The following is a 57,423-nucleotide window of genomic DNA, read 5'->3' on the forward strand; positions in this document are numbered from 1 at the left end:
TGTGCGGCCCGACCGGCTCCGGGAAGAGTACGCTTCTGGCTCTACTCCAACGTCAGTTTGACGTCACAGAAGGGGACGTGCGCTATCACGGGTTATCTCTTAAAGACATTCAGCTCGACGACTGGCGCGCGCGTCTGGCGATTGTCAGCCAGACACCTTTCCTGTTCTCCGACACGGTGGCGCAAAACATTGCGCTTGGGCGCCCGGAAGCCACTCAGGAAGAAATTGAAGAAGCGGCGCGGCTTGCCAGTGTACATGACGATATTCTGCGATTGCCCCAGGGATACGAAACCGAAGTCGGTGAGCGCGGCGTAATGCTTTCCGGCGGGCAAAAACAACGTATTTCCATCGCCCGTGCGTTGCTGATGAAAGCAGAAATCCTGATCCTTGACGATGCGCTGTCGGCAGTTGATGGTCGCACGGAACATCAGATCCTGCATAACTTACGGCAGTGGGGAAGTGACCGCACGGTGATCATCAGCGCACACCGCCTTTCTGCCCTGACCGAAGCAAGCGAAATTTTGGTCTTCAACCATGGAAGCATTTCGCAACGTGGCGATCACGATCAGCTTGTTGCGCAGCCCGGCTGGTACCGGGATATGTTCCGCTATCAGCAGCTTGAAGCTGCGCTGGACGACGTGCCGCAGGAAATGGAGACGGAACAACGTGGCTGAACCAAAAACGAATAAAATTCAGAAGTTATGGCCAACGCTTAAACGACTTCTCAAATACGGAAAACCTTACAGCAAGCCACTTTCCTATGCTGTCATAATGTTGTGGGTTGCTGCCGCGGCGGAAGTGACCGGGCCTATTCTGATCAGTTTCTTTATTGATCATTATGTCGCGAAAGGGGAGTTGCCCTGGGGGAAAGTCAGCTTGCTGGCACTTTGCTTTATCTTCCTGCAATTTCTTGCCGCAAGCCTGCACTATTTTCAGGCGTTATTGTTTAACCGTGCAGCCGTAGGTGTGGTCCAGCGTTTACGTACCGATGTTATGGACGCCGCACTCCGGCAGCCGCTCAGTGCGTTCGATACCCAGCCGGTCGGGCAGCTTATTTCCCGTGTGACCAATGATACCGAAGTGATCCGCGATTTATACGTGACCGTGGTGTCGACAGTGTTGCGCAGCATCGCCCTGATTGGCGCAATGTTGATCGCGATGTTCAGCCTGGACTGGCGGCTGGCTTCCGTGGCTATTTGCATTTTCCCGGCAGTATTTGTCGTGATGGGGCTGTATCAGGTCTACAGCACGCCGGTTGTCCGCAAGGTGCGCGCTTATCTGGCGGACATTAATGACGGGTTTAACGAAGTCATTAATGGCATGAACGTCATCCAGCAATTTCGTCAGCAGAAAAGATTCGGCGAACGCCTCACGCGCGCCAGCCAGTCGCACTACATGGCGCGTATGCAAACGCTGAGGCTGGAAGGTTTTCTGCTGCGTCCATTGCTCAGCCTGTTTTCATCGCTGATTCTGTGCGGTTTGTTGCTGCTTTTCGGATTCAGTGCCGAAGGCTCAATTGGTGTGGGCGTGTTGTATGCCTTCATTAACTATCTCGGGCGCCTCAACGAACCGCTGATCGAACTGACTTCGCAGCAATCTATTTTGCAGCAGGCGGTTGTTGCCGGTGAGCGTATTTTCGATTTGATGGACAGAACCCAGCAACAATACGGTCCGGACGACAAATTACTCACCAGCGGAGAAATTGAAGTCAGGGACGTCAGCTTCGCTTATCAGCCCGACAAATGGGTACTGGAAAATATCTCCCTGCACGTTCCGTCGCGCGGGTTTGTAGCGCTGGTCGGGCATACGGGTAGTGGCAAAAGTACGCTGGCGAATCTGCTGATGGGATATTACCCCCTCAATAAAGGTGAAATCCGCGTGGACGGACGCAATCTTGCTGACCTGTCGCATACCAGCTTGCGTAAAGGTATCGCAATGGTTCAGCAGGATCCGGTGGTGCTGGCGGAATCGGTGTTCGCCAATGTGACATTGGGGCGGGATATTGATGAAGCTCAGGTCTGGCACGCGCTGGACATCGTGCAGCTTTCGCCGCTGGTGCGTGAAATGCCGGAAGGGCTGAATACGCGTCTGGGTGAACAGGGGAATAATCTTTCCGTGGGCCAGAAACAGTTGCTGGCGATGGCGCGCGTTTTGGTGCAGGCGCCTGAGATTCTGATCCTTGACGAGGCAACGGCCAATATTGATTCCGGGACCGAGCAGGCAATTCAGCGTGCGTTGCGGGCTATCCGTCAGCAAACCACTCTGGTGGTGATCGCCCACCGTCTTTCAACGATTGTCGATGCCGATAATATTTTGGTATTGCATCGGGGTCAGGCGGTTGAACAAGGTAACCATTTTCAGCTTCTGGCAGAAAAAGGCCGTTATTATCAGATGTATCAGTTGCAGCTCGCAGGGCAGGAGCTGGCGTCCACCGGTACGATTATTTCAGCAACAGAAAACGTATAATCTTTCAGCTGGCGCAGCCTGATTGCTGCGCCAGTTCATTTCTTCCTGTTCTTTTAATCCCTTCTTTTCGCGTCTTACGCACCTGATTCATGCAGCCAAAACGTTCCGCTGACTTTCTCTGCACTAAAAGGCAGCGACAGGCACTTAAATGGTGCGTATGGGGTCAGGCTGAATATGGCCTTACAACTGTGCGCCGGGTCACTAATAATCTGAAAATGCCGTATTACGCGGGAATCGCATGAATATTTGCGTGATTTCAACTCTGGCACACCCTTTGCTTTAACCATTCCGTATCGGGCGCGAGGTTTCTCGCGGCAAGCCCTTAATTCGAGGAGTGGCAATATGAAGCTGGTTACTGTGGTGATCAAACCTTTTAAGCTGGAAGACGTGCGTGAAGCACTGTCTGCTGTTGGAATTCAGGGGCTGACCGTAACGGAAGTTAAAGGTTTCGGCCGTCAGAAAGGTCACGCTGAGTTGTACCGCGGTGCGGAATACAGCGTGAACTTCCTGCCAAAAGTAAAAATCGACATTGCTATCGCTGACGATCAGCTCGATGAAGTGATCGACGTGATTAGCAAAGCGGCCTACACCGGCAAGATCGGTGATGGCAAAATTTTCGTTGCAGAATTGCAACGCGTCATCCGTATCCGTACGGGTGAAACTGACGAAGCAGCACTGTAATTTCAGGCCTTTATCTCTGATATAAATCGCTTTGATATAAATCAGGTTAGAAAAAACAGTTTTGAGAAACAGGGGTGGGTTAATAATGAAAAAACTTTTATCCATGATGGGGCTTGGCGCGGTTGCATTGCTGCCTTCGCTTGCCATGGCAGCAGCACCGGCAGCCGCAAACGGTGCTGACAACGCATTTATGATGATCTGTACTGCCTTGGTACTGTTTATGACTGTACCTGGCGTGGCATTGTTCTACGGCGGCTTACTGCGTTCTAAGAACGTTCTGTCCATGCTGACTCAGGTTATCGTGACCTTCGCGCTGGTTTGTGTTCTGTGGATCCTTTATGGCTACAGCCTCGCATTCAGTGAAGGTAACGCCTTCTTCGGCGGCTTCAGCAATGTGATGATGAAAGGCATCGGCCTGGATTCAGTCACGGGCACCTTCTCCCAGATGATTCACGTTGCGTTCCAATGCTCTTTCGCCTGCATCACTGTAGCGCTGATTGTGGGCGGTATCGCTGAACGTGTTCGTTTCTCTGCGGTGCTGATTTTCACTGTGATCTGGCTGACCTTCTCTTACATCCCGATGGCTCACATGGTGTGGGCGGGCGGCTTCCTGGCGGCTGATGGCGCGCTGGACTTCGCGGGTGGTACGGTTGTTCACATCAACGCTGCTATCGCAGGTCTGGTGGGTGCATATCTGCTGGGCAAACGCGCAGGCTTTGGTAAAGAAGCGTTCAAACCACACAACCTGCCGATGGTCTTCACCGGCGCTTCAATCCTGTACGTGGGCTGGTTCGGCTTCAACGCCGGTTCGGCAAGCGCGGCGAGCTCCATTGCAGCCCTGGCATTCCTCAACACCGTTATTGCGACCGCAGGTGCAATCCTGTCCTGGACGCTGGTTGAGTGGATGGTTCGCGGTAAGCCTTCTCTGCTGGGCGCAAGCTCCGGTGCTATCGCAGGTCTGGTTGCTATCACCCCGGCGTGCGGTACTGTTGGCGTGGGCGGTGCTCTGATTATCGGTCTGGTAGGTGGCATTACCGGTCTCTGGGGTGTGGTTACCCTGAAAAAATGGCTGCGTGTGGACGATACCTGTGACGTTTTCGGTGTCCACGGCGTGTGCGGTATCGTAGGTTGTCTGCTGACTGGCGTATTCACTTCCAGCTCTCTGGGCGGTGTGGGTTATGCAGAAGGCGTCACCATGGGCCATCAGGTCTGGGTTCAGTTCTTCAGCGTCTGCGTTACGCTGGTCTGGTCTGGCGTTGTGGCCTTCATCGGTTACAAAGTGGCTGACATGATTGTAGGTCTGCGTGTTCCTGAAGAGCAGGAACGTGAAGGTCTGGACGTGAACAGCCACGGCGAGAATGCTTACAACCAGTAAGCTGATTTCAGAGAAAGTAGTGCGCTAACTCTCTAATTAAGCAGTATAAAATAATAAAGATGAAAAAACAGAAGGGGCGATATCACTATCGCCCCTTTTTTTATGTCTGATTTTGCGTAATAGCGGATTTACTCGACCGGTCTTTGGCGGATCACGCCTTCCTGCACCGTAGAGGCCACTAAAACCCCTTCACGCGTATAGAACTGGCCGCGCACAAAACCGCGGGCGCCGGAAGCTGAGGTGCTTTCAACGGCATACAGCAGCCAGTCGTCCATGCGGAAAGGGCGGTGAAACCACATCGAATGGTCGATGGTCGCCACCTGCATTCCCGGCTCCAGGAAGCCAATGCCGTGAGGTTGTAGCGCGGTGGGAAGGAAATTGAAATCAGACGCGTAGCCCAGCAAATACTGGTGGATCCGCAGATCGTCAGGCATTTCGCCGTTCGCGCGGAACCACACGGCCCGGTGCGGCTCTTCAACACTGCCTTTCAGCGGGTTGTGGAATTTCACCGGGCGCATCTCGATTGGCTTATGGCCGATGAATTTTTCGCGGAATTTTTCCGGAATAAGATGCGCCAGATTTTTAGCAATATCGGATTCCGACACCAGTGATTCCGGCGGTGGCACGTCCGGCATCGTATTTTGGTGCTCAAAACCTTCTTCCTGACTCTGGAAAGAAGCCGTCATATAAAAAATTGGCTTGCCGTGCTGTACGGCTTTCACCCGACGGGCGCTGAAACTGTTGCCGTCGCGCAGGATTTCAACGTCATAAATAATCGGTTTGCTGCTGTCGCCCGGGCGCAAAAAGTAACTGTGAAACGAATGAATACCACGATCGACCGGTACGGTTTGTTTGGCGGCATACAGCGCCTGACCGACAACCTGACCACCAAAGACCTGACGTAAACCCAGATCTTCACTTTGACCACGAAACAGCCCTTCTTCGATTTTTTCCAGATCTAAAAGATCCAGCAGATTTTTTAATGCCTGACTCATAGTGGCCTCATAAAAGTTACCGGCTGATGCATGCCGGGCGGAAAAAAATGCGGTCTCCGGCACAGGTCTAACCTGTTAATCATAGTGGATCTTCCTGATGCTCAGAAGCCCTGTTTTGTCGTCGGGAGGAAAACTTCAGATTTTTGTGCCATGATTAATAGGTAAGCTGGTTAAAGTCACTAAATTCATCGTCGGCGTTTATTACAGCTTGTCGACAAGCGACTAATAAAAAGGGAGTACGATCAATGAAACTTTGGCAGATAGTAGGTGGAACCGCGCTGTCTCTGACTCTTGCCGGGTGCGCACCGCACCACCAGGACCCAGCGCAACAGCCCCCTGTTAATACGGCGGCCAGTCCGTCGACCGAACCTGCGATCACCGGCCCAAATGTGTCTGGTAGCGTGTTTATCAATCAGCGAGTGGCTTTACCGCCTGATGCGGTTCTGACCGTCACATTGTCTGATGCGTCTCTGGCGGATGCGCCTTCACGCGTGATTTCACAGAAAGTCGCAAGAACCCAGGGTAAACAGGCGCCGTTTACGTTTATCCTGCCGTATAACCCGCAGGAAATTGCGCCAAATGCCCGCGTCCTCCTGAGCGCAGCGGTGACCGTTAATGGTCAGATGACCTTCGTCACCGACAGCATTAAGGAAGTGATTAACCATGGTCAGGGCACCCGTGCCGACCTGCAACTTGTGCCGGTTGTCGCCGTACCGGTTGCCACCAAGCCGGATGCTTCAGGTCCGCTCAGCAACCCGTCTACTCCGGGGCTGGGCACTTCGCAGGCACCGATCAGCGCAGTGCCATCACAGTCAACGTACTGATGTAAAGGCTGTCTGCGTACTCAGGCACCGCTCCGGCGGTGCTTTTTTATGGGCGCAGTTCTACCATTTCCAGCCGTATTTCTCTAAATCGACTTTGCCTTTCTTAAAGACAATCCCTTCAGCCAGTAACGCCTGACGTTGACGTTTAAAATCTTCGCCTTGCAGGGAAATCTCGCCGTGGCGGTTAATCACGCGATGCCAGGGAAGGGTGCTGCCCTCCGGAAGTTTCTTGAGTACGCCGCCGACCTGACGTGCCGCACGCGGAGATCCTGCGAGCTGCGCCACGTTACCGTATGTGGTGACTTGTCCGGTTGGGATGGCGGCGATAATCTGAAATACGCGCTGGCGAAAGTTATCGGGTTCCGACATGACATCCTCCTCAGTGTTTGCCGGACAGTATGACGTAAAAATCGGGGTTCTGTCCGGCCTGATTCAGGCGTATTGTTTAAGAAAACAACGGTTGTCGGCGGTTAACTTGCTTTTGCTCTGGTCATCACAGATAATGCCCACCGCTTCGATTCTCTTGTACAGAGACGCGGGGCCAATAACGACAATGGGGGCCCTGTTGGTTCTCCCGCAACACTAACTTGTTAACTCGGTCAGGTCCGGAAGGAAGCAGCCATGGCAGGTGTCGTGTGTGCCGGGATGTAGCTGGCAGGGCCTCCACCAATTTCAGGCCCTCCCGTTTTACCTCTTCTGCTAACCCGTTCACTCTTTGAGATAAATTTTGCGTCAGCCTTAAAACAACGGGCAAGGTATTTTCGCGCCCGTTATCAGGTGAAATGAAATCAATGATGTACCAGCGTGGCGAAGTAGTACACCAGCGGAACAGCCAGAATATACAACCCCAGCGGGACTTCGCGCCCTTTTCCGGCCACGATTTTAATGAGGATGTAAAACAGTAATCCGCCGGCGATACCGGTGCCGAAGCTGTTCGAAATCAGCGTGATCATGACCATCATCAGCACCGGTAACGCATCGGTGAAGTTGCCCAGATCAACTTTTCGCAGGTTACTGAACATATTCAGGCCGATCAGAATCAGCGCTGGCGCGGTGGCTTCCTTGGGGATCATCAGCGCAACCGGCGTGAATAACAGCATCAGCAGGAACATGACCGCTGCGGCCAGCGCTGTCAGACCGGTTTTCCCCCCTGCTTCGGCCGCGGCGGAAGATTCAATCAGCGCCGTCGCCGCAGGAATGCCGACAACCGGCCCCAGTGCGGCGGCAATCGAATCCACCATGAAAGGCCGGTTGATGTGTTTCATGTTGCCATGCTCATCCAGCAATCCGGCCTCGCCGCCGACGGCCAGAGTCGTGCCCATCGTTGAAAAAAATTCAGATGCAAAAAAGATAAACAGAAACGGCAGGAAAGCGATATTGATTGCGCCTGCCAGATCAACTTTACCGAAAAGCGGTGCGACAGAGTGTGGCAGGGAAAGCCAGTGTTCAGGCAGATGCGTGACGCCGAACGGAATACCCGCAACTGTCGCCAGCAAAATGGCCCACAGAATGGCACCCGGCACTTTTCTCGCCTGTAATCCGATGGCAACCAGCAATCCAAGCAGGGCAATTAGCGCACCCGGTGCAGTAAAATCCCCCAATCCGAGAGCCGATGTTTTTGCGTTCGCCATCACCAGCCCGGCATTACGAAAGCCGAGAAGGGCGACAAAAATCCCGATGGACGCCGTCAGCCCTAATTTGATCGACTGCGGAACCGAGCGGGTGACAATTTCGCGCAGGCCGAACACGGTCATGATAAAAAACAAAATCCCAGACCAGCAGGCGATACCCAGCGCGACCGGCCAGGTGACGCCGTCGCCAGCCAGCGTAATGCCGACCAGAACCGAGCCACCAATCCCCGGGCCGACCATAAACGGCAGGTTGGCGTAAAAGGCCATCAGCAAAGAACCGAGAACAAACACCACAATCACGCCCGTGGTAGCCGCGCCTTTGTCCATTCCGCCCACCGCCAGCAATCCCGGGATAACGACCAGCAGATATGCCGCGGCCAGAAATCCGGTTATTCCGGCCAGACATTCCGTTTTGACTTTGGTCTGGCGCTGACGTAACTGAAAGCGGCGTTCCAGCCAGCCGCCTTCAGTCGCAGGTGCAACATTTTTTACCGAACTTTCACTCATACAAACTCCCCTGGAAATGCTTTTTATAATGTTGTGTTTGCTATCATTTTTGTGTTTTAGCGCTGAGAACGACTCAGACGTTATCCGGCCAGATTTCCAGAACCGGATCGACGATTTCACGTAAACCACCGTCGGTCAGGCCTAAGTCGGTTAAATGTGGCCCTGCATTACACGCCAGACAGGTGCCTTCGATGGCTTTGAAGACGCGATAAGGCGGCTCCCAGTCAGCGACCTGTGCGCTGAGTTCGCGCAGATTCTTAAATTCTTTTGCCAGCTGCTCTGCGGGTAAGTCGGAGAGCATTCCGGCAATCGGCATCTCAATTTTGGCCAGAAGCTTGCCGTGCTGACTCAGGGCCATGCCGCCGCCGCTGGCGATAAGTTGGTTTGCCGCCAGCGTCATGTCGGCAGGTTCACGGCCGATCACCACCAGATTGTGTGAATCGTGCGAGTAAGACGTAGCAATCGCACCGCGCAATTCTCCCCAACCTTCAAGCAGAGCCATTTTTGGCGTTGCGTCGTGCCGTCCGTGGCGATGCTGAACCCAAATCAGGCTGAAGCCTTCCGGAAGCTGAACGGTACCGTCCTGCACGCTGACCGTGACTTCGCTCCACTGTGTAAACCGGGCGCCTTTGATGTTGCGCAGACGCGCTTTACCGCTGCTCAGACCGGGTATTTTCAGGCGGAAATCATCTTCGCTGAGCGGCTTAAGTTGCATCGTATCGCGGGGAGGAACCACGCCGCTGGCTGCAGCTGGCGTAAACAGAAGTTTGCCGTTTCTGGCAACGCGAACGCCGGCAACGTACACGGCTTCCGGGTGCAGATTTTCAAGCGAATCGAAAGCGATAATGTCAGCGGTACGGCCTGAGGCGATCAGCCCTAAATCTGAACGTTTCATCCGGATAGCGGCATTGAACGTGGCCATTCGCAAAACGTCTTCCACGCGTAAACCGTAAGAGATCAGAAGTTTAATCAGTGCGATAAGTCCGCCTTTTTCCAGCAAATGGTCTGGCGGAACATCATCGGTACACAATGTAATTTGCGAGGACAAATGCGGGAGCGCGAGCAACGCGGCGGCGATATCCGGCAAAAGATAAGGATGCGAGCCACGGATCTGAAGCGTCAGACCGGCGCGTAATTTTTCGAGAGCATCTTCTGCGGAAGTCAGTTCGTGATCGGAAGTGACGCCCGCTGCCAGATACGCCTGCAGCTGCTCGTCCTTCAGACCGCGCGCGTGGCCTTCAATCAGCTTGCCGCTATTAATTCCGGCATCAAGGATCTCAAGCATTCTCTCGCTGCCGTTGAGCACGCCGAACATGTCCATGACTTCGGCCACGCCCGCCACCTCTGGCCAGCTCAGCATGGTCTGCATTTCATGACCTTTGAAATCAGCGCCGGACATTTCCAGCCCCGGCGTTGACGGCACGCTGGAAGGCGCTGCGCAAATCACCCGCAAGGGCAAATTCCGGCTGGCCTGAACGGCGTACTGAACGCCCGGCACGCCCAACACATTCGCCAGTTCATGCGGATCCCAGAACACCGTAGTGGTGCCCTGAGCGACGACGATTTCAGCGTATTTTTCCGGCGGCAGATGTGAGCTTTCAATATGGACGTGTGTATCGATAAAGCCCGGCGACAAATAATGCCCTGATAAATCATCAATGTTGCTTGCCTGCGCGAATTTTCCGCGCGGATGAACGCTGGCAATCATATTGCCGGTGATCCCGACGTCGGCTTCACGAATTTCTCCCGTCACCATATCGATGATTTTTGCGTTTATCAGAAGACGGTCGAAAGGAATTTTCCCTAACGCAGCGCTCACAGCCCGCTGGCGCAGGGAAGCAGAAGTGATGTTATCGGGCATTTCAGAATCCGGATTTGCAGTGTTATCGGGCTAATGTAGGCAGAGGAAACGGCTTTGCACAGATGAATTATTTTATCCGTGTATAAGATGCGGTTATGCTGAGCAAACGTTTTCTATTTTTCGCGGAATGGCTGCATATATGTCTGAACCCTGGCGCCGGTTGCCTGCACTCTCGCTCAAGCAAATCCAGTATTTTGTCACGCTCGCGCAGTTGCGCAGTTTTACAGAAACGGCGAACCGACTGGCAATTAGTCAGCCCGCGCTGAGCAGTGCTCTGCGGCAAATTGAATCGGTGCTGGGCGGAAAGTTGTTGCACCGGACTGCGCAGGGCGTGAGCCTGACAGAGCAGGGCGAAGCTGTTTTGCCATATGCAGAGCGCTTATTGAATACAGCGCATGGCGTATTCGATGATATGCAGCAAATTATGCGGGAGGGGGGAGACGGGACTTTGCGTATCGGGCTTGTGCCTTCGGTCAGTACATTGTTATTTCCTGCTGTGCCGCAATTATTATCCGAATATTTCCCTGACATGCGTGTGGAATTTCACGACCTGACAAACGATGCTTTATTACTGGAACTTGATAACGGTTCCGTGGATTTTGGTATCGGCGCAACCGACAGTACTGTGCCGGGTTCTGTTGCGATTTATCCTCTGCTTGAGGATCCTTTTGTGGCAGTGATGCGGTGCGATGATGCACTGGCAGAAGGGCATAATATTCCATGGCGACAACTGGCAAAAAGGGATATTGCTATGTTTTCAAAGGGGAATGTGAGCAGGCTGGTGACATCGCTTATTGAAAGCCATCGTCTGAATTTGCGTGTGGGTTATCGTGTGGATTTTCAGGAAACACTGTATGGTTTAGTGCGTTCGCGACTGGCGGTGGCAATATTACCAGAGTTATATACGGCAACGCTTAATGATGACGAATTAACGGTGATTCATTTGCAACAGCCGACATTAAGCCGCACGGTAGCGATGATGCGTAAACCCGCGCCATTGAGATCGCCGAAAACTGAACAATGTTTTCAGTTTCTTTTGCAGACATTTCACAACCAGATCAAACAGAACGCAGAGAGAATTATCTGAAAGAAATTGTTAAATAACGCTAACGTTATTTTGTATAAATAATAAGCGTTGGGCCGAAAGTTATTTCGACCCAACTTTATCGATCAACGTACAAACTTCCAAACGGATACCGGGATTTTATCGTAAAGCTTGTTCATCGTCAGCTCCGCTAAACGATGATCTGCCGCCGAGTAAAACAATTCGAGTTCATCGTCGGAAAGTTCGTACTTATTTTTTTCAATAACACGTTCAAGTGTATCAATAGTGGTGCATTTTCTTAAACGCATCAAATAGTCGATTTTGTTCATCTTCGCCTTTTCATTTTTATCTGATGACTGCATATAAATTATTACTCAAGTCTTCATCAGGGTACAGATGTAGTCCCCTGAGAACATTCTGAATAGTCGCTTCTTGGTTTTCTGCCATTGGCGCAAGTCAGAATCGTTAATTCCATAATTACTGAACAGGGTGTAGGTATCATCCAGATACTCTTCAACCAGGTCACTTAAATGGGTATCGTCCGGATACTTAATTTTAAAACTCATCACGAAAGACGCAATGTGTTCAATCAGTTCATTGAGCTGCAGGTTTACAGCCGAAGTCGGGTCGTTGACCCAGCCATGGTGACTGTCACCCAGTGTCGCAATTCCTTCATCGTACAACATTTCATTCAGGTAGCGTAACTGAGCGATATCGTGCCGCTTAGGCGAGTACTCATCCATATCATCCCCTCCGTAATGGTTTATTCGGTGTTGATAACACTCTGTGAGTAAACAACAAAACTTGGTGGCTTACAGAAAACGGCTCTCACTACAAACGCTATGAACTTACTAAAATTTCAAAGACCCTTACATAGGACAATGTCTTTGAACGGAGGTTTACTCAATTTATATACAGCCAGTAATTTAAATATAATTCATTTTCAGAAAGCTGTGCAAACGTATTACTCAAACTTACAATTCGTCGGCCGTCGTTCCTTTGTTCAATTCAATTATATCAAACTCCAAACCCTCAGGTTTTACATGGAATGTGACACTTTGCGTCATGAACTCTTCGGCATTAATGTCCAGGCAGCCATTGAAGACTGTCCAGCGGAAACGGTAAGTCATTGAATAATAGTTTTTGTCAATTTGTGTTATTGACACGATTTGCAAAGAACTCGGTTCATACTGCGCATTTTCTGAGAAATAACGTAAATCCCCAATTAACGGTGCTTCAATTTCAGATAAAGTGCATTCAATTATCTGTTGCAGTACCTGAGGAGATAGAATTTTCTCATTAATATCGTAAGGGATGATTTTCTTCAACAGTAATTACCTCTTACTCACTTACCTTTTCATTATTGCACATTTTTAACAGGATGTGTTTTGACCAGTGAAAAAAAAAACCTGACAGAAATTTTATAACTTTCTGATTCTCATGAAAATTATCATCAGCACATCAATTTTTACCCTTTTCTGACATTTTTGCCCGCAGTTCGGTGCCAGGGCACCGGCTGAAATCCTCCAGCCGGTAAAAAACTGAAACAGTTCACGTATTGCTCTGCAGTTTGGTTTGTGATGTTATATTGTAACGAATGGAGGAGCCATGACTAAAACACTCTTTACGCTTTCTTCGCCGGTACGCTGCGTTGCGGTACTGGCTGTGCTCGTTGTTTTATGGGCTGCGATTTTTTGGGCGATTTCACTACCATGATTTTTGTTAATAATGTCGAAGTCGGTTATGACCGGCATGCGGTTGCCATGCCGTTGAACGGGCAGTTTCGAAGTGGTTCACTGACGGCCATTATCGGCGCGAACGGTGCAGGGAAATCGACGTTTCTGAAAACACTCGCAGGTCTGCAACAGTCTGTGGCGGGCGATATTACGTTTACCAGTGGCAAGCGTCCGCGGCTGGCGTATTTACCGCAGCAGGCCGAACTGGATCGCGGATTTCCTATCAGCGTCTTTGATCTGGTCGCTATGGGCTGCTGGCCGCAAAGCGGTTTGTTTGGCGGAATTAACCGCCAGTCTGCGGCGGCGGTGGCAAAGGCGTTAGATACTGTCGGCATGACAGAAATGTCACAGCTTCCTGTGGGTTCGCTTTCCGGCGGACAGTTGCAGCGCACGTTGTTCGCGCGTTTGCTGGTTCAGCAGGCGCCGTTAATTATGCTCGATGAACCGTTTACCGGCATCGACAGCCAGACGACTGAACTGCTGCTGAAAGTCATTGCGCAGTGGCATCAGGAAGGTAAAACCGTGATCGCAGTTTTACACGACATCTCGATGGTTGCCCTGCATTTTCCCCATGTGCTTTATCTCAGCGCAAGCCAAAATCTGTGGGGAAGTGCGCACGACGTTCTCGGACATTTCCCTCATCAGGCGCATGCCTGCGTCTCGGCAGAACCTTTCTCTCTGGCGGCGGGAGTCGCAAATTCATGATGCTTTTTCATTTGCTGGCCGATCCCTTTATTGAATTCGGCTTTATGCGCCGCGCCTTAATCGCCTGTATCGCATTATCAATCAGCGCCACGCCGTTGGGCGTTTTCCTGTTATTACGTCGTATGAGTCTGGTCGGCGATGCACTTTCGCACGCGGTATTGCCCGGTGCCGCTATCGGTTTTCTGATTTCAGGCATGTCGCTGGTCGCAATGGGGATTGGCGGGTTTATCGCAGGGCTGGCGGTTGCCATGTTATCCGGGCTGGTGAGCCGCAGAACGCAGCTTAAAGAAGACGCCAGTTTTGCCGGATTTTATCTCGGCTCGCTGGCGCTCGGCGTCACTCTGGTTTCGCTACGCGGCTCGAGCGTCGACCTTCTGCACGTTTTGTTCGGTTCTATTCTGGCCATCGATTCTTCCGCCATGATTATGGTCGGCATTATCACCAGTCTGTCATTGCTGGTGCTGGCCTGTATTTATCGCGCGCTGGTGATTGAATCTTTCGACGCCTTATTTCTTCGTGTCAGCGCCGGGAAATGGCTGGCGGCGATCCACGGTATTTTTCTGGCGTTGGTCGTCATCAATCTGGTTGCCGGTTTCCAGATCCTCGGCACGCTGATGTCAGTCGGTTTAATGATGCTGCCTGCGGCCAGCGCACGTTTCTGGGCACGGGATTTACCGCACACCTTACTGAGCGCCATGATCATTGGTGTCATCGCCAGCGTGGTAGGGCTGATCTGGTCTTATTATGCATCATTGCCGGCGGGACCGGCGATTGTGCTGAGCGCGACCGTTATTTTCTTTATTTCAGTTTTATTTGGAAAGCGCGGCGGGATGTTAACGGCCTCGCGTTGTTAAGAAGTACCACTATTAAGGGGACATGATGAAAGTATTACCTGTATCACTCGCAGTAGCTGCCCTGCTGTCGAGCCCGCTGGCAATGGCGAAAACCGTAGACGCGGTAGCCAGTTTTTCTATTCTGGGTGACATCGTTCAGGAAGTCGGGGGCGAACACGTTAAGGTAACGACGTTAGTCGGGCCGGATGGTGATCCGCACAGTTTTGAACCTTCACCGAAAGACAGCAAAGCCATCAATGCGTCTGACGTCGTGTTTGTCAGTGGTTTGGGGCTGGAAGGGTGGATTGATCGACTGGTGAAAGCTTCCGGTTATAAAGGCCATCTGGTAACGGCATCTGAAGGTGTTAATTCCCGCAAGATGGAAGAAGACGGTAAGCAAATCACCGATCCTCATGCCTGGAACAGCATGGCGAACGGCGTGATTTACGCGACCAATGTGATGAATGCGCTGATCAAAGCCGATCCGGAAGATACGGATTATTTCCGCCAGCGCGGCACGGCTTACATTGAGCAGTTACAAAAGCTGGATGCCTGGGCGAAAACGGAATTCACCGGTATCCCTCAGTCAAAACGTAAAGTGCTGACCAGTCATGACGCATTTGGTTATTTCGGTCAGGAATATCACGTCAGCTTTATGGCTCCGGTCGGTTTTTCTACCGAAGCGGAAGCCAGCGCCAGTGGTGTGGCTTCACTGATTAAGCAGATTAAAGAAGAGAAAGTGAAAACTTACTTCATCGAGAACCAAACCGATCCACGTCTGGTGAAGCAGATTGCTGCTGCCAGCGGGGCGCAACCGGGTGGAGAGTTGTATCCGGAAGCATTGTCAGGCCCGCAAGGTCCGGCAACGACTTATGTGAAAGCGTTCAAGCATAACGTTGAGACGATTGTCGCCAGCATGAAATAAGATTTCCCTCCTCACGGTCATACTGTGGGGAGGTTTACATCATGTCTTAATCATAGAAAAAGCCCCGTCGGGCAAGCGGCGGGGCTTTTGTTTTATGGGTAAACGGGCCAGCAGAAAATATTAACGTTTCTTCTTTTTACCCTGTACCGCTTTGAAGCGTGGATTACTTTTACAAATCACATAAATCCGGCCTTTACGACGGACTACGCGGCAATCCGGATGTCGGTTTTTAGCTGAACGTAATGAACTGAGAACCTGCATTTCATTTTCCCTGGAGTGGTTTATTTCTTACCGAGGAAGCTGCCAAAGCGCTGATTGAAGCGCGCGGTGCTGCCTTCTTTGGAATATTCTTTCTGCTTGCCGGTGTAATACGGATGTGACGCTGAAGAGACTTCGATAGTCACATACGGATAGGTTGCGCCTTCCAGTTCAATGGTCCGGTCAGTAGAAATGGTTGAACCGACTTTGAAGTATTCGTCTGCGCTGGTGTCGTGAAAAACCACGGTGCGATACGCAGGATGTATAGCGGGTTTCATAATGCCTCGAAATGTTATTGTTATACTATAACAATAAGTATGCACCCATCTGTTTTCCGGTTCAAGACTCAGGCGAAAAAAAAGGCCGCATATGCGGCCTTTTCTATGGAGCGTATCCTCTTACAGCGTCGGATGCTCTACTTTGTGGGTATGTTCGATGTCTTCGTTCTTCTTACCAAAGCGGCGGCGAACCACCACGAAGAAGACCGGAACAAAGAAAATCGCCAGCAGTGTTGCAGTGATCATCCCGCCCATTACGCCGGTACCTACGGCGTTCTGAGAACCGGAACCTGCACCGGAACTGATAACCAGCGGCATTACACCGAGGATAAAGGCCAGTGAGGTCATCAGAATCGGACGCAGACGCATACGAACCGCCTCCAGAGTTGATTCGATGAGACCTTTACCTTCTTTATCCATCAGGTCTTTGGCGAATTCGACAATCAATATGGCGTTCTTCGCGGACAACCCGATGGTGGTCAACAGACCTACCTGGAAGTAAACGTCGTTGCTCAGGCCACGCATTGTCGCGGCCAGAAGCGCACCGACCACACCGAGCGGCACTACCAGCATAACCGAGAACGGTATAGACCAGCTTTCATACAACGCCGCCAGACACAGGAAGACGACAATCAGTGAGATGGCGTACAGTGCCGGAGCCTGGTTACCTGACAGACGTTCCTGATAAGACAAACCAGTCCAGTCAAAGCCGATACCGTTTGGCAGTTTAGAAGCCAGAGACTCCATCATTGCCATCGCATCACCACTACTTTTACCCGGTGCTGGCTGACCCAGGATTTCCATCGAAGGCAGACCATTATAACGTTCCAGACGCGGTGAACCGTATTCCCATTTCGCGCTCGAGAACGCGGAGAACGGTACCATCTGGCCTGCGCTGCCACGGACATACAGATTATTAATATCGGAAGGCAGCATGCGATATTTGTTTTCAGCTTGTACGTACACCTTCTTCACACGACCACGGTCGATGAAGTCGTTGACGTAGCTACCACCAATCGATGCACCTAATGTGGTGTTGATGTCGGAAATTGAAACGCCAAGAGCCGTTGCTTTTTCCTGATCAATTTCGATTTTGAACTGTGGTGTATCTTCCAGACCGTTTGGACGAACCTGAGTCAGTAAGTCAGGATGTTGAGCAACCATGCCCAGCAACTGGTTACGTGCCTGGGTCAGTTTGTCATGCCCAAGGTTAGCCTGGTCAATCAGCTGGAAGTCGAAGCCTGTTGCCGTACCTAACTCAACAATTGCCGGTAAGTTGAACGGGAACACCAGCGCATCTTTGATGGTACTGAAAGCGCCCATTGCACGGCCTGCAATCGCAGGAACCTTGTTCTCAGCTCCGCCACGTTCAGACCAGTCTTTCAGACTGACGAACGCGATACCGGTGTTCTGACCACGACCTGCAAAGCCAAAGCCGTTAACGGTAAACACGGAGTTTACGTTGGCCTTTTCTTTGGTCAGGTAGTAATTGCTGACTTCATCGAGCACTTTCTGCGTACGTTCCTGCGTCGCACCTGCTGGCAACTGCGCCATGGTCAGGAATACGCCCTGGTCTTCTTCCGGCAGGAAGGAGGTTGGCAGGCGAATAAACAGGAACGCCATGCCGACAACGATCAGCAGATAAATCACCAGATTACGACCGGTGCTGCGCAGAATGTTGCCTACGCTGTCGGTGTAGTGGTGCGTGCTTTGCTCAAATTTCTTGTTAAACCAGCCGAAGAAGCCTTTCTTCTCGTGATGCTCGCCTTTGGCAACCGGCTTAAGCATGGTCGCACACAGCGCTGGCGTCAGGATCATCGCCACCAGAACAGACAACACCATGGCCGAAACGATAGTGATGGAGAACTGACGGTAGATAACACCGGTAGAACCGCCGAAGAAGGCCATCGGGATGAATACTGCGGACAGCACCATCGCGATACCGACCAGAGCACCCTGGATTTGCTCCATGGATTTCTTGGTGGCTTCTTTTGGCGGCAGGCCGTCTTCGACCATCACGCGCTCGACGTTTTCTACCACCACGATGGCATCATCGACGAGCAAGCCTATCGCAAGCACCATCCCGAACATCGTCAGCGTGTTTATCGAGTATCCGAATGCTGCCAGAATCGCAAACGTACCGAGCAATACGACCGGAACCGCGATGGTTGGGATCAGCGTTGCGCGGAAGTTTTGCAGGAACAGGAACATGACGAGGAACACCAGAACGATAGCTTCGAACAGTGTTTTACCCACTTCCTTGATCGAGATTTTAACGAACGGCGTTGTATCGTACGGGTAAACGACTTCCAGACCAGCCGGGAAGAATGGCTGAAGCTTAGCCAGCGTTGCCTTGACCGATGCTGCTGTATCAAGGGCGTTAGCGCCGGTCGCCAGTTTGATCCCTAAACCAGAAGCAGGTTGTCCGTTGAAGCGGGCAATAACATCGTAGTTTTCACCACCGAGTTCAATTTTTGCCACATCTTTCAAACGTACCTGAGAGCCATCCTGATTCACTTTCAGAATGATTTTACCGAACTCATCAGCGGACTTCAGACGAGTCTGCGCCACGATAGAGGAGTTCAGCTGTTGGCCCGGAACCGGTGGTGTACCACCGAGCTGGCCTGCGGCAATCTGGTTGTTCTGAATTTTGATTGCGTTGATGACATCAACCGGCGTCAGCTGGAAGTTATTCAGCTTGTTCGGATCCATCCAGATACGCATCGCGTACTGGGCACCAAACAGCTGAACGTCACCCACACCGGCGGTACGGCTGACCGGGTCTTTGATGTTCGAACCGACGTAGTCGGCGATGTCATCCTGGGTCATCGTACCGTTGTTGGAGATAAAGCCCGCTACCATCAGGAAGCTGCTGCTCGATTTCTCAACGGAGATACCCTGTTGCTGAACTTCCTGCGGCAGCAACGGCGTTGCCAACTGCAGTTTGTTCTGTACCTGAACCTGCGCGATATCCGCGTCGGTACCAGAAGCAAAGGTCAGGGTGATCTGAACCGTACCAGAAGAGTCACTGGTCGACGACATGTACATCATGTTGTCGATACCGTTCATGTTCTGTTCGATAACCTGCGTGACCGTATCCTGTACCGTCTGCGCATCCGCACCCGGGTAAGTTGCGGTCAGCTGGATAGCCGGTGGCGCAACGGTTGGATACTGTGCAATAGGCAATTTAAGAATTGCCAGTGCCCCCGCCAACATGATGATGATGGCGATCACCCATGCAAAGATGGGACGATCTATAAAAAACTTAGCCATGAATTACCGGCTCCTATTAAGACTTCGTCGCTGTAGCGGGTGCTGCTGCGTTTTGATCAACTTCCTGTGCAGTAACCGGTACGCCTGGCTTAATTTTTTGCAGACCTGTCACGATAACTTTATCGCCACTTTTCAGGCCATCGGTCACGACCCATTTGTCGCCGATTGCCTGCGTTGTGGTGACTGTGCGAAGTTCAACTTTATTGTCAGCACCTACCACCATCGCTGTCGCATCACCGCGTGGGTTACGGGTGATACCTTGCTGAGGAACCAGCAGAGCGTTGTTGTTTACCCCTTCATCAAGACGTGCGCGCACGAACATGCCCGGCAGCAACGAACCTTGTGGGTTAGGGAAAATGGCACGCAACGTAATGGAGCCCGTCGTTTCATCAACCGTCACATCAGAGAATTCTAATGTACCCGCCTGCGTATATTCTTTACCGTTATCCAACAGCAGCTTGACCTGTGCTTTACCGTCCACCTGTTTCAGGGAACCATCAGCCAGTTCCTGTTTCAGACGCAGGAAGTCATTGCTCGACTGGGTCACGTCAACATAGATAGGATCCAGTTGCTGCACGGTCGCCATTGCGGTTGTCTGGCCGGTAGAGACCAGCGCGCCTTCGGTCACAGAGGAAATACCAATACGTCCGCTGATAGGGGAGGTCACTTTGGTGTAAGCCAGATTGATACGCGCCGTTTCAACAGCCGCTTTGGCTGTCACAACAGCCGCATCGGCCTGCGCTGCGGTCGCTACAGCAGTATCGTAATCTTGCTTACTGATGTAGTTAGTGCCGAGCAGAGGTTTGTAACGGGTCACGGTAAGACGAGAAATTTGCGCATTAGCCTGCGCTTTTACCAGATCGCCTTTAGCGCTGTCATACGCGGCCTGATAAGTGGCTGGATCAATTTGATATAAAGAGGTCCCGGCTTTAATTTCGCTGCCTTCAACGAAGTTTCGTTTCAGAATAATGCCGCCAACCTGCGGACGCACTTCAGCAATACGGAAAGAAGCAGTACGGCCAGGAAGTTCGGTAGTCACATTAAGCGGTTCTGTTTTCAGTGTAACGACGCCTACCTGAGGGGCTTGCGGCGCACCTTTTTGGGCGTCTTTATCGTTACATCCTGTAAGTGCTAAACTTCCGGATAGCATCAGAACTACCGCCAGAGGCGTTAACCCTCTGTTTTTGTTCATAAATAAACCTCAAGTGTCCGATTTCAAATTGTCCAATGGATCACAAGACTTAAAATCCATTGCTGCGCTCTTAGTATGTGCATGCTATGTTACATACATTCAAGAATGTATGTAAATCAAACTCCCCTGAAAGATAATCCTATGGCACGAAAAACCAAATCACAGGCGCTGGAGACCAGGCAACACATACTGGATGCGGCTGTGCGTGAGTTTTCTGCCCGAGGGGTATCGTCGACATCACTGACTGATATTGCGAATGCAGCCGGTGTGACACGGGGCGCAATTTATTGGCATTTCAGGAACAAAGTGGAACTGTTTAACGCGATTTGGGAGGCCTATGAGTCCCAGATTAAAGTACTCGAACTAGAGTATCAGACAAAGTTTCCGAATAATCCACTGCGTATTTTGCGTGAAATCCTGATTTACATTCTGGTCGCCACGGTCACTGATCCTCAGCGTAAAGCATTGATGGAAATTATATTCCATAAATGTGAATTTGTTGGGGAGATGACGTCCGTTCATGAAGCCAGAAAATCCCTCTATATGGAAGGATACGGTAAAATTGAACGTATTCTTGAGAGATGTATTAAAGAAAAACAATTACCTGCCACACTGGATACCCGTCAGGCCGCCGTTATTTTGCGGGCTTACCTGACCGGGCTGATGGAGAACTGGTTATTTATCCCCGAAAGCTTTGATTTACAAAGTAATGCTGAGCGGTTTGTGGACACTTATCTCGACATGCTGCGCCACTCCTCTTTCCTGGTTATCCCGCCTAAAACCGTGTAATCGTTTTCTCGCAATTAATAAGTCTGCAATCTTTATTGACACCTCAGCCCAAAAATTTCACTTTCTGATGTTGTATTCAGAAACGCTTTTCTCCTTCCTTTAAAGTCGAACGCTGCTATTGTCATCCTTATATTATTCATTCGGCAAATGAGTTGAAGCTGACGTATGTTTATCCGGTGTATGGCCGTTCCTTCAGACAACGTTTCTGTCCTGAAAAAAAATGGGATTTGGCGCGTTTTCACGCTCGTGATTTATCTCTCAATATTGATATTTTCCCTTCCCGGTCATGCCGCCAGCAACGATATTCCGACCCGCAATGAAGTCCAAAATCAGCTGGATGCGTTAAACCGGCAGAAGAACCTGACGCCGGTAGATAAATTGTCGCAGCAGGATTTGATTCACACGCTGGAATATCTGGATGCGTTAGATCGGGTTAAACAGGATGTCACTCAGCTTCATCAGCAGGTTGCCGAAGCGCCGCAGAAACTGCGTGTTGCGATGGACGGGCTTGATCAGTTAAAGAACAGCACCAAAGATGACGTGGATAAAGCGCAGCTTTCCGCGTTGTCGCTGCGTCAGCTGGAGAATCGCCTCAATGATACGCTCGACGATCTCCAGTCCTCTCAGGAAGATTTGTCGACGTTCAACACCCAGCTGATTTCGCTGCAAACCCAGCCCGAACGCGTGCAGAACGCGATGTACAGCTATTCTCTGGCGATTCAGAAAATCCGTAATCAGCTCAACGGAATGTCGCCGGGGCAACAGGACCTTCGCAATACACAACAAACGATGCTGGTGACACAGCAGGCCTTGCTCAGTGCACAGATTGATTTACAGCGCAAAAGCCTCGAGGCCAACACCACGTTGCAGGATTTACTGCAAAAGCAACGTGACTACACCAACGCGCACATTAACCAGCTCGAACATACCGCGCAGTTATTGCAGGAAGTGGTAAATGGCAAGCGACTGATTTTGTCCGAGCGGACGGCGAAAGAAGCCCAGACGCCGGACGATACCTCGAACATTCAGAACGACCCGCTGGTGGCGCAGGAGTTGGGAATTAACCGCAAGCTCAGCGAACGTCTGATTGCCGCCACGGAAGAAGGCAACCAGCTGGTTCAGAAAAATATCACGGTAAAAAACTGGCTCGACCGTTCTGCGCAGGCCGAGCATGATCTTAAAGAGCAAATTACCGTACTGAAAGGTAGCTTATTGCTTTCGCGGATCCTGTATCAGCAACAGCAAAATACTATTCCGCCGTCCGGCCTGATCACCGACATGAGTGCGCACATTGCCGATTTACGCCTTGAACAGTTCACCATTAACCAGCAGCGTGACGCGTTATTCCAGGGCGACAGTTACATTCAGGGCGTCGTCGCCACCAGCAAAGAAAACATTAACGAAGATATCAGCGACGCGCTCGATCAAATTGTGGACATGCGCCGTGAGCTGCTCGATCAACTGAATAAACAGCTCGGAAATCAGCTTTCTCTGGCAATCAATTTGCAGATTAACCAGCAGCAACTGATAAGTATTAACCAGTCGCTGACCGAAACGCTGACGCAGCAGATTTTCTGGGTGAGCAGCAACAAACCGATGAACTGGGAATTCATAAAGTCGCTGCCTGACGATGTGAAAAACCAGCTGAGCAGTCTGAGTTTTAATTTCCCGCGCGGCGAGCTGATGATGGGCGCGCTGCATTCATTGCCCGCCACGATCCCGGTTTTACTGGTCATTCTGCTTTTACTCTGGCGCCGGAAATATATCAACCAGCGCATCGAATCTCTGAGTAATGATGTCGGGCAACTCAAGCGTGACAGCCAGCTGCACACGCCGCAGGCGCTGATTCTTCTCGCGCTCAATGTGCTGCCGGGTGTGTTTCTGACGCTGGGCATCGGCTACTGGCTTTCACAATGCGATATTGATTCGAGTGATTTTTTATGGACGCTGGCGCAGCGGCTGGCCGTCTTCCAGTTTGTGATGGGCTTTTGCTACCGGATGCTCAAACCGGGCGGCATTAATGAACGCCACTTTAATACGCCGGTTGCCACATGCGCACATTACCGGCGTTCGGTGATCCGCCTGAGCCTGGTAATGTTGCCGCTGATCTTCTGGTCGGTACGCGGTGAAAAAGCGCCGCTGGGGCTGGTGGACGACATCATCGGGCAGATAGTGATATTCCTGACCTTACTGGCGCTGAGCGTGCTGGTCTTCCCGATTGCCCGCGACGGCTGGCGTGAAAAAGATTCTCACAGCATTCGTCTCGTGATGGTCACGGCTATTGCGCTGGCACCGGTTTTCCTGACAGGGCTGGTCGTCACCGGCTACTTCTACACCACGCTACGTCTTGCAGGTCGCTGGATTGACAGCCTTTATCTGCTGATTTTCTGGAACATCATGTATCTCACCGCGCTGCGAGGACTGAGTGTGGCGGCGCGACGGCTGGCTTATCGCCGTGCGCTGGCAAGGCGGCAGACAGCCGCTGCGAAAGAGGGCGCGGAAGGGAGTGAACCGGTAGAAGAAGAGCCGCCGCTGGGCTTGGATCAGATTAACCAGCAGTCTTTGCGGCTGACCACCATGGTGTTGTTCTTCATCTTTGCCACCGTGTTTTACTGGATTTGGTCTGATTTACTGACGGTGATTTCCTATCTCGACAGCATTTCTCTGTGGCATTACTCCGGCACAGTGGCCGGAACCGTGACGCAACAAACGGTCACACTGGGGAATTTATTGCTTGGATTCCTGGCGGTGATAGTGGCGTATGTTTTAACGCGCAACTTGCCGGGATTGCTGGAAGTTGTGGTGCTTTCGCGCCTCCAACTGCGGCAGGGGACGTCGTACGCCATCACCACGATCCTGACTTATTCGATTACGGTGATTGGCGCGATAACCGCACTCGGATCGCTCGGCGTTTCCTGGGATAAATTGCAGTGGCTGGTGGCAGCACTGTCGGTCGGGCTGGGCTTTGGTTTGCAGGAGATTTTCGCCAACTTCGTATCGGGTCTGATCATATTGTTTGAACGCCCGGTGCGTATTGGCGATACCGTTACTATCGGTACGTTCTCGGGCACGGTCAGCCGCATCCGTATCCGCGCGACGACGATTATCGACTTTGACCGCAAAGAAGTGATCATCCCGAACAAAGCATTCGTTACTGAGCGGCTGATCAACTGGTCGCTGAGCGACACCGTGACCCGCGTGCTGATCAATATCGGTGTGGCCTACGGATCCGATCTCGACAAAGTGAAAGAGATCTTATTGCAAGCGGCGCATGAGAATCCGCGCGTGATGAGTGATCCTTCGCCGCTGGTGTTTTTCCTGAATTTCGGTGCCAGCACGCTGGATCACGAACTGCGGGTTTATGTCCGTGAACTGGGGGATCGCAGTTATACCGTCGATGAGCTTAACCGCAGCATTGATAAACTTTGCCGCGAAAACGACATCAATATCGCCTTCAATCAGTTGGAAGTGTATTTGCATAACCAGGACGGGAATGAAGTGCAGGAACTGAAGCGGTCGCTGAGACAACCGGGAGATGAACCGGACGCGCTGCCGCAGAGCTGATTACCGCCGGACAATTCAGGGGAAAGCGACGGATTCCCCTGAAACAGGCAGCCGGGCGGACGGCTTAGAGATAACTGATAGAAAGCGTGTTTTTGCTGTTTTTCAGCTTTTCCTGATAATCACGCTGAACGATTTCCAGTGCTGCAAGAGCCGTCTCGGGCGCAATTTCATTGCACTCAAGCAGGTAAATCAGATCGACAGCAAGCAGAAGTTCGGGGGGCGCATTTTCTACTGACATATTGGCCAACATTATTAGAAGCAGGTTTTGGACTTATCATTATAGATAAGAAAAGGCGGGCTCTGAATGCCGGATTCAAAAAATGTGATAAAGATTCAAAAACCTTTTTCCTGACGCTCGATTTGTCTCTCAATTTTAGCCAGCGCCTGACGACAACGCATCAGACGGCCTTCCAGTGCAGCCAGTTCTTTCTGTACCCGCTGCTGATCGGCGAAAGTAGCCAGTTGTCCGAGCGTCGTTTCCCGGTCTTCAATCATTGCCACCAGACGGCGCTCAAACTGCTGAGTTTCCGCCAGTCGCGTATAGTTATCTTGGCTTTTGCGTTCCGGCGTCTGGTGCGTTTTCCGCAATGTTTGCGTCGCCAGTTCGCGCTGCATGGCGGTAATTTGCGCCACCAGTCGTTCGGCAATAAAAGCCACCTGCGCTGAACGCTTTTCGACAACTTCCTGATTCAGTTGCTGCAAATTGATTTTTATTTCAGCCAGATAATCCCGCAGACGGGTGCCTTTGGTTGAAAACAGGGCGACATCAAAGCGCGCCTGAGAAGCCGAAACGTGGCCAATCGGCTCAATTTCCCGCGCCAGCGTTTCTATCTGCTGATCAAGGACATGTAAAATTCGTTCTGTGCTCACGGCGACTCTCCTTGGATGACGCGCCTAGCTTACCTGTAACCCCCGGCGATACAAGTCTCACCCGGATATGACAGCAATCTCACACTTGTTTACACTGGGACACATCTTTCCTCATTCTAAAACCTTAACCTCTCCATGAAACGTGTTCTGTTGATTATCGGTGGCTGGGTATGTGTCGTGCTGGCCACACTGGGTGTCGTCTTGCCGTTGCTACCAACGACGCCTTTTTTGCTGCTCGCCGCCTGGTGTTTCGCCCGATCATCGCCACGTTTCCACCAGTGGTTACTCTATCGTTCATGGTTTGGCGGTTACCTTCGCCACTGGCAGCAACATCGTGCGTTGCCAAAAGGGGCAAAACCCAAAGCAGTGATCCTGATCGCAGTGACTTTCGCCATTTCGATTTATTTTGTCCCGCTATTATGGGTGCGTATTTTATTGGTCTGCATGATGTTTATGTTGCTGATCATGATGTGGCGATTACCAGTGGTTGACCTTGAGCAATAAAAAAGGTGATCATGTCCGGCTGCGGGTTGCTTTTTAAAGCAGCTTTGCATAGATTTGGGCATCTCGTACGTCGGTGCGCTCCCAATTTCCTTCCTTAAACGGCATGCTTTATATGAGCGTGACGGGGGACATTTGACCGCCCGCGTTTAAGTATGAACAGCAGCTTTATCAGGCAATTAACATTATGACCGCTACCGCACAGCAGCTACAGTTTATTAAAGACAGTATTAAGACCATCCCTGACTATCCTAAGCCAGGCATACTGTTCCGTGACGTCACCAGCTTGCTGGAAGACCCGAAAGCTTATGCTGCAAGCATTCAGTTACTGGCCGATCGTTACCGCGACGCCGGTGTGACCAAAGTGGTCGGCACCGAAGCACGGGGTTTCCTGTTTGGCGCACCGGTTGCCCTGGTTCTGGGCGTGGGTTTTGTCCCCGTTCGCAAGCCAGGTAAATTACCGCGTAAAACTATCAGCGAAACGTATGATCTTGAATACGGTACTGACAGCCTTGAAATCCACGTTGATGCTATTCAGCCTGGCGAAAAAATTCTGGTGATCGACGATTTGCTGGCAACAGGTGGCACGATTGAAGCCACCGCGAAACTGATCCGCCGTCTGGGTGGGGAAGTAACCGACGCCGCGTTCATCATCAACCTGCCGGAACTCGGCGGTGAAAAACGCCTCAACGATTTAAGCATCAACTGCTACAGCCTGGTTTCTTTCGACGGGCATTGATCCAGACAAGCCTCGCCTGCTCAGGCGAGGCTGTGATAGCATTGCCTTCATGATCCCCTGACTTTCCCGGTATTAATGAGCTATCAGGTTCTTGCCCGTAAGTGGCGCCCCCAAACTTTTGCCGACGTCGTCGGACAGGAACATGTGCTGACCGCACTGGCTAATGGCCTGTCGCTCGGGCGCATCCATCACGCTTACCTGTTTTCCGGTACCCGCGGCGTGGGGAAAACCACTATTGCCCGCTTGCTGGCGAAAGGGCTTAACTGCGAAACGGGCATCACGTCCACACCTTGTGGCGTTTGTGAAAACTGCCGCGAAATCGAGCAGGGCCGTTTTGTTGACCTGATCGAAATCGACGCCGCTTCCCGCACCAAAGTTGAAGATACCCGCGAATTGCTGGATAACGTGCAATACGCACCGGCCCGTGGCCGCTTCAAAGTTTACCTGATTGACGAAGTCCACATGCTCTCGCGCCACAGCTTTAATGCGCTGTTGAAGACGCTCGAAGAGCCGCCGGAGCACGTGAAATTCCTGCTGGCGACCACCGATCCGCAAAAATTACCGGTCACTATTTTATCGCGTTGTTTGCAGTTCCATCTGAAGGCGCTGGACGCTGAACAGATCCGCAAACAGCTCGAACACGTTTTAACTGAAGAAACCATCACGACTGAACCGCGTGCGCTTCAACTGCTTTCTCGCGCGGCGGACGGCAGTATGCGTGATGCGCTGAGCCTTACCGACCAGGCCATCGCCATGGGGCAGGGCGCGGTGACGACAGAAACCGTAGCGCAGATGCTCGGTACGCTTGACGACGAGCAGCCGCTGGCCATGCTTGAAGCGCTGGTCAGTGCGGACGGCGGCCAGATGATGGCGCAGGTGGAACAGGCCGCATCACGTGGCGTGGACTGGGAAAATCTGCTGGTGGAAACGCTGGCATTACTGCACCGCATTGCGATGGTTCAGCTGTTACCTTCCGTCCTCGACAACCATTACGCCGCGATCGAACAACGTTTGCGTGAGCTGGCGCGGGTGATTCCACCAGCCGACGTCCAGCTTTACTACCAGACATTACTGATTGGCCGCAAAGAGCTGGCGTATGCGCCGGACAAACGCATGGGCGTTGAAATGACGTTGCTGCGCGCGCTGGCCTTCCATCCGAAAGTGATTATTGCAGAACCGGCGCCTCAGCCGGTGGCGGCTCCTGCGTACGTTCCACCACAGGCACCGGCGCAGTCCGCCGCGCCGTACAACGCGCCTCAGGCTCCGCAAGCTCCACAGAATTATTCGTCACCGCCGTCGCAGGGCAATGCGGAACCGGCGCAGATGCCGGACACTACCGCCCAGCTTTTGCAGGCGCGAACTCAGTTGCTCAGGCAGGGGAGTACCACCCCAAAAAAAGCTGAGCCGGCAGCGCCAGGAAAAGCGCGGCCGGCAAATTCAGCACTGGAGCGCCTCGCTTCGGTGACTGAACGTGCGCAGACAATGGCCAGCGTGAAGAAAGAACCCGCTGCGCCGGTAAAAGAAGAGGCGTACCGCTGGGTTGCGCAGAACGAACCGGAAGAAGCGCCGGAACCGGTCGCCACGCCAAAAGCATTACGTGCCGCGCTGGAACATGAAAAATCGCCGGAACTGGCTTCGCGTCTCGCCGAAGAAGCTATTGAACGTGACGCATGGGCCGCTCAGATTAGCCAGATGCCAATGCCAAAACTGGTACAACAGCTGGCACTGAATGCATTTTGTGAGCAACCCGAGCCGGGCAAAATTTGCCTGCATCTGCGTTCATCGCAAAAGCACCTGAATTCACCGTCGGCGCAGAAAGTACTGTCGGATGCCTTATCGGCACTGCATCAGACTCCGGTTGAACTGACCGTGGTGGAAGATGATAATCTGGCGGTGAAAACGCCGCTGGAATGGCGTCAGGCCATTTATGAAGAAAAGCTGGCGCAGGCGCGTCAGTCTATTATTGCGGATAACAACATTCAGACTTTGCGTCGTTTCTTCGATGCAGAGCTGGATGAAGAAAGTATTCGCCCAATTTAAACGCCGCGGTTGTGACGCGGCCATTGCTGAGAGAGAAGACTATGTTTGGAAAAGGCGGCATTGGTAACCTGATGAAACAGGCCCAGCAAATGCAGGAAAAAATGCAACAAGCTCAGGCGGAAATCGCTCAGTTGGAAGTCACCGGTGAATCAGGCGCTGGCCTGGTGAAAATCACCATCAACGGTGCGCACAACGTGCGTCGCGTTGAAATCGATCCAAGCCTGCTGGAAGACGATAAAGACATGCTGGAAGATCTGATCGCTGCGGCGTTCAACGATGCGGCCCGTCGTATCGACGAAACTCAGAAAGAAAAAATGGCAGCGGTGTCTGGCGGCATGCAATTGCCACCAGGCTTTAAGATGCCATTCTGATGCAAACCAGCCCTCTCCTTGAATCTTTAATGGAGGCGTTGCGTTGCCTGCCGGGCGTTGGCCCGAAGTCAGCGCAGCGTATGGCATTCCAGCTGCTGCAACGTGATCGCAGCGGCGGAATGCGGCTGGCGCAGTCTTTAACGCGTGCCATGTCTGAAATCGGTCACTGTGCCGATTGCCGTACTTTTACCGAGCAGGAAATCTGTACGATTTGCGCCAATCCACGGCGTAAAGAGAACGGCCAGATTTGCGTGGTCGAAAGCCCGGCGGACATTCACGCGATAGAACAAACCGGTCAGTTTTCCGGTCGCTATTTTGTGCTGATGGGCCACCTGTCACCGCTGGATGGCATCGGGCCGGACGATATTGGTTTAGGCCGTCTGGGAGAGCGTCTTGAGAGTGAAAACATTCAGGAAGTGATTCTGGCGACTAACCCGACGGTTGAAGGTGAAGCGACCGCTAACTACATCGCAGAAATGTGCGGCCAGTATGGCGTGCTGGCGAGCCGTATCGCGCACGGTGTGCCGGTCGGCGGCGAACTGGATATGGTTGACGGCACCACGCTGTCGCATTCCCTCGCCGGACGCAATCCCTTCCGGTTCTGACTATTATCGCCGGGCGCACCTTGCTGCCCCGGCTTAATTTCTGCTATCCCTCTGCATTTCTTCTTAAAAATTTTCCCTTATGCTTGAAAACCCCGGTCCATAACCCCACTTACTCCTCAACGTCTGATTTGGTCACTAACAGTATCTGGATTGAGGTAATTTGATGAGTATGAAAGGACAAGAGACACGCGGGTTCCAGTCTGAAGTAAAACAACTGCTTCATCTGATGATCCATTCTCTGTATTCAAACAAAGAAATTTTCCTGCGCGAGTTAATCTCTAACGCTTCCGATGCCGCTGACAAACTGCGCTTCCGTGCGCTGTCTACGCCTGAACTGTATGAAGGCGACGGCGAGCTGCATGTGCGTCTGGCGTTTGATAAAGAAAAACGCACCCTGACGCTGAGCGATAACGGCATCGGGATGACCCGCGATGAAGTCATCGACAACCTCGGGACTATCGCGAAATCCGGCACCAAGGCTTTCCTGCAATCTGTCGGTTCAGAACAGGCTAAAGACAGCCAACTGATCGGCCAGTTTGGTGTGGGCTTCTACTCTGCCTTCATCGTGGCAGACAAAGTGACCGTGCGTACCCGTGCGGCGGGCGCCAGCGCTGATGAAGGCGTGTTCTGGGAATCCGCCGGTGAAGGCGAGTACACCCTGGCAGACATCGAAAAAGCCGATCGCGGGACCGAAATTACCCTGCACCTGCGTGAAGATCAGGACGAGTTCCTGGATGACTGGCGCGTGCGCTCCATCATCAGCAAATATTCCGACCACATTGCGCTGCCGGTTGAAGTCGAAACCCGCAACGAAGAAGACGGCACCGTGACCTGGGAGCAAATCAACAAAGCGCAGGCTTTGTGGACCCGTGGTAAAGCCGAAGTCACCGATGAAGAATATAAAGAATTCTACAAACACATTTCCCATGACTTCAGCGATCCGCTGAGCTGGAGCCATAACCGCGTTGAAGGTAAACAGGAATACACCAGCCTGTTGTACATCCCTTCGCAGGCGCCATGGGACATGTGGAACCGTGATCACAAACACGGCCTGAAACTCTATGTTCAGCGCGTGTTCATCATGGACGAAGCCGAGCAGTTCATGCCGAACTACCTGCGTTTCGTGCGGGGCCTGATAGATTCCAACGATCTGCCGCTGAACGTTTCGCGTGAAATCCTTCAGGACAGCCGTATTACCCAGAACCTGCGCAGCGCGCTGACCAAGCGTGTTCTGCAAATGCTGGAAAAACTGGCCAAAGACGACAACGAAAAATACCTGCAATTCTGGAAACAGTTTGGTCTGGTATTGAAAGAAGGCCCGGCAGAAGACGGCGCGAACAAAGAAGCGATCGCCAAACTGCTGCGTTTCGCCAGCACCCGCAATGACAACAGCGCGCAAACACTGTCGCTGGAAGAGTATGTGGCGAACATGGTGGAAGGTCAGGACAAGATTTATTACATCACCGCTGACAGCTATGCCGCCGCTAAGAGCAGCCCGCACCTGGAACTGTTCCGCAAAAAAGGCATTGAAGTTCTGCTGCTGTCTGACCGCATCGACGAATGGATGATGAGCTATCTGACTGAGTTCGATGGCAAAACCTTCCAGTCCGTCAGCAAAGCCGACGACACGCTCGACAAACTGGCTGACGAAAGCGAAGAGCAGAAAGAAGCTGAGAAAGCGCTGGAGCCGTTCGTTGAACGTGTGAAAACGCTGCTGGGCGATCGCGTGAAAGAAGTGCGTCTGACGCACCGTCTGACCGACACGCCAGCTATCGTCACCACCGGTGCCGATGAAATGACCACGCAGATGGCAAAACTGTTCGCCGCTGCCGGTCAGGACGCGCCGGAAGTGAAATACATCTTTGAGCTGAACCCGGAACACGCGCTGGTGAAACGCGCGTCGGATGTGGCTGACGAAGACCAGTTCAGCGAATGGATTGAACTGCTGCTGGATCAGGCGCTGTTTGCTGAGCGCGGTACGCTGGAAGATCCAAACCTGTTTATCCGCCGCATGAATACGTTGTTGCAGGCATAATTGGCTGAAATAACACTGAAAAGAGCATCGTGAAAACGAGGCCCTTTTTTTATGGCCGCTGCGTTTTCCGTTGCGTTAACCCGGTGCCCGCAGGGGTTGTTCCTTGAGCAAAAGTGCTCAGAATGGTATGGTTGACCGGTTTTCGAGATTCATAATAATTACATGCAAGGGGATTTACGCAATGCGTATCATTCTGCTGGGCGCTCCGGGCGCAGGTAAGGGTACTCAGGCTCAATTCATCATGGAGAAATTTGGTATTCCTCAGATTTCTACCGGTGATATGTTGCGCGCCGCTGTGAAGGCCGGAAGTGAGCTCGGCAAGAAAGCAAAAGAGATTATGGATGCCGGTAAACTGGTGACCGATGAACTGGTTATCGCACTGGTGAAAGAACGTATTCAGCAGGAAGATTGCCGCAACGGTTTCCTGTTAGACGGTTTCCCGCGCACGATCCCGCAGGCTGACGCCATGAAAGACGCAGGCATCAGCGTGGATTACGTGCTGGAATTCGATGTGCCGGACGAACTGATCGTTGACCGTATCGTTGGCCGTCGTGTACACCCGGGCTCTGGCCGCGTGTATCACATCCAGTACAACCCGCCGAAAGTTGAAGGCAAAGACGATGTCACTGGCGAAGAACTGATCACCCGTAAAGACGATCAGGAAGAAACCGTGCGTAAACGTCTGGTGGAATACCATGAGCTGACTGAGCCGCTGATTTCCTACTACAGCAAAGAAGCCGCTGCGGGTAACACCAAATACGTCAAAATCGACGGTACACAGCAGGTTTCCGCAGTACGTGATGAACTGGCTAAAATTTTAGGCTAATTCTCACAAGTTCTGCACTATCACGGGGTGACTTCGGTCGCCCCGTTTGTTTTTCTGCAACCCGAAGTATGACGGGTAATTAATAACAATTCGCATTGATAGCTATTGCCGTTGTTCCGATTGTCTTTGTTTTCGTTACAATGACGTGCGCCACTTTGCCATGTCTCAGTTAAACGGCGGCGCCCATCTTTTCACACTGGCTTCAGGGCCTTCAATTTAGGAAATTCCGCATGACGCAGACCAAATTCGGTGTCCTTCTGGTCAATCTCGGGACACCGGAAGCACCAACTCCGCAGGCCGTTAAAAAATATCTGGCTGAGTTTTTGAGTGATATCCGCGTTGTGGATACCCCACGTCTGCTGTGGTGGCCTATTCTGAATTTCGTGATTTTGCCCCTGCGCTCTCCGCGCGTTTCTAAACTGTATAAAGCGGTCTGGATGGAAGAAGGTTCGCCTCTGATGGTGTTCAGCCGCCGTCAGCAAAAGGCACTGGCAGAGCGTCTGCCGGGGACGCCGGTGGAACTGGCGATGAGTTATGGCAAGCCGGGCATGAAAGAGCCGATTGAAAAATTGCTGGCGCAGGGCGTAACGAAAATGGTGGTTCTGCCGCTGTATCCGCAATATTCCTGTTCCACCAGCGCGGCCGTTTTTGACGGCGTGGCGCGTGTGCTGAAATCCCAGCGTCGCCTGCCTTCCCTGAGCTTTATCCGCGATTACGCCACGCATCCGGCGTACATTTCTGCGCTGAAAGCCAGCATCGAACGTTCATTTGCTCAGCATGGTGAACCGGATCGTCTGGTATTGTCCTTCCACGGGATCCCGAAACGTTTTGTAGCGGAAGGCGATGATTATGAAAAACGCTGCCACGAAACGGCGCAGGCGCTGACCGAGGCGCTGCAACTTCCCGCCGGCAAAATTATGCTGACGTTTCAGTCGCGCTTTGGCCGCGAACCCTGGCTGACGCCGTATACCGATGAAACGCTGAAAGGCCTTCCGGCTCAGGGCGTTAAGCACATTCAGATTATCTGCCCGGGCTTTGCGGCGGACTGTCTGGAGACGCTGGAAGAAATCAAAGAAGAGAACCGTGAGATTTTTATTCATGCAGGCGGCGAGCGCTTCGAATATATTGACGCCTTAAACGACCAGCCCGAGCATATCGATTTGCTGCAACAGCTGGTCACTCAGCACTTCTGACTGAAGCCTGAGCTTTTTGAATTTCCCGAGAACAATGAATGAAATTTCCTGGTAAACGTAAGTCTAAACACTATTTTCCGGTCAGCGCACGTGACCCCTTATTGCGTGACTCCATGTTGCAGGAGATGCAGCCGGAATCCGAAGGCGGCGCGTCTTATATCGTGGGTATCGACCAGACCATGGTCGATATTGAAGCGCGCGTTGATGAAAGTTTTGTGGCCCGCTACGGGCTGACGCCCGGCGAATCCAACATTCTGAATGATGAAATGTCGGAAGCGCTTTATCAGGAACTGAGAAGTCATGATCTCATTTCTCATCAGTTTGCGGGCGGTACCGTCGGCAATACCTTGCACAACTACTCCGTGCTGGCCGATGACCGTTCCGTCCTGCTCGGCGTGATGTGCAGCAACGTGAAGATTGGCGATTACGCCTACCGGTATCTTTGTAACACCTCCAGCCGTGTTGATCTCAATTACCTGCAAGGCGTGGACGGCGCAATTGGCCGCTGCTTCACGCTGATAAGCGATACCGGCGAGCGTACGTTTGCCATCAGTCCGGGCAAAATGAACGAACTGCACGCCTCAAGCGTGCCGGAAGAGGTCATTGCCGGGGCGTCCGCGCTGCTGCTGACGTCCTATCTGTTGCGCAGCAAACCCGGCGAACCGATGCCGGAAGCTACGATGCAGGCGATTGAATACGCGAAAAAACATCAGGTGCCGGTGGTCTTAACGCTCGGTACGCAATACGTCATTGCCGATGATCCTCAGGCCTGGCGTGATTTCCTGCGTGATCACGTTTCGATTCTGGCGATGAACGAAGACGAGGGTTTCGCACTGACTGGTCTTAAAGACCCGCTGATGGCCGCCGACAAGGCTCTGGAGTGGGTGGATCTGGTGTTGTGTACCGCCGGGCCGAACGGTCTGTTTATGGCGAGTTATACCGAAGAGGAATTCAAGCGCACCACGCAGCATCCGCTGCTGCCGGGCGCGATTGCTGAATTCAACCAGTATGAATTCAGCCGCGCCATGCGCCGCGACTGCTGCCAGCAGCCAATGAAAATTTATTCGCATATCGCGCCGTATATGGGCGGGCCGGAAAAAATCATGAATACCAACGGGGCGGGCGATGGCGCGCTGTCTGCGCTGCTGCATGACATTGCGGCTAACGGTTTCCACCGTACTTCTGTGCCGAATTCCAGCAAACACGCCCGTGAGTATCTGACGTATTCCTCGCTGGCGCAGGTGTGCAAATATGCCAACCGCGTCAGCTATCAGGTACTGAATCAGCATTCTCCGCGTCTGACGCGAGGATTGCCGGAACGTGAAGACAGTCTGGAAGAAAGTTACTGGGAACGATAAACGTGGCCGGGAACGGGAAGTGAAAAGGGCGGGGGGATTTGAACCTCCGCCCTTTTTTTCAGCCCGCCTGAACCTGATTCCTGCCTGACGTTTTCGCGCGATATAACGCGTCATCCACACGTTTAAACAGCCGGGTGAAGTCTTCCCCCGTTTCATACTGCACCACGCCGACGCTCACGGTCATTGCAGGTAAATCATTGTGCGTAAATCCTTCCACGGCTAAGCGCAGCGTCTCAGCGACATGTAATGCGCCTTCCAGGCCGGTCAGCGGCAGCAAAATCAGAAACTCCTCGCCACCCCAGCGAAACACAGTATCGCTTTCGCGGATCCCCGTTTCCAGCGTTCGCGCCAGCATTACCAGCGCATCATCGCCTTTGTTATGACCGTACTGATCATTAATCGTCTTGAAGTGATCGGCATCCACCAGCATCAGACTGAAATTATGCGTTCGCTGCGGGTTTTGCGTCCGCGCGTTTTCCACCAACTGCATAAACTGGCGGCGGTTGCCCAGCCCGGTCAGCGGATCACGGAGCGCCGCGTGTTCCAGCTCCTGCTCAAGGCGCTTTTGCTCGGTAATATCATGAATGATGCACAGCATCAGCCGCACGCCATCCACGTCCACCGGGCCGGCATAGGTCTGCACATGACGCAGATTGCCGTCTGCCAGTTTGTGCATAAACGTCAGCGGCTTATGCCCGCCGGGCAAACGCGCGATTTCATGCATCACGGGTAATACATCCTGCCCCATCGCATTAATTTCCCATGTGTGTCTCATGCACATTTCATCGCGTGAATAGCCATAGAATCGTGTCGCCGCCAGATTTGCATCCACAATTTGCCCGTTATTGTCCGGGTCAATCAGCAGCATCGGCGCGGTGTTGGTCTGGAAAAATCGTTCATAGAAACCGCTCTGATCACGGCGGTAAGGTCGGGCTTCGCTCAGGAATGAACCGGGTGCCGGAACATTGGCCGCAGAGGTATGCGTGCCTTCGAACACGATGACCTGTTCCTGCAAGCCAAACTGTGCCAGAGAAAGACGACAGCTCAGAGGGAAGGCACGACCTTCTTTGTGGATGGTCCAGATTTCAATCACCTGATCGCCTTTTTTCAGATGTGGCAGATAGGACTCGAGGGATTGCAAAGACCGGGCCGAAAACTGACCGTTGCGCAGGGGACCAAGCAAACTGTTACCCGCAAGTTTTCTGGCCGCTGTATTGGCGAAAAGAATTTGCTGGTTATGTAATGAGACAACCCAGACCGGCGTGCTCAAAATGTTCAACGTTTCCAGATGGGATAGCAACATCGCAGTACCGGTCAATTTTTGGCATAAAAAGAGGATACCGCGAAACGATCTGATTTGGTTCTTTTTATGTTGCGCAAGTTAAAGGGAAATTTGTGCGGGAAGGGGACGGGCGCAGCAAAAGTACTGCGCCCGGCATTCAGAAAGAATCAGATGGGGCAAAATGGCCGTTTCTGGTCTTCGGTCAGGGTGTCTATTTGCAGCATATCGATCATGCTGTTGGCGATTTCACGCTCGCCCATCACCACGCGGTCCGCGCCGCGCTCCATGATGTAGGTGACTTCATCGTCATAGTGCGCACGGGCGATGATCTCAATATTGGGCCGTTTTGCGCGGGCTGATGCGACGATTTCACCGGCTTCATAACCGTTCGGAATCGTCACCAGCAGCCAGCGGGCACAGTCAAGGCGCGCCAGATCCATAATTTCCTGATTGGCGGCATTCCCCAGCACCGTGCTTATTCCCTGATCGCGCAATGCTTCGACGCGCGGACGCGAATTTTCAATCACCACCAGCGGAATACCGGCAGCCTGAAGCTTCTCGCCAAGCAGACTGCCGACGCGGCCATAACCGACCAGCAGGGCGTGATTGCACAGATCAAACGGGATCTGTTTTTCGTCTTCCACCGCTTCTTCAACGCTCTGATCTTCGATGGTCTCGGTTTTTTCCAGATATTTTTCCAGCAAACTGAACAGCAGCGGGTTAAACATAATCGACAAGATTGCGCCCGCCAGAACCAGATTGCGGCCATGCTCAGACAGCAGCCCCAGCGAAATACCCAAACCGGCGAGGATAAAGGCGAATTCACCAATCTGCGCGAGACTGACTGAAATCGTCAGCGCCGTGCGCCGCGAATGCCCGAACATCTTCACCAGTAAGAAGGCGGCAATCGACTTGCCGAACACAATAATCGCCAGCGTAGCGACGACTGTCAGCGGTTCGCGCACCAGAATCATCGGGTCAAACAACATGCCGACCGACACAAAGAACAGCACGGCGAAAGCATCACGCAGCGGTAACGTATCGTGCGCGGCGCGCTGGCTGAGTTCGGATTCGTTCAGCACCATCCCGGCGAAGAACGCGCCCAGTGCAAACGACACGTCGAAGAATTCGACCGCGCCGTAGGCGATGCCCAGTGCCAGTGCCAGAACCGACAGCGTGAACAGCTCGCGTGAACCGGTGCTGGCGGTTTTTGCCAGGATCCAGGGCACCACGCGGCGGCCGACAACCATCATCAGCACCATAAAGGCAATGACTTTGCCGATAGTAATCGCCAGTTCAGTCAGCAGGCCGGTAATGCTGGCGTGGTTGCTTTCGAGCATGCTGCTGAATGCCGGTAACAAAACCAGCGTCAGTACCATCACCAGATCTTCGACAATCAGCCAGCCGATGGCGATTTGCCCGCGCTGACTTTCAATGAGTTGCCGTTCTTCCAGCGCACGCAGCAGAACTACGGTACTGGCGGTGGACAGGCAGAGGCCAAACACCAGCCCGGTCGCCATGTCCCAGCCGAGTAAACGCGATAAACCCATCCCAAGCAGCGTCGCTACCGCGATTTGCGCTACAGCGCCGGGAATGGCTATCGACTTTACCGCGAGTAAATCTTTCATGGAAAAATGCAAACCGACGCCAAACATCAGCAATATCACGCCGATTTCGGCCAGCTCCGGTGCAAGTGAAGTATCAGCAACAAAGCCCGGTGTAAAAGGACCGGCCAGCACGCCTGCGGCGAGATAGCCAACCAGAGGGGATATTCGCAGGCGGTTGGCGAGCATTCCTAACAGGAAAGCGAGTACCAGACCGCCGACGATGGTAGTGATGAGAGGCGTAGAATGATGCATTCAGTCTCCTTCTGGTTATGCATGGCACAAATGTGTTGCAGATTGTTTCTAAGTTTATGGTAAAAATCGTTCACGCGTTGGTATTTTTTGGCCTTTTTTGCGCTAAATGCACGACAGACCGAAAAAAAAATTCGAACGGGAGATTTAAATGGGTTTTCGCGGGCGAATCTCAAGAGGCAACGGCTTTTTTTGCTGCCGATAAATCATTATCGGCAGTGGAAGGGAATGCTTCAGGCTTGTTTACGTTCAATATTTGGCAGGAATGCCGTCAGTATCCCCAGCAATGGCAGGAAGGCACAAATTTGATAAACCAGCTCGATGCTGGTTCTGTCCGCCACATAGCCCAGCACCGCAGCGCCAAGGCCGCCCATGCCGAACGCCAGGCCAAAGAATAGCCCCGAAACCATACCGACTTTTCCCGGCATCAGTTCCTGGGCAAACACCAGAATTGCCGAAAACGCCGAGGCCAGAATCACGCCGATAATGACGCTGAGAACGCTGGTCCACATCAGATTGGCGTGTGGCAAAAGCAGGGTAAATGGCGCGACGCCGAGAATTGACGCCCATATGACGTATTTGCGCCCAATCTTATCCCCAACCGGACCGCCGATAATGGTTCCGGCTGCCACGGCAAACAGGAAAACGAACAGATGGATTTGCGCATTCTGTACGGAAACACCAAATTTATGAATGAGATAGAAGGTGTAGTAACTGCTCAGGCTGGTCAGGTAAAAATACTTCGAGAACACCAGCACCAGTAAAATCCCCAACGACATCGCCACAGTTTTACGCGGCAACACGGTCACGGTATTTTTCACCGGTCCGCGCTTTTTCGCCATCAGATGCTGCTGGCGATACCACTTACTGATTTGCAGCAGAACGACAATGCCGAGCAGCGCCGCCAGCGAGAACCACGCGACGTTGCCTTTACCGTAGGGCGCGATGATTAACGCCGCCAGCAACGGGCCAAGCGATGCCCCGAAATTCCCGCCGACCTGGAACAGCGATTGCGCCAGCCCGTGACGTCCGCCGGAAGCCATACGCGCCACGCGGGACGATTCAGGATGGAACACCGACGAACCTGTACCGACCAGCGCGGCGGCCAGCAGCACCACCGGGAAACTTTGCGCCACGGCTAGCAAAAGCAAACCAGACAGCGTAAAGCCCATGCCGACAGGCAACGAATATGGCTGCGGATGTTTATCGGTGTAATAACCAATCAGCGGTTGTAGCAGCGACGCGGTAATCTGATACGTCAGCGTGATCAGGCCAATCTGGGTAAAGCTGAGTGAGAATTCGTTTTGCAGCAACGGATAGATCGCCAGAATCAGCGACTGAATCATGTCATTGAGCAGATGAGAAACGCTGATCGCCGCCAGAATAGAAAACGCAGTCTTTTTGACTGCGTCTTTCTGCGGGCTGTCTGGCGTGGCCGTATTGTCGGTCATAGCAGATGAACCTGTCTTATTTGTGCATATAGGAAATGCGTGTAGGTAATCAGTCGATCCGGTCAGTCGGCTTTTGCTATCTCAGCAAACTGGCCTTTCAGTAAGCGGCAAAGATCGCCTGCCGCAAGTTCAAGATCAAGCCCGCGTTTACCACCTGAAACATAAATGGTAGAGAAAGTCTGCGCCGGGCTATCGATCACCGTCGGCAGCAGCTTTTTCTGCCCCAGAGGGCTGATGCCGCCCACCAGATAACCGGTGACGCGCTGTGCGATGACGGGATCGGCCATGTCGGCTTTTTTGGCGCCGAGCGCTTTGGCGACTTTCTTCAGATCCAGCATTGATGCCACCGGCGTGACGGCAACGGCGAGATTTTTGGGATCGCCATTCAGTGAAACCAGCAATGTTTTGTAGACCTGACGCGCATCCAGCCCGAGCTTTTTTACCGCCTCGTCGCCAAAGTTGGTTTCGTCGCTGCTGTGTTCATACGGGTGAAGGGTAAAACTGACTTTATTTTTTTCCAGGAGCAATACGGCAGGGGTCATACCTGTCTCCTTATTTTGTTTTTTTGTTCGAAAAAACGTCATCAGCTCAATCTGATGAAATTTAACAACAAAGTATCTTTATTACGCGGAGGGGAAATAGTAGAGCAATGAATGGTTATTGCCAAGACCCGCTACAGGTTGCTACCCTGTGCGCGCCGGTGCTGTGCCTGAAAAGGCCGGTACTGAAGCTATAACAAAAAAATGAAATTCCTCTTTGACTGGCCGGCCTTAAAAACCGGCCATTTTTTTATCCTTTCAGCAATTCCGGCAGATTCCCTTCACCATACAAATGCAGCGCCCCTACGGCGACCACGTAATTTCCCGGCGGAAGTTCGGAAAGCTGTTTTTTCCAGCGCACATTGCGCTGATTCATCAGAATATCGTAGAGATCGTTGCTGAACGTATTCGGCAGCTGTTCAATCGCCAGCCCCGGTTTGGCATCAAGCCACCAGCTGATCATCGTTTGCAGTAATCGGGCGTTGGTGTGCCAGTGTGTCAGCGTATCTTCGAGCAGCGCTCTGCCGCCGTCGGGCAGTTGCTGCAACAGTTCAAACTGTTCCTGCGGCCCTTCGAGTTCGATGACCCGCGTGTTTTGCTGCTTTGCCGATTGCAACAACTGATAGTCGATGCCGTAATCCCCGCGCAATCCCAGACGCTGTGCCTGTGTTGCCTGCAACATCAGCGCAACCTGCCAGGAAGGAAGCGGGTTCAGCGTCCACATTGAAACGCCAAGCTCTTCGCATAAGCGCTCAACGTGGAGATATTCGGATTCGGTCAGACGATCGGCCAGAGGCGGAAATTCGCCGGACATGCTGAAAGGGGATTCTGTTCCGCTGATATCGGCTTCGACAATCAGGGCATCGGCTTTTTGCAGGCGGCGTAACAAAGCCGCGGGCAGCGGTTGCATATCCTGCGTGCCCATATGAATGCTGCCGACCAGATGCAGCGAGCGGTTGCCGGGAAGCCGGATATCCATGGCAGGATATGAATACTCGACAGGAAACAGCCTGCGTAGCCAGCTGAGAGCCTGGTTGAAAAACTGTGCCATATCGCATGGTCTCCCGAAAAATGAGAGACCATGCTAACGCGTCAGCGTTTTAGCGAACAGAGGAAACGTCTTGTTTTTTCGGGGTAAAGCGTAAGAGGCGGTTTGCGTTAGTGACAACGGTAATGGAAGACAACGCCATCGCTGCGCCTGCGACAACCGGGCTGAGCAATGTGCCGGTCAGCGGGTAGAGCACGCCTGCGGCAACCGGAATGCCAATCACGTTATACACAAACGCGCCTAACAGGTTCTGCTTCATATTGCGCAGCGTGGCCTGTGACATGGCCAGTGCATCGGCAACGCCGTTCAGGCTTGGCCGCATCAGCGTGATGGCCGCCGTTTCAATCGCCACATCGCTGCCGCCGCCCATTGCAATCCCGACATCTGCCTGCGCCAGTGCGGGCGCATCGTTAATGCCATCGCCAATCATCGCAACCTGCTGGCCTTTGGCCTGCAACGCTTTAATCGCCTCGGCTTTTCCTTCCGGACGAACACCGGCAATCACCGTATCGATGCCTGCCTGCGCGGCAATAGCTTGTGCCGTGCGCGGATTATCGCCGGTCAGCATTACCAGCTGATAACCCAGCTGATGCAGGCGTTGCAGCGCGGCAATGCTGTCACTGCGCAGCGGATCCCGCAGGGCGAACAGCGCGGCAATTTCACCGTCTGCCGCCAGAAGCACCGGCGTTGCACCTTGCTCAGACAGCGCTTCCAGCAGCGCATCGGTCTGCTGTGTATCGACGCCGTTTTCCTGCATCAGCGCCTGATTCCCCAGCAACAGCGTTTTGCCTTCTGCTTCACCGCGCAGGCCCAGCCCGCCAAGCGTGCGGAAATTCTGCACGTCAGGTATCGCCAGACCCTCCGCTTTATCGACAATCGCCTGCGCGAGCGGGTGGTGCGAGCCCTGTTCCAGCGCGGCGGCAAAGCGCAGCGCCTGCTGTTCACTGACACCGCCGAAGGTGTGAATATCCGTCACTTTCGGCTGGCCTTCTGTCAGCGTCCCGGTTTTATCGAAAACCAGCGTCGAAAGTGTACTGGCTTTTTGCAGGGCATCGGCATCACGAACCAGCACGCCCAACTCAGCGGCGCGCCCGACACCGGCGGTAATCGACATCGGCGTTGCGAGCCCCAGTGCGCAAGGGCAGGCGATGATCAGCACCGTGGTGACGATCACCAGCGCGTACATCAGCTGCGGCTGCGGGCCGAAGAAATACCAGATGGCACCGCTGAACAGGGCAATCAGCACCACGACGGGTACGAAGACGGACGAGATTTTATCCGCCAGTTTGCCGATTTCCGGTTTGCTGCTTTGCGCTTCCCGCACCAGTTTGATGATGCGAGAAAGCGTGGTCTGGCTGCCAATCGCATCCGCGCGGAACAATACGCTGCCGTCTCTGACCAGCGTACCGGCATGCACTTTTTCGCCCTGAGATTTTTGTTGCGGGACAGGTTCGCCGGTCAGCATCGCTTCATCCATCCACGCTTCGCCGCTCTGAATTTCGCCGTCAACCGGAACGCGGTCGCCGGTGGTCAGGCGCAGCGTCATACCCTGCTGCACATCGGCCAGCGGCAGCGTTTTTTCGCCTTCCGGAGTCACCACGCGCGCCGTCGGCGGCGTGAGATCCAGCAGGCGTTCCAGAGCTTGTGACGAGCGCTGACGCCCGCGTTGTTCCAGCGCATGGCCGAGGTTAATCAGGCCGATGATCATCACGCTGGCTTCGTAATAAAGATGCCGCGCCTGCATCGGAAAGGCATCCGGCCAGAGGCTGACAGAAATGGAAAATATCCACGCCGCACCGGTACCAAGTGATACCAGCGTGTCCATATTGGCGCTGCCATGCATCAGGCTTTTCCACGCGCTGCGGTAGAAGTGGCCGCCTGCGACAATCATGATCAGCAGCGTCAGCAGGCCGACAATCAGCCAGCCGGTCTGGTTGCTGGCGGTGACCATCATTTCGCCGCCCAGCAATCCCCACAACATCAGCGGGATACCCGCCGCCAGCCCGACCGCCGCCTGCCAACTGAAACGGATCATGCTGCTGCGCGCCGTTTGCTGCTGGCGCTCGCGGCGTCTGGTTTCATCAATAATGATTTCAGCGCCGTAACCCGCGCGTTCAACCGCCGCAATCAGGGCATTCTGGTCAGCATCACCGCTGACCAGCGCACTGCGTTCCGCCAGATTGACACGCGCACGTTCGACGCCGTTCACGCCTTCCAGCGCCCGCTGCACTTTACTGACACAGCTGGCGCAGCTCATACCGCTGAGCAACAGCTGCACGCTGTCATCAGAGGCTGAGGTTTGAAGAATGTGGTTTTCAGCCGGAACAGGTGACGCGGCCGCTGACAGGGGTTCCGGCAAAACACTCGCCTTATCGGTCAGCGGCTCAGATTTTGGGGACGCGTCTTCCAGCAGTTGTGCTTCATATCCGGCATTTACGACGGCGTCGATCAGGCTCTGGCTGCTGGCGTCGCCTTTCACAATGGCTTTATCCAGAGAAACTTCAACGGCGGTGGTGCCGTCAACCGCTTCGAGCGCTTTACGCGTTGAAGCCACACAATGCCCGCAGGACAGGCCTTGCAGAGATAATACGGTGGTGGTCATAGTGGTTTTCCTTGGGTTAACTTTCACTAAGAACAGAGGATAAACCTTCCAGCAAGGGGAAGGTCAAGCAACGGTTTCGCCTTACCGGTATTTTTCATTTTTCTCTCATTTACACTTTATTTAGAAATTCCCTTGCAGATTGGCTTATCGTTATCTCCCAAATTATATAACGATGAAGGGTAAGGGGATTTTCAATGGCAAAAATGCAGACAACACTTCTGCTGATGGCAGGACTGATGGCGGCGCAGGCTTCACAAGCCGCTGACGATTTTCGCGTCACCTACGCCGGTTCGATGGGCGTGGTAATGGACAAATATCTGGGGCCGGATTTTGCGAAGCAGAACAAGGTCAATTATCAGGGCCAGGGGCAGGGCGCTTACGGCATGGCGAACTTGCTGGCGTCGAAAAAAGTCGTGGCGGATGTGTTCGTTTCGATAACGCCGGGGCCGGTTGAGATCCTGCAAAAAGCGGGCATGGCCGGGCAGGCAATCCCGGTGGCCAGCACCAGCATGGTCATTGCTTATAATCCGAAAGGCAAATATGCCGAAAAATTTGCCGCGATAAAGGAAGGCAAAGCGGGCGCTGAGCCGTGGTGGAAAGTGCTCCAAACTCCCGGATTGCAGTTCGGCCGTACCGATCCGGTCAGTGATCCTCAGGGTCAGAACATTATTTTCACCATGATGCTGGCCGAAAATTACTACAAACAGCCGGGTCTGGAAAAAGCCGTGCTGGGCGATGTACAGAATCCGAAGCAGATTTCGGGCGAGGGCGGCCTTCTGACCCGTCTGGAAGCCGGTCAGGTTGATGCCGCGTCGGGCTACGAAAGTGCCACGATTTCCGCGCACCTGCCGTACATCAAACTGCCGGATGAAATTAACCTGAGCAATCCGCAGATGTCGAAAGACTGGTACAGCAAGGTGACTTTCAACGTCAAAGATTCCACCGGCAAAGAGAAAACGCTGAGCACGCAGCCGCTGGTCTTTTACGCGGTGGTGCTGAACAACGCGCCGCATCCGAAACTGGCGAAAGAATTTATCACTTACCTGCAAAGCGCTAAAGGTCAGAAGCTGTTTGAACAAAACGGCTACGACAAACCTAAAGGCGGAAACCTTTAAGTTGCGTGCGTCAGGAATGGCGGTTCCCGCGCTGGCACTGCTGATGGTGCCTTTTGTCACGCTGCTTTTCCTGACGCCGTGGTCAGATTTTCATCTGGCTTACGGCGACAGGCATGCGGTGGTGGTGTCGCTCGGCCTGAGTCTGATATCGGTCGGCCTGATTATTCTGCTCGGGCTGCCGGTCGCGTTCTGGCTGGCAAAAACGGCCTCACGCTGGCGCACTTTGGTGGAAGTGCTGGTGCTGATCCCGCTGCTGACGCCTCCGCTGGCGATGGGGATTTTGCTGGTGTCGGTTTACGGGCCCTACGGTTCGGTCGGTGAAACCCTTTCTGCCATCGGTATGACGCTCAATAACAATGCGCCCGCGTTTGTGCTGGCGCAGATTTATGGGGCGCTGCCTTATTTCATTCTTTCGGCGCGCGGTGCACTGGAAGCGGTGCCGCGCGATGTCGAAGAGGCTGCGCAGACGCTGGGCGCACGGCCTTTTCAGGTGCTTATCCGGCTCACGTTGCCGCTGGCCTCACGCGGAATTGCCGCCGGTGTGGCGATTGCCTGGGTACGCGCCATCGGAGAGTTCGGCATTGTCATGGTGTTCTGTTATTTCCCACAGGGTATTCCGGTCAAAATGTTTATCAACCTGCAAAACGACGGCGTGACGTCGGTTTACTCGCTGCTGTGGATCCTGCTTATCGTGACGTTGCCGCTGCCCATGTGGTTGCTGATGCGCACCAAAAAACAGGCCGTGCATTACAGTTGAGGATTTTCGTAAAACCGTAAACACGTATACTGTTCAGATAAAGTGCAAAAACAGGGCGACGCGGAGGCGAAATGAATATCAGTGATGTGGCGAAAAAAACCGGGCTGACCAGCAAGGCGATTCGTTTTTACGAAGAGAAAGGGCTGGTGACGGCACCGGCGCGGAGCGAGAACGGATACCGCCGCTATGTACAAAAACATATCGAAGAACTGACGTTGCTTCGTCAGGCACGGCAGGTGGGGTTTACGCTGGAAGAGTGTCAGGAGTTAGTGGCGTTATTCCATAATCCGGATCGCCACAGTGCAGATGTGAAAGCACGCACTTTAGAAAAGGCCGCCGAAATTGAGCGGCACATTGAAGAACTTCAGCTGATGCGCCAGCGCCTGCTGACGCTGGCGGAATCCTGCCCCGGCGATGACGGCGCAGACTGCCCGATAATCGATAATCTTTCTGGCTGTTGCCACAAACACTAACGTCAGGCGTTACTGCGCAGGGCGTTCTACGCGCAGCGTCGCGCCCTCGACACCGGTAATTACCACTTTATCACCGACTTCCAGCGGCGAAGCGCAGGACGCCCGCCAGCTGCTGTCGCCGATTTGTACCCGCGTATACTGATTTTTCAGCGGTTCGAGCACGGTGGCGTAAGTACCTACTAACTGCTGTCCGCGCTGGTTCAGCGCCGAATTACCGCTGGTTTTGTCCGTGCGCTGATTCAGCCATTTCCACCACAGCCAGGCGGCGATAATGGTCAGAAGCGCAAACGCCACGCCCTGCCATTCCCACGGCAGCGGCAAAATCCACGTCACCAGCCCGACCAGCGCCGCCGCTACGCCACTCCACAGTAAGTAACCACTTGCTCCTACCAGCTCTGCCGCCAGCAACAGGCCGCCCAAAGACAGCCAGAACACATGCGGACTTGCCATGAAATCGCGAAGCATTATTTGCCGCCTTTGGTTTCTTTCAGCAGCTCAGCAATCCCGCCAATCGAGCCCATCAGGCTGGTGGCATCCAGCGGCATCATGATGACTTTGCTGTTGTTCGCCGAGCCTATTTTGGTCAGCGCATCGGTATATTTCTGTGCCACGAAGTAGTTAATGGCCTGAACATCCCCGGCAGCAATCGCTTCAGAGACCATTTTGGTGGCCTGCGCTTCCGCTTCTGCCGCACGTTCGCGGGCTTCAGCTTGCAGGAACGCCGACTGACGCTCACCTTCGGCTTTAAGGATCTGCGACTGTTTTTCACCTTCCGCACGCAGGATGGCGGACTGACGAACGCCTTCGGCTTCCAGAATGTCGGCACGTTTTGTACGTTCCGCTTTCATCTGTGCGTTCATCGCAGAAATCAGTTCAGCCGGTGGACGCACATCACGGATTTCGATACGCGTAATTTTCACGCCCCATGGATTGGTGGCTTCATCGACGATATGCAGCAAACGTGCGTTGATGTTGTCGCGTTGTGACAGCATTTCGTCGAGCTCCATCGAACCCAGCACGGTACGGAAGTTGGTCATGGTCAGGTTCACGATCGCCTGTTCCAGATTGCTGACTTCATAGGCGGCACGCGCCGGATCAATAACCTGGATAAAACACACAGCGTCGATGGCGACATTGGCGTTATCCCGGGAAATCACTTCCTGAGAGGGGATATCCAGAACCTGTTCCATCATATTGATTTTGCGGCCAATGCGGTCAACAAATGGCACAACCAGGTTTAGCCCCGGCATCAGGGTTTTGGTATAACGGCCAAAGCGCTCTACGGTCCACTGGTAGCCCTGTGGCACGATTTTGATCCCGGCGTAAACCACCAGCAGCGCCAGTACGATCAGAATAAGGATAGGAATGGGAATGAGGTCAAACATAGTATGAAACTCCTGTAAAACTGTGTCCTGAATATTCCGGCGGAATATTCGAGTAAAAACATGTCCCTGGCGCACTCCCCGAAAGTCAGGCGCGTGCGCAATTGTCGCACAAATAACTTACGCGTCGTATTAATAAAGGATAGTTCAGGGGATAAAAGGCAGGGGAAAAGGCGAAAAAAAACGCACGTCAGGAAGGGGGGAATGCCCGACGCGCGTAAGAAATTTTTAGCGTGAATCAGTACAGCAGGGAATATAACTGGCGACGATATTTAGCCGCCAGCGCGTCGCCGGTGCCGAGTGCCGCCATGATATCCATCAGCGTTTTGCGTGCCGCGCCGTTTGCCGCACCTAAATCTTTTTTTAGCGGAGCCATCAGCAGTTCCAGCGCTTCTTCGTTACGCCCGACCTGATGCAGTTGCAGGCTGAGTTTAACCACCAGCTCGGCGTTGTCAGGATCCTGCTGTAATTCCTGTTGCAGCAGCTGAATTTCAGGGGTGTCAGCCGCCTGTTTCAGTAGTTCAATCTGGGCAATCAGCCCCTGATAACGGGAATCTTTATCCTGCAAGGGAATGGTGGCCAGCACGGCTTCCGCGTCGTCGGAACGGTTCAACTGAATCTGAACTTCCGCCAGCGTCATCCCGATATCACTGCGGTAGTTGCTCACTTGCCATGCATCTTTCAGCAGCGGAAGGGCATCGGCGAAGTTACCTTCTTGTATCAGTTCCTGCGCCTGAGCCAGTTTCAGCTCTTCTTCTTTCGGCAGGACTTTCTGCAGCAGTTCGCGGATCACTTCTTCCGGCTGCGGCCCCTGGAAACCATCCACCGGCTGGCCATCTTTGAACAGGTAAACCGCCGGGATAGAACGCAGGCCAAACTGCTGGGCAATCATCTGCTCGGCATCGCAGTCCACTTTCGCCAGAACCAGCTGACCGGCATATTCCGCCGCCAGTTTGTCGAGAATTGGCCCCAGTTGCAGGCAATGCTGGCTGCGCTCAGACCAAAAGTAGAACATCACCGGCACCGACATGGATTGTTCCAGCGTCTGATGCAGATTGGTTTCGTTGATATCGATAACAGTAGGTTGTGCAAGCATGAATTCTGTCTCTCTCGCGCTAAGGCTCAAAGTCATTTAAAGCATTAAATACCAGATGGGGGCAGGTTTTACGGCTTCAACCCCCGGCTCTGTTTACTTAGCTGTTTCCGCGCAATATTTTGTCCAGCAAACGCGAAGGTAAAAGGCGTTTCAACACAGTGAGCACATGGGCGACCAGCGTAACCGGATACCGCAGACGTGCCTTCGGGTTTTCTAAAGCATGGTGCAATTTCGGCAAAACGGCCTCCGGCGGCAGCGTAAAACGCCGCGCGATCCCCGGGTTTTCGACCGGCCGGTCGGCCTGTGACTGATTCACGTTAGCCGTAAAGTTGCTGCTCAGCGGGCCGGGTTCAATCAGGCTCACCTGGATGCCCGTGCCGTGCAACTCCATGCGTAACGTATCTGACCAGGCTTCGAGCGCGAATTTGCTGGCGGCATAGGTTCCGCGGCCCGGCGTCGTCACCAGCCCCATCACCGAGCTGGTCTGAATAATGCGGCCTTCGCCGTGCGGCAACATTGCGGGCAGTAATAGCTGCGTCAACTGATGCGTGCCGAACAGATTGGTGGAAAATTGTTGCTCAAACTGCTCGCGGGTGATGGTGTTCAGCGGGCCGTAAACACCGTATCCGGCATTGTTGAACAGGCCGTAAAGACGATTGCCGGTCAGCGCGATAACCTCCGCGGCGGCAAGTTCTACGCTGTGTTTGTCATCAAGATCGAGCGCAATAGTTTCAAAACCGAGTTGGCTGAGCGTGTCGATATCTGCACTTTTACGGCAGGCGGCCAGCACCCGGTAGCCGCGAGCCCGTAAATCTTGGGCGGCAACCAGCCCTATTCCGCTGGAGCAACCGGTAATTAATACTGCTTTTTGCATAACTTTACCTGTGAGGTGTCCCTATTTTTCATGGCTGTGATTTACTAGGGAGTCGGGTGAAAAAGGTAACGTCTTGGTTTTAATCACGTCACGGTATTATTTATTGTAACCCTACTGCGTCACCAGCGGCGCGAGTTTGTCGGCCATCCAGTCGGCGATAAAAGGCTGTGCCGCCAGTGCGGGATGCAAACCGTCGTCCTGCATCCACTCGGGTTTTGCGGCGACCGGCTCCATAAAGAACGGCACCAGCGGGATGTTTTCCTGCTTCGCCAGCGCCGGATAAATGGCGTAGAACGCATCACCGTAACGGCGGCCATAATTTGGCGGCAGGCGGATTTGCATCAGCAGCGGTTCGGCGTTGGCCTGTTTTACCTGACTGATAATCTGCGTCAGAGTTTGTGAAATGTTTTGTGGCGGAAAGCCGCGCAGTCCGTCATTCGCGCCCAGTTCAATCAGCACCCAGCGCGGATGATGTTGTTGCAGCAAAGTCTGTAAACGGGCCAGCCCCTGTTCGGCGGTATCTCCGCTGATGCTGGCGTTAATAATCGTGGGTTTATCCCCTTCTTTTTGCCACTTATTATTGAGCAACGACGGCCAGGATTCGGCTACCGGAAGGCGATAGACGGCGCTTAAACTGTCGCCGATAATCAGTAAGTTATCAGCAGCTATGGCGCGAAAACTCAGCAATCCCAACAACATAAGGAAGGGGAGATGCCAGCGGAAAACGTTCTTGAAGTTCATCATCTTAGTAAGCACGTCGGTCAGGGTGAAGGACAGCTCACCATCCTGTCCGGTGTCGAGCTGGTTGTCAAACCTGCCCAGACAATTGCCCTGATTGGCGAATCCGGTTCCGGTAAATCGACGTTGCTGGGGATCCTCGCCGGACTCGACGACGGCACCTCGGGCGACGTGATGTTGCTCGGCAAATCCCTGAACTCTCTCAATGAGGAAGGGCGCGCCGCACTGCGGGCAAAAAACGTCGGATTTGTATTTCAATCCTTCATGCTGGTGCCGACGCTAAATGCGCTGGAAAACGTGCAACTTCCGGCGTTGTTGCGCGGTGAAAGCGACAGCAACAGCCGTCAGCAGGCGGTGCAGTTGCTGGAAAGTCTCGGGCTGGGCGGGCGTTTGAATCATCTTCCGGCGCAGCTTTCCGGTGGCGAACAGCAACGTGTGGCGCTGGCGCGTGCGTTTATCGGCAAACCTAAACTTCTGTTCGCCGATGAGCCGACCGGCAATCTGGATCGCGCCACCGGCGAACGTATCGTCGATCTGCTGTTCTCACTGAACCGAGATGCGGCCACCACGCTGATTCTGGTCACGCATGACGAACAACTGGCGGCGCGTTGTCAGCGGCGTCTGCGTCTGCGTGACGGGAAATTGTGGGAGGAAGCATGATCTGGCGCTGGTTCTGGCGGGAATGGCGATCGCCTTCGCTGCTGATTGTCTGGCTGGCGCTGACGCTGGCGGTGGCCTGCGTGCTGGCGCTGGGCAGTATCAGCGACCGCATGGACAATGGGCTGAGCCAGCAAAGTCGTGAGTTTATTGCGGGAGACCGCGTGCTGCGTTCTTCTCATCCGATTACTGAAGCCTGGTTGCAGGATGCCGAAACGCAGGGGCTGAAAGTCAGCCGTCAGCTCTCTTTCATGACCATGACCTTTGCCGGAAACACGCCGCAGCTGGCGTCGGTAAAAGCCACTGATCTGGCGTATCCATTATACGGGGCGTTGCAGACGGAACCGGTGGGGCTGAAACCGCAGCCGGGAACCGTGCTGGTGGCACCCCGTTTGCTGGCGCTGCTGAACGTGAAAGTGGGCGATGATCTGGATGTCGGCGACAGTACGCTGAAAATTGCCGGTGTGATTGTTCAGGAACCGGATGCCGGTTTTAACCCGTTCCAGACCGCGCCGCGCGTAATCATGAATCTTGATGATGTGCCGAAAACCGGCGCGGTTCAGCCGGGCAGCCGCCTGACGTACCGCTATATGTTTGCCGGTTCCCCGCAGGCTATTCAGACCTACGGCGACGCCATTAAAGGGCTGCTGAAACCCGATCAGCGCTGGACCGGCATGGAGGATTCCGAAGGCGCGCTGGGCAAATCATTACAGCGTTCACAACAATTCCTGACGTTGTCAGCCCTGCTGACGCTGATGTTGTCGATTGCCGCCATTGCCGTGTCGATGGGGCATTACTGCCGAAGCCGGTACGATCTGGTGGCAGTGCTGAAAACATTAGGCGCCGGGAAAAAGGCGCTGCGAAAACTGATTATTGGTCAGTGGCTGGCAGTTCTGGTACTGGCGGGAATTTGCGGCAGCATCGTCGGACTGGCCTTTGAAGCCGTTCTGATGAAAGTGCTCGCGCCGGTTCTTCCCGCACAATTGCCGCCTGCCGGTGGCTGGCCGTGGGTCTGGTCGATGGGCGCAATGGTCGTGATTTCACTGCTGATTGGCATCCGTCCTTACCGTCAGTTGCTGGCCACCCAACCGCTGCGCGTGCTGAGAAATGACGTTGTGGCGAACGTCTGGCCGCTGCGCTATTTCCTGCCGGTGATGGTGCTGGTGGTCGTCGGGTTACTGGCGGCGCTGATGGGCGGCAGTTCGCTGCTCTGGTCACTGCTGGCGGGCGTGCTGGTGCTTTCGCTGTTGCTCGGTGTGATTGGCTGGGGCGCTTTGCTTTTGCTGCGCCGCCTGACGTTCCGCCAGCTTCCGTTGCGTCTGGCGGTCAACCGTCTGCTGCGACAGCCGTGGGTAACGCTCAGCCAGCTGGCGGCGTTTTCCATGTCGTTCATGCTGCTGGCGCTGTTGCTGGTGATGCGCGGGGATCTGCTGAACCGCTGGGAGCAACAGCTTCCGCCGGACAGTCCGAACTTCTTCCTGCTCAACATCACCAAAGAGCAGGTTCCGCAGGTGACGGATTTCCTGCATCAGCATAACGCGCAGCCGGAAACGTTCTATCCGATTGTACGGGCGCGTTTGACGAAGATTAACGGCGAAGCCGCGACGGACAAAATCAAGCCGGACGATGCGGGCGGGGAAGCGGTAAACCGTGAACTGAATCTGACCTGGATGGACGGATTGCCGGATCATAATCCGCTGACCGCAGGTAATGGCGCACCGAAAGCGGGTGAAGTGTCCATCGATGAAGGGCTGGCCGGACGTCTCGGACTGAAAATCGGCGATTCGGTGACCTTCACCGGCGATACGCAGGATTTCACCGCTAAGATTACCAGCCTGCGAAAAGTGGACTGGGACAGCCTGAAGCCGAATTTCTACTTTATCTTCCCGACGGGCGCACTGGATGCCCAGCCGCAAAGCTGGCTGACCAGTTTCCGTTATCACGGCGATGACAGCACCATTACGCAACTGAACCGTCAGTTCCCGACGCTCAGTTTGCTGGATGTCGGTTCGATTCTGCGGCAGGTCGGACAGGTCTTACAGCAGGTCAGCCGGGCGCTGGAAGTGATGGTGATTCTGGTGATGCTGTGCGGCGGTTTGCTGTTGCTGGCACAGATTCAGGTCGGGATGCGTCAGCGCCGTCAGGAGTTGATCGTTTATCGCACGTTAGGCGCGAGTAAAAAGATGCTGCACCGTACTCTCTGGTGCGAATTTGCGGTTCTTGGACTCGTGGCGGGCATTGCGGCGGCGATAGGTGCCGAAGTGGCGTTATGGTTGTTGCAGCGAAAAGTGTTTGATTTCCCGTGGGAACCGGATTACCTGATGTGGATCGCCGTTCCGGTGGTCAGCGCGTTGCTGCTGTCTGTCTGCGGAGGCTGGCTGGGTGTACGGTTGCTGCGGGGGCGGGCGCTGTTCAGGCAATACGACTCGTAACCGTCATACTTCGAGCCACAGGTGCGTTGGCTGCGTTCAGTCACCCGAATCACTTACCTGAGTAAGCTCATCGGGATTCCTTGACTTGCCGCCTTCCTGTAACTCGAATTATTTAGGTTACCAGAGCATCTCCTTTTAATAAGGAGGTGCTCAAATCAAATCTTTTCAACTGCCCATTCAATGCCGCTGGCATATTCGGCCGGCAGCATCGGGATCAGTGCATTCAGGTTTTCTTTCAGCAGGCTGGCGCTGGCATCATTGAGATTCAGGTGTCCGACTTTACGACCCGGACGCACGTCTTTCTCGTACCAGTGCAGATTGACCAGTGGCAGGTTCAGCCACTGTTCTGACACATCCGTGCCAATCAGATTCACCATCACCGACGGCGTACTGACCACCGGTTTCGGCAGCGGCAGACCGAGTATGGCGCGCAGGTGCATTTCAAACTGGCTGTAGGATGCGCCGTTTTGCGTCCAGTGCCCGCTGTTATGTACGCGCGGAGCCAGTTCGTTGATGAGCAAACCTTCGCTGACCACGAAACATTCCATCGCCATCACGCCGACATAATTCAGTTCGTTCAGAATCGCCGACAGCATGCTTTCAGCCTGCTGTTGCAGCGCAGCGTCCGGCTCCGGCAGTGCGACGCTGGTGCGCAGAATACCGTCCTGATGCAGATTGTGCGTCAGCGGATAAAAAACGGTTTTCCCGTCGTGACCACGCGCACCTACCAGCGACACTTCACCGGAGAAATTGATGCCCTGCTCAACGATGCATTCGCCGTAGCAATCTTGTGGCAATGTATTTTCTTCGCCGGAACGCAAGCGCCACTGACCACGACCGTCATAACCGCCGACGCGACGTTTCACAATCGCCAGTTCGCCAAGCTGTGAAAAAACCTGCGGCCATTGTGCGGCATCTGCCAGCAATTGCCACGGCGCAGTCGCCAGACCGAGCTGGTCGAGCAACTGTTTCTGCGTCAGGCGATCGGCCAGACGCGGGAAAATATCGCGGTTAACGAACGCATTATGCGTTGCCAGTTCGCGGGTCAGCGCGGTTTCCGGCCAGCGTTCGATTTCTGCGGTAATGACGCTTTGCTGAAAAGGTACGGCCTCCGGTTCGGCATCAAGTCCGACCGGATAAACGGCAATGCCCAGCGGTTCACCGGCCTGACGCAGCATTCTGCCTAACTGACCGTTTCCGAGTACGCAAACCGGTTTCATGCTTCCTCCCGTGGATCGGGATTATTCAGCACTTCATCCGTTTGTGCGACACGCCACGCGGCCAGATTTTTGGCAATTTCAGTATCATGCAGCGCCAGAATTTGTGCCGCCAGCAACGCAGCGTTAGCGGCACCCGCTTTACCAATTGCCAGCGTACCGACCGGAATACCGCGCGGCATTTGTACGATGGAATACAGGCTGTCGATGCCGCTCAGGGCCGCGCTTTGCACGGGCACGCCGAGCACCGGCACCAGCGTTTTCGCCGCCAGCATGCCTGGTAAATGCGCCGCGCCGCCTGCGCCTGCGATGATCACATCAAAACCATTGGCCGACGCCTGTTCAGCAAAGGTGAACAATTTGTCCGGCGTGCGGTGTGCGGAGACGATATCGACATGGAAAGGAATATTCAGCGTTGTGAGCACTTCGGCGGCGAACTGCATGGTCGCCCAGTCACTTTTAGACCCCATAACGATGGCGATTTTTGCCGGGGTAACGTTGGATGACATGTCTGTATAGCTCCTGTGATTCGGATTTAAAGCGTGTGAGGGCGCAAATGATATCACGCTCACGAAGCAAGGAAAACGGTTGCGTAGCCGGAATACGGTGCATTTTTGATGAGAAGTGCGCGACAGATTTGTATAATCCCAGCCACGATAATATTCGCCATCCCCACTGGAAACTGAACTATGACGCAGGCTTTACTGGCACCGATTTATGATTTTCTTCACTGTGAAACACCTGCGTTATGGGTGGATGTGGCGCTGGAAAATCAGACTGTCATGCTGATTGACCACGCTAACTGTGAAAAGAAGGCGGCGGCCACGGCGATGAGCCTGATGACCAAATATCTTGAGCGTACCGAGTTGCTGTTTTGCGCGGCACGTCTGGCGCGCGAAGAGCTTCATCACTTTGAGCAGGTGGTGGAAATCATGCAGAAACGCAATATTACTTATACCCAGCTTTCACCGTCGCGCTACGCCAGTGGCATGATTAAACATACCCGCCATCATGATGACCTGAATATTCTGGTGGACCGTCTGATTATTGGTGCGTACATCGAAGCGCGTTCCTGCGAGCGATTTGCCAAGATTGCTCCGCATCTCGATGAAACCCTGTCACGCTTTTATACGTCGCTGTTGCGCTCAGAATCACGCCATTTTGCCGATTATCTGGCGCTGGCCGAACAGTATGCGGGAACCGATATCAGTGAACGGGTGGAGGAGTTTGGCAGGATTGAAGCGGAACTGATCTTAACGCCAGATGAACAATTCCGCTTCCACAGTGGAGTCCCAGTCTGCGGGCTTAAAACGGGAAGCTGATCAGTTCCACGTTACCGGCGGTGACTTTCACCATCGAGCCTTCTTCGTGCCATGCGCCGAGTACTACGCGGTGGCCGGTTTTATTTTCTAAAGGCACATCATGAATAGCCGGGCGGTGCGTGTGCCCGTGGATCATCCACTCGACGCCTGCCGCCTGCATTTCACTGATCACCGCCTGCGGATTCACGTCCATAATTTCCAGCGATTTTCCCTGATTAGACGCTTTGCTGTTGGCGCGCATTTTTGCGGCAATCGCCAGCCGCCATTTCAGAGGCAGCATTAGGAATAATTTCTGGATAAACGGGTTATGAACTTTTTTGCGGAAATTCTGGTAGGCAACGTCATCGGTACACAGCGTGTCGCCGTGCAGGATGAGCACGCGGCGGCCATAAAGCTCGAGAACTTTTTTCTCTGGCAGCAGCGTCATCAGGCTTTCACGCGCAAAACGTCTGCCGAGCAGAAAATCGCGGTTACCGTGGATGAAAAAGCAGGGCACGCCTTGCTGGCGGAGCTGGTTTAACGCCGCAGCGATTTCTGCGTGTAACGGTTCCGGGTCATCGTCACCAATCCAGGCTTCGAATAAATCCCCGAGAATGTACAGCGCATCAGCCTGCGGCGCATCTTCGCGAAGAAAACGCAGAAAACCGGCAGTGATTGCCGGTTCCTGTGCGCAAAGATGGATATCTGCGATAAAAAACGTGGTCATCCCGACGCTAATTATTCGCTGATGGTGACGCTTTTGATCACAACATCTTCTTTTGGAACGTCCTGGTGCATACCGCTGCGGCCCGTTTTAACGGCTTTGATTGCGTCAACCACGTCCTGACCTTCAACCACTTCTGCAAATACGCAGTAGCCCCAACCCTGCGCGTTTTTGCCGCTGTGGTTAAGGAAATCGTTGTCAGTAACGTTGATGAAGAACTGTGCGGTGGCAGAATGCGGATCGTTAGTACGCGCCATCGCCAGCGTGCCTTTGGTGTTTTTCAGGCCGTTATCCGCTTCGTTATCGATAGGTGCGTCGGTGTTTTTCTGGTTCATGCCTGGCTCAAAACCGCCGCCCTGGATCATGAAACCGTTAATCACACGATGGAAAATTGTGTTGTCGT

54 protein-coding genes, 1 other RNA gene and 1 other annotated feature (2 of these 56 only partly in view) are annotated in these 57,423 nt (G+C 53.4%); of the genes, 27 read left to right on the forward strand and 28 right to left on the reverse strand.

Going from position 1 to position 57,423, the window contains the following annotated elements; genetic code table 11:
* The 4 genes from J8X26_RS00545 to amtB all read left to right on the forward strand — a co-directional run.
* A protein-coding gene (locus tag J8X26_RS00545) for a SmdA family multidrug ABC transporter permease/ATP-binding protein (RefSeq protein ID WP_152327882.1) crosses the window boundary here: on the forward strand, positions 1–674 show its end. Its footprint begins 1,099 nt before the window's first position; the window shows 674 of its 1,773 coding nt (coding positions 1,100–1,773); its start codon lies beyond the left edge, outside the window; its stop codon occupies positions 672–674.
* A complete protein-coding gene (locus J8X26_RS00550; RefSeq protein ID WP_152327883.1) occupies positions 667–2,466 on the forward strand; it encodes a SmdB family multidrug efflux ABC transporter permease/ATP-binding protein in 1,800 nt (599 codons plus the stop codon). Before J8X26_RS00545 ends, J8X26_RS00550 begins: the two co-directional genes overlap by 8 nt.
* A 342-nt stretch (positions 2,467–2,808) precedes the next feature.
* The gene (gene glnK / locus J8X26_RS00555) at positions 2,809–3,147 is read left to right on the forward strand and encodes a P-II family nitrogen regulator (RefSeq protein ID WP_009639071.1); all 339 of its coding nucleotides are present in this window, start codon (positions 2,809–2,811) and stop codon (positions 3,145–3,147) included.
* 85 nt (positions 3,148–3,232) lie between these two features.
* Positions 3,233–4,522: an ammonium transporter AmtB gene (gene amtB / locus J8X26_RS00560; protein ID WP_101075501.1), complete on the forward strand. Its 1,290-nt coding sequence runs from the start codon at positions 3,233–3,235 to the stop codon at positions 4,520–4,522.
* Positions 4,523–4,650: 128 nt separating this feature from the next.
* On the opposite strand, the gene tesB is transcribed toward amtB, so the two are convergent.
* Positions 4,651–5,517 carry an acyl-CoA thioesterase II gene (gene tesB, locus J8X26_RS00565; protein ID WP_165059308.1) on the reverse strand — a complete coding sequence of 289 codons (867 nt, stop codon included), beginning with the start codon at positions 5,515–5,517 and terminating at the stop codon, positions 4,651–4,653.
* A gap of 245 nt (positions 5,518–5,762) precedes the next feature.
* Between tesB and J8X26_RS00570 the strand changes: the two genes are divergently transcribed.
* Positions 5,763–6,341 (forward strand): YbaY family lipoprotein, encoded by a 579-nt coding sequence (locus J8X26_RS00570; protein WP_208949893.1) that lies wholly within the window; start codon positions 5,763–5,765, stop codon positions 6,339–6,341.
* A gap of 60 nt (positions 6,342–6,401) precedes the next feature.
* Here the strand turns inward: J8X26_RS00570 and J8X26_RS00575 are convergent, their stop codons facing one another.
* A complete protein-coding gene (locus tag J8X26_RS00575; RefSeq protein WP_101075504.1) occupies positions 6,402–6,710 on the reverse strand; it encodes an MGMT family protein in 309 nt (102 codons plus the stop codon).
* 194 nt (positions 6,711–6,904) lie between these two features.
* Between J8X26_RS00575 and ffs the strand changes: the two genes are divergently transcribed.
* An RNA gene (gene ffs / locus J8X26_RS00580) (signal recognition particle sRNA small type) lies at positions 6,905–7,001 on the forward strand.
* 128 nt (positions 7,002–7,129) lie between these two features.
* Here ffs and J8X26_RS00585 read toward each other — a convergent pair.
* Positions 7,130–8,479 (reverse strand): NCS2 family permease, encoded by a 1,350-nt coding sequence (locus tag J8X26_RS00585; RefSeq protein ID WP_208949894.1) that lies wholly within the window; start codon positions 8,477–8,479, stop codon positions 7,130–7,132.
* A 73-nt stretch (positions 8,480–8,552) separates the two neighbouring features.
* Complete coding sequence (locus tag J8X26_RS00590) at positions 8,553–10,340, reverse strand: adenine deaminase (RefSeq protein ID WP_208949895.1); 1,788 nt, start codon at positions 10,338–10,340, stop codon at positions 8,553–8,555.
* Positions 10,341–10,479: 139 nt separating this feature from the next.
* Here J8X26_RS00590 and J8X26_RS00595 point away from each other — a divergent pair, with 139 nt between their 5' ends.
* Entirely contained in the window at positions 10,480–11,427 is a 948-nt protein-coding gene (locus J8X26_RS00595; RefSeq protein WP_152327888.1) for a LysR family transcriptional regulator, read from the forward strand.
* A gap of 83 nt (positions 11,428–11,510) precedes the next feature.
* Here J8X26_RS00595 and J8X26_RS00600 read toward each other — a convergent pair whose 3' ends face one another.
* The 3 genes from J8X26_RS00600 to J8X26_RS00610 all read right to left on the reverse strand — a co-directional run bounded on the left by J8X26_RS00600 (position 11,511) and on the right by J8X26_RS00610 (position 12,713).
* A complete protein-coding gene (locus J8X26_RS00600; RefSeq protein ID WP_013576617.1) occupies positions 11,511–11,714 on the reverse strand; it encodes an HHA domain-containing protein in 204 nt (67 codons plus the stop codon).
* A gap of 45 nt (positions 11,715–11,759) precedes the next feature.
* Positions 11,760–12,128 (reverse strand): Hha toxicity modulator TomB, encoded by a 369-nt coding sequence (tomB, locus tag J8X26_RS00605; RefSeq protein ID WP_104923047.1) that lies wholly within the window; start codon positions 12,126–12,128, stop codon positions 11,760–11,762.
* A gap of 231 nt (positions 12,129–12,359) precedes the next feature.
* A complete protein-coding gene (locus J8X26_RS00610; protein ID WP_165059318.1) occupies positions 12,360–12,713 on the reverse strand; it encodes a hypothetical protein in 354 nt (117 codons plus the stop codon).
* Between the two features lie 384 nt (positions 12,714–13,097).
* Between J8X26_RS00610 and J8X26_RS00615 the strand changes: the two genes are divergently transcribed.
* The 3 genes from J8X26_RS00615 to J8X26_RS00625 are packed head-to-tail and all read left to right on the forward strand — an operon-like array spanning position 13,098 to position 15,584.
* The gene (locus J8X26_RS00615; RefSeq protein ID WP_208949896.1) at positions 13,098–13,826 is read left to right on the forward strand and encodes a metal ABC transporter ATP-binding protein; all 729 of its coding nucleotides are present in this window, start codon (positions 13,098–13,100) and stop codon (positions 13,824–13,826) included.
* Positions 13,823–14,680 carry a metal ABC transporter permease gene (locus tag J8X26_RS00620; RefSeq protein ID WP_208949897.1) on the forward strand — a complete coding sequence of 286 codons (858 nt, stop codon included), beginning with the start codon at positions 13,823–13,825 and terminating at the stop codon, positions 14,678–14,680. Before J8X26_RS00615 ends, J8X26_RS00620 begins: the two co-directional genes overlap by 4 nt.
* Positions 14,681–14,705: 25 nt before the next feature.
* A complete protein-coding gene (locus tag J8X26_RS00625; RefSeq protein WP_208949944.1) occupies positions 14,706–15,584 on the forward strand; it encodes a metal ABC transporter substrate-binding protein in 879 nt (292 codons plus the stop codon).
* A 120-nt stretch (positions 15,585–15,704) separates the two neighbouring features.
* Here J8X26_RS00625 and ykgO read toward each other — a convergent pair whose 3' ends face one another.
* From ykgO to J8X26_RS00645, 4 genes are all read right to left on the reverse strand, one after another.
* Positions 15,705–15,845 carry a type B 50S ribosomal protein L36 gene (gene ykgO, locus J8X26_RS00630; protein ID WP_095924976.1) on the reverse strand — a complete coding sequence of 47 codons (141 nt, stop codon included), beginning with the start codon at positions 15,843–15,845 and terminating at the stop codon, positions 15,705–15,707.
* Positions 15,846–15,865: 20 nt separating this feature from the next.
* Positions 15,866–16,120, reverse strand: a complete 255-nt coding sequence (locus J8X26_RS00635) for a type B 50S ribosomal protein L31 (RefSeq protein WP_101075513.1) — start codon at positions 16,118–16,120, stop codon at positions 15,866–15,868.
* A gap of 120 nt (positions 16,121–16,240) precedes the next feature.
* Positions 16,241–19,393, reverse strand: a complete 3,153-nt coding sequence (acrB, locus tag J8X26_RS00640; RefSeq protein ID WP_208949898.1) for a multidrug efflux RND transporter permease subunit AcrB — start codon at positions 19,391–19,393, stop codon at positions 16,241–16,243.
* 16 nt (positions 19,394–19,409) lie between these two features.
* Entirely contained in the window at positions 19,410–20,585 is a 1,176-nt protein-coding gene (locus tag J8X26_RS00645; protein ID WP_152327894.1) for an efflux RND transporter periplasmic adaptor subunit, read from the reverse strand.
* 141 nt (positions 20,586–20,726) lie between these two features.
* Between J8X26_RS00645 and acrR the strand changes: the two genes are divergently transcribed.
* A complete protein-coding gene (gene acrR, locus J8X26_RS00650; protein ID WP_208949945.1) occupies positions 20,727–21,374 on the forward strand; it encodes a multidrug efflux transporter transcriptional repressor AcrR in 648 nt (215 codons plus the stop codon).
* A 180-nt stretch (positions 21,375–21,554) separates the two neighbouring features.
* Positions 21,555–24,938 (forward strand): mechanosensitive channel MscK, encoded by a 3,384-nt coding sequence (gene mscK / locus J8X26_RS00655; protein ID WP_374101262.1) that lies wholly within the window; start codon positions 21,555–21,557, stop codon positions 24,936–24,938.
* A gap of 64 nt (positions 24,939–25,002) precedes the next feature.
* Here mscK and rsmS read toward each other — a convergent pair whose 3' ends face one another.
* On the reverse strand, positions 25,003–25,176 hold the full coding sequence (gene rsmS, locus J8X26_RS00660) for a pleiotropic regulatory protein RsmS (RefSeq protein WP_208949900.1): 174 nt from the start codon (positions 25,174–25,176) through the stop codon (positions 25,003–25,005).
* Between the two features lie 95 nt (positions 25,177–25,271).
* Positions 25,272–25,808, reverse strand: coding sequence for a primosomal replication protein PriC (priC, locus tag J8X26_RS00665; RefSeq protein WP_208949901.1), 537 nt, complete (start codon positions 25,806–25,808; stop codon positions 25,272–25,274).
* A 135-nt stretch (positions 25,809–25,943) separates the two neighbouring features.
* On the opposite strand from priC, the gene J8X26_RS00670 reads away from it, so the two are divergent.
* From J8X26_RS00670 to J8X26_RS00710, 9 genes are all read left to right on the forward strand, one after another.
* Positions 25,944–26,312, forward strand: a complete 369-nt coding sequence (locus tag J8X26_RS00670; protein ID WP_152327898.1) for a DUF454 family protein — start codon at positions 25,944–25,946, stop codon at positions 26,310–26,312.
* 184 nt (positions 26,313–26,496) lie between these two features.
* Complete coding sequence (gene apt / locus J8X26_RS00675; RefSeq protein ID WP_152327899.1) at positions 26,497–27,048, forward strand: adenine phosphoribosyltransferase; 552 nt, start codon at positions 26,497–26,499, stop codon at positions 27,046–27,048.
* Positions 27,049–27,123: 75 nt separating this feature from the next.
* Positions 27,124–29,088: a DNA polymerase III subunit gamma/tau gene (gene dnaX, locus J8X26_RS00680; protein WP_208949902.1), complete on the forward strand. Its 1,965-nt coding sequence runs from the start codon at positions 27,124–27,126 to the stop codon at positions 29,086–29,088.
* Positions 28,421–28,485, forward strand: a sequence feature (DnaX frameshifting element). It overlaps the preceding gene by 65 nt.
* Before the next feature lie 41 nt (positions 29,089–29,129).
* Positions 29,130–29,459, forward strand: a complete 330-nt coding sequence (locus tag J8X26_RS00685) for a YbaB/EbfC family nucleoid-associated protein (protein WP_013576599.1) — start codon at positions 29,130–29,132, stop codon at positions 29,457–29,459.
* Complete coding sequence (gene recR / locus J8X26_RS00690; protein ID WP_208949903.1) at positions 29,459–30,064, forward strand: recombination mediator RecR; 606 nt, start codon at positions 29,459–29,461, stop codon at positions 30,062–30,064. The genes J8X26_RS00685 and recR overlap by 1 nt, the downstream gene beginning before the upstream one ends.
* 169 nt (positions 30,065–30,233) lie before the next feature.
* Positions 30,234–32,099: a molecular chaperone HtpG gene (gene htpG, locus J8X26_RS00695; RefSeq protein ID WP_165059721.1), complete on the forward strand. Its 1,866-nt coding sequence runs from the start codon at positions 30,234–30,236 to the stop codon at positions 32,097–32,099.
* 181 nt (positions 32,100–32,280) lie between these two features.
* A complete protein-coding gene (adk, locus tag J8X26_RS00700; RefSeq protein WP_165059328.1) occupies positions 32,281–32,925 on the forward strand; it encodes an adenylate kinase in 645 nt (214 codons plus the stop codon).
* A gap of 230 nt (positions 32,926–33,155) precedes the next feature.
* Complete coding sequence (hemH, locus tag J8X26_RS00705; RefSeq protein WP_152327903.1) at positions 33,156–34,118, forward strand: ferrochelatase; 963 nt, start codon at positions 33,156–33,158, stop codon at positions 34,116–34,118.
* Between the two features lie 38 nt (positions 34,119–34,156).
* A complete protein-coding gene (locus tag J8X26_RS00710) occupies positions 34,157–35,476 on the forward strand; it encodes an inosine/guanosine kinase (protein ID WP_152327904.1) in 1,320 nt (439 codons plus the stop codon).
* A gap of 58 nt (positions 35,477–35,534) precedes the next feature.
* Here the strand turns inward: J8X26_RS00710 and J8X26_RS00715 are convergent, their stop codons facing one another.
* The 6 genes from J8X26_RS00715 to copA all read right to left on the reverse strand — a co-directional run bounded on the left by J8X26_RS00715 (position 35,535) and on the right by copA (position 44,254).
* Positions 35,535–36,779, reverse strand: a complete 1,245-nt coding sequence (locus J8X26_RS00715; protein WP_208949904.1) for a sensor domain-containing diguanylate cyclase — start codon at positions 36,777–36,779, stop codon at positions 35,535–35,537.
* Positions 36,780–36,925: 146 nt separating this feature from the next.
* Positions 36,926–38,617, reverse strand: a complete 1,692-nt coding sequence (gene ybaL / locus J8X26_RS00720) for a YbaL family putative K(+) efflux transporter (RefSeq protein WP_165059330.1) — start codon at positions 38,615–38,617, stop codon at positions 36,926–36,928.
* 230 nt (positions 38,618–38,847) lie between these two features.
* A complete protein-coding gene (locus tag J8X26_RS00725; protein ID WP_208949905.1) occupies positions 38,848–40,065 on the reverse strand; it encodes an MFS transporter in 1,218 nt (405 codons plus the stop codon).
* Between the two features lie 62 nt (positions 40,066–40,127).
* Positions 40,128–40,607: a Cys-tRNA(Pro)/Cys-tRNA(Cys) deacylase YbaK gene (ybaK, locus tag J8X26_RS00730; RefSeq protein ID WP_152327908.1), complete on the reverse strand. Its 480-nt coding sequence runs from the start codon at positions 40,605–40,607 to the stop codon at positions 40,128–40,130.
* Positions 40,608–40,854: 247 nt separating this feature from the next.
* A complete protein-coding gene (locus tag J8X26_RS00735) occupies positions 40,855–41,655 on the reverse strand; it encodes a TraB/GumN family protein (protein ID WP_208949906.1) in 801 nt (266 codons plus the stop codon).
* 49 nt (positions 41,656–41,704) lie between these two features.
* Positions 41,705–44,254, reverse strand: a complete 2,550-nt coding sequence (gene copA, locus J8X26_RS00740; RefSeq protein ID WP_208949907.1) for a copper-exporting P-type ATPase CopA — start codon at positions 44,252–44,254, stop codon at positions 41,705–41,707.
* A gap of 194 nt (positions 44,255–44,448) precedes the next feature.
* Between copA and J8X26_RS00745 the strand changes: the two genes are divergently transcribed.
* From J8X26_RS00745 to cueR, 3 genes are all read left to right on the forward strand, one after another.
* Positions 44,449–45,369: an extracellular solute-binding protein gene (locus J8X26_RS00745; RefSeq protein ID WP_208949908.1), complete on the forward strand. Its 921-nt coding sequence runs from the start codon at positions 44,449–44,451 to the stop codon at positions 45,367–45,369.
* Between the two features lie 16 nt (positions 45,370–45,385).
* Complete coding sequence (locus J8X26_RS00750) at positions 45,386–46,126, forward strand: molybdenum ABC transporter permease (protein WP_208949946.1); 741 nt, start codon at positions 45,386–45,388, stop codon at positions 46,124–46,126.
* A 71-nt stretch (positions 46,127–46,197) separates the two neighbouring features.
* Positions 46,198–46,599 carry a Cu(I)-responsive transcriptional regulator gene (gene cueR, locus J8X26_RS00755; RefSeq protein WP_208949909.1) on the forward strand — a complete coding sequence of 134 codons (402 nt, stop codon included), beginning with the start codon at positions 46,198–46,200 and terminating at the stop codon, positions 46,597–46,599.
* Positions 46,600–46,608: 9 nt separating this feature from the next.
* Here the strand turns inward: cueR and J8X26_RS00760 are convergent, their stop codons facing one another.
* From J8X26_RS00760 to tesA, 5 genes are all read right to left on the reverse strand, one after another.
* Positions 46,609–47,064, reverse strand: a complete 456-nt coding sequence (locus J8X26_RS00760) for an NfeD family protein (RefSeq protein ID WP_101075535.1) — start codon at positions 47,062–47,064, stop codon at positions 46,609–46,611.
* The gene (locus J8X26_RS00765) at positions 47,064–47,984 is read right to left on the reverse strand and encodes an SPFH domain-containing protein (RefSeq protein WP_152327915.1); all 921 of its coding nucleotides are present in this window, start codon (positions 47,982–47,984) and stop codon (positions 47,064–47,066) included. The genes J8X26_RS00760 and J8X26_RS00765 overlap by 1 nt, the downstream gene beginning before the upstream one ends.
* 235 nt (positions 47,985–48,219) lie before the next feature.
* Entirely contained in the window at positions 48,220–49,077 is an 858-nt protein-coding gene (locus tag J8X26_RS00770) for a co-chaperone YbbN (protein WP_152327916.1), read from the reverse strand.
* Positions 49,078–49,174: 97 nt separating this feature from the next.
* Entirely contained in the window at positions 49,175–49,951 is a 777-nt protein-coding gene (locus J8X26_RS00775) for an SDR family oxidoreductase (RefSeq protein ID WP_208949910.1), read from the reverse strand.
* Positions 49,952–50,062: 111 nt separating this feature from the next.
* Positions 50,063–50,692, reverse strand: coding sequence for a multifunctional acyl-CoA thioesterase I/protease I/lysophospholipase L1 (gene tesA / locus J8X26_RS00780; RefSeq protein ID WP_244370249.1), 630 nt, complete (start codon positions 50,690–50,692; stop codon positions 50,063–50,065).
* On the opposite strand from tesA, the gene ybbA reads away from it, so the two are divergent.
* Together ybbA and ybbP are read left to right on the forward strand one after the other, a co-directional pair.
* The gene (ybbA, locus tag J8X26_RS00785) at positions 50,663–51,349 is read left to right on the forward strand and encodes a putative ABC transporter ATP-binding protein YbbA (protein WP_165059341.1); all 687 of its coding nucleotides are present in this window, start codon (positions 50,663–50,665) and stop codon (positions 51,347–51,349) included. The two genes, tesA and ybbA, sit on opposite strands and share 30 nt — an antisense overlap.
* A complete protein-coding gene (gene ybbP / locus J8X26_RS00790; protein WP_208949912.1) occupies positions 51,346–53,778 on the forward strand; it encodes a putative ABC transporter permease subunit YbbP in 2,433 nt (810 codons plus the stop codon). The genes ybbA and ybbP overlap by 4 nt, the downstream gene beginning before the upstream one ends.
* A gap of 155 nt (positions 53,779–53,933) precedes the next feature.
* Here the strand turns inward: ybbP and purK are convergent, their stop codons facing one another.
* A complete protein-coding gene (purK, locus tag J8X26_RS00795) occupies positions 53,934–54,998 on the reverse strand; it encodes a 5-(carboxyamino)imidazole ribonucleotide synthase (RefSeq protein ID WP_208949913.1) in 1,065 nt (354 codons plus the stop codon).
* A complete protein-coding gene (gene purE / locus J8X26_RS00800; protein ID WP_152327922.1) occupies positions 54,995–55,504 on the reverse strand; it encodes a 5-(carboxyamino)imidazole ribonucleotide mutase in 510 nt (169 codons plus the stop codon). The genes purK and purE overlap by 4 nt, the downstream gene beginning before the upstream one ends.
* 180 nt (positions 55,505–55,684) lie before the next feature.
* Here purE and J8X26_RS00805 point away from each other — a divergent pair, with 180 nt between their 5' ends.
* Complete coding sequence (locus J8X26_RS00805) at positions 55,685–56,317, forward strand: tRNA-(ms[2]io[6]A)-hydroxylase (RefSeq protein ID WP_152327923.1); 633 nt, start codon at positions 55,685–55,687, stop codon at positions 56,315–56,317.
* On the opposite strand, the gene lpxH is transcribed toward J8X26_RS00805, so the two are convergent.
* Both lpxH and ppiB read right to left on the reverse strand, forming a co-directional pair.
* The gene (lpxH, locus tag J8X26_RS00810) at positions 56,301–57,023 is read right to left on the reverse strand and encodes a UDP-2,3-diacylglucosamine diphosphatase (RefSeq protein WP_152327924.1); all 723 of its coding nucleotides are present in this window, start codon (positions 57,021–57,023) and stop codon (positions 56,301–56,303) included. The genes J8X26_RS00805 and lpxH overlap by 17 nt on opposite strands.
* A gap of 11 nt (positions 57,024–57,034) precedes the next feature.
* On the reverse strand, positions 57,035–57,423 hold the 3' portion of the coding sequence (gene ppiB, locus J8X26_RS00815) for a peptidylprolyl isomerase B (protein WP_152327925.1). 106 nt of this gene lie beyond the right edge of the window; 389 of the gene's 495 nt are visible here — the last part of the coding sequence; its start codon lies off the right edge, out of view — the gene reads right to left on this strand; its stop codon occupies positions 57,035–57,037.

Source organism: Rahnella sp. ChDrAdgB13 (assembly GCF_017655185.1).
GTDB lineage: Bacteria > Pseudomonadota > Gammaproteobacteria > Enterobacterales > Enterobacteriaceae > Rahnella > Rahnella contaminans.

Excerpts from the sequence above, each read along its gene's own strand:
- glnK (WP_009639071.1), top strand. The coding sequence starts at position 2,809 with ATGAAGCTGGTTACTGTGGTGATCAAACCTTTTAAGCTGGAAGACGTG.
- amtB (WP_101075501.1), top strand. The coding sequence starts at position 3,233 with ATGAAAAAACTTTTATCCATGATGGGGCTTGGCGCGGTTGCATTGCTG.
- tesB (WP_165059308.1), bottom strand. The coding sequence starts at position 5,517 with ATGAGTCAGGCATTAAAAAATCTGCTGGATCTTTTAGATCTGGAAAAA.
- J8X26_RS00570 (WP_208949893.1), top strand. The coding sequence starts at position 5,763 with ATGAAACTTTGGCAGATAGTAGGTGGAACCGCGCTGTCTCTGACTCTT.
- J8X26_RS00575 (WP_101075504.1), bottom strand. The coding sequence starts at position 6,710 with ATGTCGGAACCCGATAACTTTCGCCAGCGCGTATTTCAGATTATCGCC.
- J8X26_RS00585 (WP_208949894.1), bottom strand. The coding sequence starts at position 8,479 with ATGAGTGAAAGTTCGGTAAAAAATGTTGCACCTGCGACTGAAGGCGGC.
- J8X26_RS00590 (WP_208949895.1), bottom strand. The coding sequence starts at position 10,340 with ATGCCCGATAACATCACTTCTGCTTCCCTGCGCCAGCGGGCTGTGAGC.
- J8X26_RS00595 (WP_152327888.1), top strand. The coding sequence starts at position 10,480 with ATGTCTGAACCCTGGCGCCGGTTGCCTGCACTCTCGCTCAAGCAAATC.
- J8X26_RS00600 (WP_013576617.1), bottom strand. The coding sequence starts at position 11,714 with ATGAACAAAATCGACTATTTGATGCGTTTAAGAAAATGCACCACTATT.
- tomB (WP_104923047.1), bottom strand. The coding sequence starts at position 12,128 with ATGGATGAGTACTCGCCTAAGCGGCACGATATCGCTCAGTTACGCTAC.
- J8X26_RS00615 (WP_208949896.1), top strand. The coding sequence starts at position 13,098 with ATGATTTTTGTTAATAATGTCGAAGTCGGTTATGACCGGCATGCGGTT.
- J8X26_RS00620 (WP_208949897.1), top strand. The coding sequence starts at position 13,823 with ATGATGCTTTTTCATTTGCTGGCCGATCCCTTTATTGAATTCGGCTTT.
- J8X26_RS00625 (WP_208949944.1), top strand. The coding sequence starts at position 14,706 with ATGAAAGTATTACCTGTATCACTCGCAGTAGCTGCCCTGCTGTCGAGC.
- ykgO (WP_095924976.1), bottom strand. The coding sequence starts at position 15,845 with ATGCAGGTTCTCAGTTCATTACGTTCAGCTAAAAACCGACATCCGGAT.
- J8X26_RS00635 (WP_101075513.1), bottom strand. The coding sequence starts at position 16,120 with ATGAAACCCGCTATACATCCTGCGTATCGCACCGTGGTTTTTCACGAC.
- acrB (WP_208949898.1), bottom strand. The coding sequence starts at position 19,393 with ATGGCTAAGTTTTTTATAGATCGTCCCATCTTTGCATGGGTGATCGCC.
- J8X26_RS00645 (WP_152327894.1), bottom strand. The coding sequence starts at position 20,585 with ATGAACAAAAACAGAGGGTTAACGCCTCTGGCGGTAGTTCTGATGCTA.
- acrR (WP_208949945.1), top strand. The coding sequence starts at position 20,727 with ATGGCACGAAAAACCAAATCACAGGCGCTGGAGACCAGGCAACACATA.
- mscK (WP_374101262.1), top strand. The coding sequence starts at position 21,555 with ATGGCCGTTCCTTCAGACAACGTTTCTGTCCTGAAAAAAAATGGGATT.
- rsmS (WP_208949900.1), bottom strand. The coding sequence starts at position 25,176 with ATGTCAGTAGAAAATGCGCCCCCCGAACTTCTGCTTGCTGTCGATCTG.
- J8X26_RS00670 (WP_152327898.1), top strand. The coding sequence starts at position 25,944 with ATGAAACGTGTTCTGTTGATTATCGGTGGCTGGGTATGTGTCGTGCTG.
- apt (WP_152327899.1), top strand. The coding sequence starts at position 26,497 with ATGACCGCTACCGCACAGCAGCTACAGTTTATTAAAGACAGTATTAAG.
- dnaX (WP_208949902.1), top strand. The coding sequence starts at position 27,124 with ATGAGCTATCAGGTTCTTGCCCGTAAGTGGCGCCCCCAAACTTTTGCC.
- J8X26_RS00685 (WP_013576599.1), top strand. The coding sequence starts at position 29,130 with ATGTTTGGAAAAGGCGGCATTGGTAACCTGATGAAACAGGCCCAGCAA.
- recR (WP_208949903.1), top strand. The coding sequence starts at position 29,459 with ATGCAAACCAGCCCTCTCCTTGAATCTTTAATGGAGGCGTTGCGTTGC.
- htpG (WP_165059721.1), top strand. The coding sequence starts at position 30,234 with ATGAAAGGACAAGAGACACGCGGGTTCCAGTCTGAAGTAAAACAACTG.
- adk (WP_165059328.1), top strand. The coding sequence starts at position 32,281 with ATGCGTATCATTCTGCTGGGCGCTCCGGGCGCAGGTAAGGGTACTCAG.
- hemH (WP_152327903.1), top strand. The coding sequence starts at position 33,156 with ATGACGCAGACCAAATTCGGTGTCCTTCTGGTCAATCTCGGGACACCG.
- J8X26_RS00710 (WP_152327904.1), top strand. The coding sequence starts at position 34,157 with ATGAAATTTCCTGGTAAACGTAAGTCTAAACACTATTTTCCGGTCAGC.
- J8X26_RS00715 (WP_208949904.1), bottom strand. The coding sequence starts at position 36,779 with ATGTTGCTATCCCATCTGGAAACGTTGAACATTTTGAGCACGCCGGTC.
- ybaL (WP_165059330.1), bottom strand. The coding sequence starts at position 38,617 with ATGCATCATTCTACGCCTCTCATCACTACCATCGTCGGCGGTCTGGTA.
- J8X26_RS00725 (WP_208949905.1), bottom strand. The coding sequence starts at position 40,065 with ATGACCGACAATACGGCCACGCCAGACAGCCCGCAGAAAGACGCAGTC.
- ybaK (WP_152327908.1), bottom strand. The coding sequence starts at position 40,607 with ATGACCCCTGCCGTATTGCTCCTGGAAAAAAATAAAGTCAGTTTTACC.
- J8X26_RS00735 (WP_208949906.1), bottom strand. The coding sequence starts at position 41,655 with ATGGCACAGTTTTTCAACCAGGCTCTCAGCTGGCTACGCAGGCTGTTT.
- copA (WP_208949907.1), bottom strand. The coding sequence starts at position 44,254 with ATGACCACCACCGTATTATCTCTGCAAGGCCTGTCCTGCGGGCATTGT.
- J8X26_RS00745 (WP_208949908.1), top strand. The coding sequence starts at position 44,449 with ATGGCAAAAATGCAGACAACACTTCTGCTGATGGCAGGACTGATGGCG.
- J8X26_RS00750 (WP_208949946.1), top strand. The coding sequence starts at position 45,386 with ATGGCGGTTCCCGCGCTGGCACTGCTGATGGTGCCTTTTGTCACGCTG.
- cueR (WP_208949909.1), top strand. The coding sequence starts at position 46,198 with ATGAATATCAGTGATGTGGCGAAAAAAACCGGGCTGACCAGCAAGGCG.
- J8X26_RS00760 (WP_101075535.1), bottom strand. The coding sequence starts at position 47,064 with ATGCTTCGCGATTTCATGGCAAGTCCGCATGTGTTCTGGCTGTCTTTG.
- J8X26_RS00765 (WP_152327915.1), bottom strand. The coding sequence starts at position 47,984 with ATGTTTGACCTCATTCCCATTCCTATCCTTATTCTGATCGTACTGGCG.
- J8X26_RS00770 (WP_152327916.1), bottom strand. The coding sequence starts at position 49,077 with ATGCTTGCACAACCTACTGTTATCGATATCAACGAAACCAATCTGCAT.
- J8X26_RS00775 (WP_208949910.1), bottom strand. The coding sequence starts at position 49,951 with ATGCAAAAAGCAGTATTAATTACCGGTTGCTCCAGCGGAATAGGGCTG.
- ybbA (WP_165059341.1), top strand. The coding sequence starts at position 50,663 with ATGCCAGCGGAAAACGTTCTTGAAGTTCATCATCTTAGTAAGCACGTC.
- tesA (WP_244370249.1), bottom strand. The coding sequence starts at position 50,692 with ATGAACTTCAAGAACGTTTTCCGCTGGCATCTCCCCTTCCTTATGTTG.
- ybbP (WP_208949912.1), top strand. The coding sequence starts at position 51,346 with ATGATCTGGCGCTGGTTCTGGCGGGAATGGCGATCGCCTTCGCTGCTG.
- purK (WP_208949913.1), bottom strand. The coding sequence starts at position 54,998 with ATGAAACCGGTTTGCGTACTCGGAAACGGTCAGTTAGGCAGAATGCTG.
- purE (WP_152327922.1), bottom strand. The coding sequence starts at position 55,504 with ATGTCATCCAACGTTACCCCGGCAAAAATCGCCATCGTTATGGGGTCT.
- J8X26_RS00805 (WP_152327923.1), top strand. The coding sequence starts at position 55,685 with ATGACGCAGGCTTTACTGGCACCGATTTATGATTTTCTTCACTGTGAA.
- lpxH (WP_152327924.1), bottom strand. The coding sequence starts at position 57,023 with ATGACCACGTTTTTTATCGCAGATATCCATCTTTGCGCACAGGAACCG.